Annotated in this window: 39 protein-coding genes, 1 tRNA gene and 1 riboswitch; of the genes, 12 read left to right on the top strand and 28 right to left on the bottom strand. The window is 72.9% G+C overall.

The genetic code is table 11. The features are described from left to right. From E1284_RS11800 to E1284_RS11750, 11 genes are all read right to left on the bottom strand, one after another. Nucleotides 1-514, bottom strand: a 514-nt coding sequence (locus E1284_RS11800) for a PCRF domain-containing protein (RefSeq protein ID WP_131939079.1), incomplete at its 3' end; no start/stop codon positions are given. A gap of 126 nt (nucleotides 515-640) precedes the next feature. Continuing rightward, complete coding sequence (gene rpmE, locus E1284_RS11795) at nucleotides 641-859, bottom strand: 50S ribosomal protein L31 (RefSeq protein WP_131939078.1); 219 nt, start codon at nucleotides 857-859, stop codon at nucleotides 641-643. Nucleotides 860-1,035: 176 nt separating this feature from the next. Continuing rightward, entirely contained in the window at nucleotides 1,036-1,689 is a 654-nt protein-coding gene (locus E1284_RS11790) for a response regulator transcription factor (protein WP_131939077.1), read from the bottom strand. 32 nt (nucleotides 1,690-1,721) lie between these two features. Beyond that, entirely contained in the window at nucleotides 1,722-3,104 is a 1,383-nt protein-coding gene (locus E1284_RS11785) for a sensor histidine kinase (protein WP_243714418.1), read from the bottom strand. Between the two features lie 182 nt (nucleotides 3,105-3,286). After that, the gene (gene rho, locus E1284_RS11780; protein WP_131939076.1) at nucleotides 3,287-5,377 is read right to left on the bottom strand and encodes a transcription termination factor Rho; all 2,091 of its coding nucleotides are present in this window, start codon (nucleotides 5,375-5,377) and stop codon (nucleotides 3,287-3,289) included. A 456-nt stretch (nucleotides 5,378-5,833) separates the two neighbouring features. Further along, nucleotides 5,834-6,775 (bottom strand): homoserine kinase, encoded by a 942-nt coding sequence (thrB, locus tag E1284_RS11775; protein ID WP_131939075.1) that lies wholly within the window; start codon nucleotides 6,773-6,775, stop codon nucleotides 5,834-5,836. Nucleotides 6,776-6,777: 2 nt separating this feature from the next. After that, a complete protein-coding gene (gene thrC, locus E1284_RS11770) occupies nucleotides 6,778-7,845 on the bottom strand; it encodes a threonine synthase (RefSeq protein WP_131939074.1) in 1,068 nt (355 codons plus the stop codon). A gap of 88 nt (nucleotides 7,846-7,933) precedes the next feature. Next, a complete protein-coding gene (locus tag E1284_RS11765) occupies nucleotides 7,934-9,238 on the bottom strand; it encodes a homoserine dehydrogenase (RefSeq protein ID WP_243714417.1) in 1,305 nt (434 codons plus the stop codon). Further along, on the bottom strand, nucleotides 9,235-10,626 hold the full coding sequence (lysA, locus tag E1284_RS11760; RefSeq protein WP_131939073.1) for a diaminopimelate decarboxylase: 1,392 nt from the start codon (nucleotides 10,624-10,626) through the stop codon (nucleotides 9,235-9,237). The genes E1284_RS11765 and lysA overlap by 4 nt, the downstream gene beginning before the upstream one ends. Beyond that, nucleotides 10,623-11,300, bottom strand: a complete 678-nt coding sequence (locus E1284_RS11755; RefSeq protein ID WP_131939072.1) for a DALR anticodon-binding domain-containing protein — start codon at nucleotides 11,298-11,300, stop codon at nucleotides 10,623-10,625. Before E1284_RS11755 ends, lysA begins: the two co-directional genes overlap by 4 nt. A gap of 21 nt (nucleotides 11,301-11,321) precedes the next feature. After that, nucleotides 11,322-11,684, bottom strand: a complete 363-nt coding sequence (locus E1284_RS11750) for a response regulator transcription factor (protein WP_131939080.1) — start codon at nucleotides 11,682-11,684, stop codon at nucleotides 11,322-11,324. A gap of 128 nt (nucleotides 11,685-11,812) precedes the next feature. On the opposite strand from E1284_RS11750, the gene E1284_RS11745 reads away from it, so the two are divergent. Next, a tRNA-Arg gene (locus tag E1284_RS11745) sits at nucleotides 11,813-11,884 on the top strand. A 518-nt stretch (nucleotides 11,885-12,402) separates the two neighbouring features. Here E1284_RS11745 and E1284_RS11740 read toward each other — a convergent pair. From E1284_RS11740 to E1284_RS11730, 4 genes are all read right to left on the bottom strand, one after another. After that, nucleotides 12,403-12,684 (bottom strand): hypothetical protein, encoded by a 282-nt coding sequence (locus E1284_RS11740; protein WP_131939071.1) that lies wholly within the window; start codon nucleotides 12,682-12,684, stop codon nucleotides 12,403-12,405. 264 nt (nucleotides 12,685-12,948) lie between these two features. Beyond that, nucleotides 12,949-13,092 carry a hypothetical protein gene (locus tag E1284_RS41370; RefSeq protein WP_165965219.1) on the bottom strand — a complete coding sequence of 48 codons (144 nt, stop codon included), beginning with the start codon at nucleotides 13,090-13,092 and terminating at the stop codon, nucleotides 12,949-12,951. An 80-nt stretch (nucleotides 13,093-13,172) separates the two neighbouring features. Beyond that, entirely contained in the window at nucleotides 13,173-14,360 is a 1,188-nt protein-coding gene (locus E1284_RS11735; RefSeq protein WP_131939070.1) for an acyl-CoA dehydrogenase family protein, read from the bottom strand. 460 nt (nucleotides 14,361-14,820) lie between these two features. Beyond that, nucleotides 14,821-17,301, bottom strand: a complete 2,481-nt coding sequence (locus E1284_RS11730) for an FtsX-like permease family protein (RefSeq protein ID WP_131939069.1) — start codon at nucleotides 17,299-17,301, stop codon at nucleotides 14,821-14,823. A 210-nt stretch (nucleotides 17,302-17,511) separates the two neighbouring features. Here E1284_RS11730 and E1284_RS11725 point away from each other — a divergent pair, with 210 nt between their 5' ends. Then, nucleotides 17,512-18,789 (top strand): sensor histidine kinase, encoded by a 1,278-nt coding sequence (locus E1284_RS11725; RefSeq protein WP_131939068.1) that lies wholly within the window; start codon nucleotides 17,512-17,514, stop codon nucleotides 18,787-18,789. Further along, nucleotides 18,762-19,421: a LuxR C-terminal-related transcriptional regulator gene (locus E1284_RS11720; RefSeq protein WP_131939067.1), complete on the top strand. Its 660-nt coding sequence runs from the start codon at nucleotides 18,762-18,764 to the stop codon at nucleotides 19,419-19,421. Before E1284_RS11725 ends, E1284_RS11720 begins: the two co-directional genes overlap by 28 nt. 9 nt (nucleotides 19,422-19,430) lie before the next feature. Here E1284_RS11720 and E1284_RS42485 read toward each other — a convergent pair whose 3' ends face one another. Together E1284_RS42485 and E1284_RS11710 are read right to left on the bottom strand one after the other, a co-directional pair. Beyond that, complete coding sequence (locus E1284_RS42485) at nucleotides 19,431-20,078, bottom strand: response regulator transcription factor (RefSeq protein ID WP_131939066.1); 648 nt, start codon at nucleotides 20,076-20,078, stop codon at nucleotides 19,431-19,433. Then, the gene (locus tag E1284_RS11710) at nucleotides 20,075-22,195 is read right to left on the bottom strand and encodes a sensor histidine kinase (protein ID WP_131939065.1); all 2,121 of its coding nucleotides are present in this window, start codon (nucleotides 22,193-22,195) and stop codon (nucleotides 20,075-20,077) included. The genes E1284_RS42485 and E1284_RS11710 overlap by 4 nt, the downstream gene beginning before the upstream one ends. Before the next feature lie 199 nt (nucleotides 22,196-22,394). On the opposite strand from E1284_RS11710, the gene E1284_RS11705 reads away from it, so the two are divergent. Both E1284_RS11705 and E1284_RS11700 read left to right on the top strand, forming a co-directional pair. Then, on the top strand, nucleotides 22,395-23,057 hold the full coding sequence (locus E1284_RS11705) for a hypothetical protein (protein ID WP_131939064.1): 663 nt from the start codon (nucleotides 22,395-22,397) through the stop codon (nucleotides 23,055-23,057). Nucleotides 23,058-23,305: 248 nt separating this feature from the next. Then, a riboswitch (cyclic di-AMP (ydaO/yuaA leader) is annotated at nucleotides 23,306-23,445 on the top strand. A 7-nt stretch (nucleotides 23,446-23,452) separates the two neighbouring features. Continuing rightward, entirely contained in the window at nucleotides 23,453-24,136 is a 684-nt protein-coding gene (locus tag E1284_RS11700; protein WP_131939063.1) for a hypothetical protein, read from the top strand. 121 nt (nucleotides 24,137-24,257) lie between these two features. Here the strand turns inward: E1284_RS11700 and hpnH are convergent, their stop codons facing one another. The 9 genes from hpnH to E1284_RS11655 form a co-directional block, all read right to left on the bottom strand. Further along, complete coding sequence (hpnH, locus tag E1284_RS11695) at nucleotides 24,258-25,262, bottom strand: adenosyl-hopene transferase HpnH (protein WP_131939062.1); 1,005 nt, start codon at nucleotides 25,260-25,262, stop codon at nucleotides 24,258-24,260. After that, a complete protein-coding gene (gene ispH, locus E1284_RS11690; RefSeq protein WP_131939061.1) occupies nucleotides 25,259-26,743 on the bottom strand; it encodes a 4-hydroxy-3-methylbut-2-enyl diphosphate reductase in 1,485 nt (494 codons plus the stop codon). Before ispH ends, hpnH begins: the two co-directional genes overlap by 4 nt. Next, nucleotides 26,740-28,608 (bottom strand): squalene--hopene cyclase, encoded by a 1,869-nt coding sequence (gene shc, locus E1284_RS11685; RefSeq protein WP_131939060.1) that lies wholly within the window; start codon nucleotides 28,606-28,608, stop codon nucleotides 26,740-26,742. Before shc ends, ispH begins: the two co-directional genes overlap by 4 nt. Nucleotides 28,609-28,637: 29 nt before the next feature. Next, nucleotides 28,638-29,648 carry a polyprenyl synthetase family protein gene (locus E1284_RS11680; RefSeq protein ID WP_131939059.1) on the bottom strand — a complete coding sequence of 337 codons (1,011 nt, stop codon included), beginning with the start codon at nucleotides 29,646-29,648 and terminating at the stop codon, nucleotides 28,638-28,640. Next, nucleotides 29,645-31,021 (bottom strand): hydroxysqualene dehydroxylase HpnE, encoded by a 1,377-nt coding sequence (gene hpnE / locus E1284_RS11675; protein ID WP_131939058.1) that lies wholly within the window; start codon nucleotides 31,019-31,021, stop codon nucleotides 29,645-29,647. The genes E1284_RS11680 and hpnE overlap by 4 nt, the downstream gene beginning before the upstream one ends. Next, nucleotides 31,018-31,878 carry a presqualene diphosphate synthase HpnD gene (gene hpnD / locus E1284_RS11670; RefSeq protein ID WP_131939057.1) on the bottom strand — a complete coding sequence of 287 codons (861 nt, stop codon included), beginning with the start codon at nucleotides 31,876-31,878 and terminating at the stop codon, nucleotides 31,018-31,020. Before hpnD ends, hpnE begins: the two co-directional genes overlap by 4 nt. A gap of 4 nt (nucleotides 31,879-31,882) precedes the next feature. Then, nucleotides 31,883-32,740 (bottom strand): squalene synthase HpnC, encoded by an 858-nt coding sequence (hpnC, locus tag E1284_RS11665; RefSeq protein ID WP_131939056.1) that lies wholly within the window; start codon nucleotides 32,738-32,740, stop codon nucleotides 31,883-31,885. Between the two features lie 326 nt (nucleotides 32,741-33,066). Beyond that, on the bottom strand, nucleotides 33,067-33,993 hold the full coding sequence (locus E1284_RS11660) for a helix-turn-helix domain-containing protein (RefSeq protein ID WP_131939055.1): 927 nt from the start codon (nucleotides 33,991-33,993) through the stop codon (nucleotides 33,067-33,069). A gap of 121 nt (nucleotides 33,994-34,114) precedes the next feature. Then, complete coding sequence (locus E1284_RS11655) at nucleotides 34,115-34,927, bottom strand: SAM-dependent methyltransferase (protein WP_131939054.1); 813 nt, start codon at nucleotides 34,925-34,927, stop codon at nucleotides 34,115-34,117. 280 nt (nucleotides 34,928-35,207) lie between these two features. On the opposite strand from E1284_RS11655, the gene E1284_RS11650 reads away from it, so the two are divergent. From E1284_RS11650 to E1284_RS11630, 5 genes are read left to right on the top strand one after another with little or no spacing between them, the layout of a single operon-like run. Then, a complete protein-coding gene (locus E1284_RS11650; protein ID WP_131939053.1) occupies nucleotides 35,208-35,648 on the top strand; it encodes a YbaB/EbfC family nucleoid-associated protein in 441 nt (146 codons plus the stop codon). Continuing rightward, complete coding sequence (locus E1284_RS11645) at nucleotides 35,645-35,968, top strand: hypothetical protein (protein WP_131939052.1); 324 nt, start codon at nucleotides 35,645-35,647, stop codon at nucleotides 35,966-35,968. Before E1284_RS11650 ends, E1284_RS11645 begins: the two co-directional genes overlap by 4 nt. Then, nucleotides 35,968-36,462 carry a WXG100-like domain-containing protein gene (locus tag E1284_RS11640; protein ID WP_131939051.1) on the top strand — a complete coding sequence of 165 codons (495 nt, stop codon included), beginning with the start codon at nucleotides 35,968-35,970 and terminating at the stop codon, nucleotides 36,460-36,462. Before E1284_RS11645 ends, E1284_RS11640 begins: the two co-directional genes overlap by 1 nt. Continuing rightward, nucleotides 36,452-37,126 (top strand): hypothetical protein, encoded by a 675-nt coding sequence (locus E1284_RS11635; RefSeq protein ID WP_131939050.1) that lies wholly within the window; start codon nucleotides 36,452-36,454, stop codon nucleotides 37,124-37,126. The genes E1284_RS11640 and E1284_RS11635 overlap by 11 nt, the downstream gene beginning before the upstream one ends. 25 nt (nucleotides 37,127-37,151) lie before the next feature. Beyond that, nucleotides 37,152-37,502 carry a DUF6572 domain-containing protein gene (locus E1284_RS11630; protein ID WP_131939049.1) on the top strand — a complete coding sequence of 117 codons (351 nt, stop codon included), beginning with the start codon at nucleotides 37,152-37,154 and terminating at the stop codon, nucleotides 37,500-37,502. Between the two features lie 4 nt (nucleotides 37,503-37,506). Here the strand turns inward: E1284_RS11630 and E1284_RS11625 are convergent, their stop codons facing one another. Further along, on the bottom strand, nucleotides 37,507-38,178 hold the full coding sequence (locus E1284_RS11625; protein WP_131939048.1) for a hypothetical protein: 672 nt from the start codon (nucleotides 38,176-38,178) through the stop codon (nucleotides 37,507-37,509). Between the two features lie 44 nt (nucleotides 38,179-38,222). Then, nucleotides 38,223-39,263, bottom strand: a complete 1,041-nt coding sequence (locus E1284_RS11620; protein ID WP_131939047.1) for a PucR family transcriptional regulator — start codon at nucleotides 39,261-39,263, stop codon at nucleotides 38,223-38,225. A 192-nt stretch (nucleotides 39,264-39,455) separates the two neighbouring features. Here E1284_RS11620 and E1284_RS11615 point away from each other — a divergent pair, with 192 nt between their 5' ends. Together E1284_RS11615 and E1284_RS11610 are read left to right on the top strand one after the other, a co-directional pair. Then, complete coding sequence (locus E1284_RS11615; protein ID WP_131939046.1) at nucleotides 39,456-40,151, top strand: SDR family NAD(P)-dependent oxidoreductase; 696 nt, start codon at nucleotides 39,456-39,458, stop codon at nucleotides 40,149-40,151. Further along, nucleotides 40,151-40,381 (top strand): SDR family NAD(P)-dependent oxidoreductase (locus E1284_RS11610; RefSeq protein ID WP_131939045.1); only part of this gene is annotated, 231 nt, incomplete at its 3' end. The genes E1284_RS11615 and E1284_RS11610, both read left to right, overlap by 1 nt.

Genomic DNA, 40,381 nt, shown 5'->3' with positions numbered 1-40,381 from the left:
GGCTACGCCCCGCCACCCCCCGGTCCGCGTTGCCCTTGGCCTTCACCGCGACCGTGACGTCCTTGTACCCGCCGAGGTCGGACGGGTGCGAGTCGATGATCTCGGTCTTCCAGCCGATGCGCTCGGCGTACCGCAGGTACATGCGCAGCAGGTCGCCGGCGAACAGCGCCGACTCCTCGCCGCCCTCGCCGGCCTTCACCTGGAGGATGACGTCCTTGGAGTCGCTCGGGTCGCGCGGGACCAGCAGGCGGCGGAGCCGCTCCTCCAGCTGCTCGCGGCGCCGGTCGAGGTCGTCGGCCTCGGCGGCGAACGCGGCGTCCTCCGCGGCCAGCTCGCGGGCCGCGGCGAGGTCGTCCTGGGTGGACGCCAGCTCGCGCTGCGTCTCGACGATGGGCCGCAGCTCGGCGTAGCGCTTGCCGAGCTTGCGGGCCAGGGCCTGGTCGCCATGGACGGACGGGTCGGCGAGCCGTTCCTCGATGCCCGCGTACTCACTGATCAGTTCGTCGAGATTCACGCTGTGTCCTGACCCGTTCCGGCCGTCCCGGCCCGGAGGCGGCGGCGGTCTCCGGTTTCCGGCTTCGAAAGGCCCGGGGACCTCAGGTGCCCCCGGGCCGTTCCTGGTATGTGTGCGGCGCTCGCCCTACTTGCCGGCCTTCTTCTTGCCGAAGCGCTGCTCGAAGCGCGCCACCCGGCCACCGGTGTCGAGGATCTTCTGCTTGCCCGTGTAGAACGGGTGGCAGTTCGAGCAGACGTCCGCGCGGATCTCGCCGTTCTCGGCGGTGCTGCGGGTCTCGAAGGTGTTGCCGCACGTGCACGTCACGGTCGTGACGACGTAGTTCGGGTGAATGTCGGGCTTCATGGGTTCTCCTCGCCTCAGGCGGTCGCCGGGCGCCTCCGCGCACCCCACGGGAAGGCCCATGGGAGATGTGGGAAGCGTGAACCGGTACCGCAGCGGTTGCACCTCAAGTGTGCCAGATACCTGAACGTGGCGAGGTCACCGGTCATTCCCGATCTTGGACGGCGGCCCGGGCGGGGTCATCCGCCGGTGCGCCCCAGGTAGGCCAGGACCGCCATCACCCTGCGGTGCCCGCCCTGCGCGGGCTGCAGGTCCAGCTTCATGAAGATGTTGGAGATGTGCTTCTCCACGGCGCCCTCGGTGACGACGAGGTCGGCGGCGATCGCGCCGTTGGAGCGCCCCTGCGCCATCAGCCCGAGCACCTCGCGCTCGCGCGGCGTCAGCGACTCCAGCGGGTCGCCGGTGCGGCGGCGGCCGAGCAGCTGGCCGATCACCTCGGGGTCGATGACCGTCCCGCCGGCGGCGATGCGGCGGACCGCGTCGATGAACTCGGCGACGTCGGCCACCCGCTCCTTCAGCAGGTAGCCGACGCCCTCGGCACCGCCGCCGATCAGGTCCGTCGCGTAGCGCTCCTCCACGTACTGCGACAGGACGAGGATCGGCGTGCCCGGCCTGCGCTCGCGGACCGCCAGCGCGGCGCGCAGGCCCTCGTCGGTGAAGGACGGCGGCATCCGGACGTCGACGATCGCGAGGTCGGGGGCGTGCTCCTCGACGATGCCGAGCAGGCCCGGCCCGTCCCCCACGGTCGCCACCGTGTCGATCCCGGCGTCGTCGAGCAGCCGGACGAGCCCTTCCCGGAGCAGCACCGAGTCCTCGGCGATCACAACCCGCATCCACCCATTATGTGGCGGGCGGGGCGCTCGGCTCACCAGGTGCAGGGCAGGTCCGCGCGGATGATGGTGGGGCCGCCGGGCGGGCTGTCCACGATCAGCATCCCGTCGATCGTCGCGGCCCGGTCGGCGAGGCCGGCCAGGCCGCCCCCGGGGCGGGCCACCGCGCCGCCCGCACCGTTGTCGATCACCTCGACGACGACCCAGCGGTCCTCGCGGGCCACCCGGACCGACACCTGGGTCGCGCGGGCGTACTTCGCGACGTTCGCCAGCGACTCGGCCACGATGAAGTAGGCGATGCTCTCCACCGCCGCCGGGGGACGCTCCGGCAGGTCGACGTTCACCTCGACGGGGACCGGGGCCCGTCCGGCGAGGCCCGACAGCGCCGGGTCCAGGCCGCGGTCGGTGAGGATCGCCGGGTAGATCCCGCGGGCCAGGTCGCGCAGCTCGGAGATGGCCTCCTTGGTGCCCGCGTGCGCCTGCTCGATCAGCGCCCGCGCGCCCTCGGGGTCCTCGTCGAGCTTGGCGCGGGCGCGTCCGATGTCCATCGCCACGGCCAGCAGCCGCTGCTGCGCCCCGTCGTGCAGGTCGCGCTCGATGCGGCGCCGCTCGAACTCGGCGGCGTCCACGCCGCGGGCGCGGCTGGCCCGCAGGTGCTCGGTGCGCCGGCGCAGCTCGACGTTCTCGGCCTGCGCGGGGCTCGGGCCGAGCAGCAGCGCCGCGAACACCGTGTGGCCGATCGCCATCGCCCGCGTCACGTACATCGCGAGGGCGAGGAACACCAGCCCGAGCGGCATCGCCACGACGGCCTCCAGCGGGTTGCCGGCCCAGTACGAGACGAACCCGAGGTTGATCTCGGCGCCTCCGCTCGCCGCCACGACGACCGGGAAGAACAGCGTCATGGCGGTCGCGCCCCACACCGCCGCCGAGACGACGAACTCGGCCAGCGTCACCGGGAACAGGACGGCGAGGTAGCCGAGGTCCTTCCAGGTGGCCGGGTCGACCACCATGGCCTTGAGCTTGGTCAGCGGGCTGCGGCCCGCCGGCATCCGCCGGTACGGGTCCGGGACGCGGACGCCGAACCCGGCCCGGACGAGCCGCCGCTCCAGCATCGCCCCGAACCGCCACGCGATCATCAGCAGCGCCAGCAGCGGCACGCCGACCCAGATGATCAGCAGCCCGAGGGACAGCGTCAGGCCCACGGCGAGCACGACGAACCAGCCCAGCCCGAACGCCAGGCTCGCGGTCAGGAAGACCGCGGAACGCCAGGTCACCGACGACCGCGCCATCGCCACCGGGTGCCAGGACCCGTTCAGGACGGACGGGGCGTCCCCGCCGCCGCGCGTCGCCGCGGCCCACCGCGTCGCGGCCCATCCCACGGCGCCGCCGCCGCCGGAATCTCTGGTCAGCTCGCCCACATCGTCCTCCGTGCCCCGTTCCCAACCTACGATCCCCAGACTGCCGGGCAGGGGGTGGGCCGACCATGGCGCGGACCGCCGGATCCGAGGTGGGGCTAACCCCACCATGACCGCGCCCGGACGCGGGAGACCCCCGCCCGGTGGCCCCGGACGGGGGTCTCTCACGTGCGTCGGTGCAGCCCTCAGCGGTCGTCGGAGACCGTGGTCTTCTGCACCTGGAGCAGGAACTCGGCGTTGGACTTGGTCTCCTTCATCTTCTCGATGAGGAGCTCCAGCGCCTGCTGCGTGTCGAGCGCGTGCAGCACCCGGCGCAGCTGCCAGACGACCCGCAGCTCCTCCGGAGCCATGAGGATCTCCTCCTTGCGGGTGGACGACTGGTCGACGTCCACCGCCGGGAAGATCCGCTTGTCGGCGAGGCTCCGGTTGAGCTTCAGCTCCATGTTGCCGGTGCCCTTGAACTCCTCGAAGATGACCTCGTCCATGCGGGACCCGGTCTCCACCAGCGCGGTGGCGAGGATCGTCAGCGAGCCGCCGTTCTCGATGTTGCGCGCCGCGCCGAAGAACCGCTTCGGCGGGTACAGCGCGGTCGAGTCGACACCACCGGACAGGATGCGGCCGGACGCCGGCGCCGCCAGGTTGTAGGCCCGGCCCAGGCGGGTGATCGAGTCGAGCAGCACGACGACGTCGTGGCCCAGCTCGACGAGCCGCTTGGCGCGCTCGATCGCCAGCTCGGCGACCGTGGTGTGGTCCTCGGCGGGACGGTCGAAGGTCGAGTGGATGACCTCGCCCTTCACCGTCCGCTGCATGTCGGTGACCTCTTCCGGACGCTCGTCCACCAGGACGACCATCAGGTGGCACTCCGGGTTGTTCTTGGTGATCGCGTTCGCGATCGCCTGGAGCACCATGGTCTTGCCGGCCTTCGGCGGCGACACGATCAGCCCGCGCTGGCCCTTGCCGATCGGCGACACGAGGTCGATGATCCGCGTGGTCAGGACGCCGGGGTCGGTCTCCAGCCGCAGCCGCTCCTGCGGGTACAGCGGGGTCAGCTTGGTGAAGTCGACGCGGCCCTTGGCCTGCTCCGGCTCCATCCCGTTGACGGTGTCGAGGCGGACCAGCGCGTTGAACTTCTCGCGCCGCTCGCCCTCGCGCGCCTGCCGGACGGCACCGGTGATGACGTCGCCCTTGCGGAGGCCGTTCTTGCGGACCTGCGCCAGCGAGACGTACACATCGTTCGGGCCGGGCAGGTAGCCGGTCGTCCGGACGAAGGCGTAGTTGTCGAGGATGTCGAGGATGCCCGCCACCGGGATGAGGACGTCGTCCTCGGCGATCACCGGCTCCTCGTAGCGCTCGCGGCCGCGGCCCCGGTTGCGCTCGCGGAACCGGCGCCCGCGCCGGCCCCGGCCGCCGCCGTCGTCATCGTCGTGCTGGCCGCCGCCGCCCTGGCTCTGGCCGCGCTGACGGCCGCCGCCCTGGTCGCCGCGGTCGCTCCGGTCGTTCCGGTCGTTCCGGTCACCGCGGTCGCCCCGGTCGCGGCCCTCGCCGCGCTCGCGGCCGCCGCGCTGCCGCTGGCGCCCGCCGCCGTCGCGGCCCTGGCCCTGGTCGCGTCCGCCGTCGCGGCCGCCCTGGGACTCGCCGTCCTCGGCGTTCTGGTGGTCGCGGCCCTGGTCACGGCCCTGCTCACGGCCCTGGTCGCGGCCGTGCCGCTCGCCGCGTCCCTCGCCGGCCCCCCGGTCCTGCCTGTCGCCGCGCTGACGGCCGCCCTGCCGGTCCGTCCGCTCGGCCTTCTCCGGCCTGTCGGTCCGCTCCGCCTTCTCGGCGCCCTTGTCCGCGGTGTCGGCCTGCGCGTCGGCCTTGTCGGCCGGGGCCTCGGCCTGCTTCGGGGCCTGCTTCGGGGCCTGCTCGGCGGCGGGCGCGGCGTCGGCGGTGGCGGCCTGGTCGTCGGCGGCCTCGCGCTTGGCGGCCGCGGTGCGGGTCCGCCGGGGGCGCTCGGTCTTCGCCGGGGCAGCGGCTCCCTGCTCGCCCCCGGCCGAGCCCTGCTCCTGGCCGCCGCCCTGCTTCTCCTGGATGGCGGCGATGAGCTGGCTCTTGCGCATCCCGGTCACGCCGGTGATGCCGAGGCTGGACGCGAGCGCCTTGAGCTCGGGCAGCACCATGGCCGACAGGCCGGTGCCCGACCGGCGGCGCCGGGGGGTGGCGGGCTCCGCGCCGGCCTGGGCGGCGTCGGCGGGTCCCGTGCTGGGTGCGTCCGTAAGGAGTTCGCTGGATTCGCTCACTAAGGGTCCTTCCCAGGGAGCGGGCGTTGGCCGGCGTTCGGCCAGTCGACCCGGTGGTGCGGCCCGGCGGGGGCGCCGGGACGGGCTCCGCTGATCACGATGGAACCGGGATCTGCGTGTTCTGGGCACAGCCAGATGGTGGACGGGACGTTCCGCTCGTGCGTGTCCCCGGTACCGCCACGTCCGAAGTTGTTGCGCTGGTATGCCTGACAACGGGATGTCACGGTGTCGGGGAGCCTAGTACGCGGGACCGACACGACCGGAGGGTCGAACAGGCGACGCGCGGCTGACGAGCACGCTGCCCCGAACGGGGCATCTGGTGCGGCATTCAGCCTAACATCACCAGGGCACACTGCTATTCCCCAGAGGTCGATGTCTTCGCATTTTACCTAGCGGGACCGGGCCGGAACCGGCACCGGTCGATGCACCGCGCGGGCCCCGCCCACGGTGCCGCGATCAAGCCCGGACCTCGGGTTCTCCGGTCATGACGCGTGCGCCGCGGGTCGCGACGTCCAACGGGTGTATGTGCCACCCTTTACCCACTTCGGGGACTACTGAATCAACTCGTGATGCGTTTGTGAAGGCCAGGACGGTCGGTCCGGCCCCGGAAATCACCGCCGGGACGCCCGCGTCCCGCAGCGTCTTGACCAGCGCGGCGGAATCGGGCATGGCGGGCGCGCGGTAGTCCTGGTGGAGGCGGTCCTCGGTCGCGTCAAGCAGGACGTCCTCGGCAAGGCCCCCGGTGAGCGCCGCGATGAGCAGCGCGGCGCGTCCGGCGTTGGCGGCGGCGTCGCCGTGCGGGACGGTCGCGGGCAGCACGCTGCGGGCCCGCTCGGTCGCCAGCCGCTGCTCGGGGACCAGCGCGGTGACCTGCACGACCTGCGACTCCAGCCGGACGAGCCGCGCACCGCCCGGCGCCGTCCAGGCGACGGTCAGGCCGCCGGCCAGGCACGGCGCGACGTTGTCGGGATGCCCCTCGATCCCGGTCGCCAGGCGCAGTGCGGCGTCGTCGTCGAAGAGCTTCCCGGCGGGGTGCAGCGCGCGGGCCGCGACGATCCCGGCGACGATCGCCGCCGACGACGAGCCGAGGCCGCGGCTGTGCGGGATCCGGTTGCGGCAGCGCAGCCGGATCCCCGGCGGCCGCGCGGGGCCGGATCCGGCCAGGCCATCGAGGACGTCGAAGGTGCGGCGCAGCACCTTGACGATCAGGTGCCGCTCGCCCCGGTCGGCGACCTCGGCGCCTTCGCCGTCCACCTCGATGGACACCGCGCCGCCGGTCAGCTCGACCTCGACGTCGTCGTACAGGGACAGCGCGAGGCCGAGCGAGTCGAAGCCAGGGCCCAGGTTGGCGCTGGTCGCGGGCGTCCGCACCAGCACCGGGCCTTCGGTCCAGTCCACGCTCAGGTCAGGCCGAGTTCGGAGGCGGCGGAGTGCGCGTCCACCTTGATGGTGGTCGGCGCCGGCGCGCCGGAGATCGCCCAGTCGGGGTCCTTGAGGCCGTTGCCGGTCACCGTGCACACGACCCGCGAGCCGCGCCGGACGGCGCCCTGCTCGCTCGCCTGCAGCAGGCCGGCGACGCTCGCCGCGGAGGCGGGCTCCACGAAGACGCCCTCCTCGCGGGCGAGGAGGCGGTAGGCCGCGAGGATCTGCCGGTCGGTGACGGAGTCGATCGCGCCGCCGGACTCGTCCCGCGCCGCGACGGCCAGGTCCCAGGAGGCGGGGTTGCCGATCCGGATCGCGGTCGCGATCGTCTGCGGCTTCAGGACGGGCTCGCCCTTCACGAACGGCGCGGCGCCGCTGGCCTGGAAGCCCAGCATGCGCGGGGTCTTCGACGCCTCCTCGTCGGCGGCGTACTCCTTGTAGCCCATCCAGTACGCGGAGATGTTGCCGGCGTTGCCGACGGGCAGGCAGTGGACGTCGGGGGCGTCGCCGAGCGCGTCCACGATCTCGAACGCGGCCGTCTTCTGCCCCTGCAGCCGGTACTTGTTGACGGAGTTGACCAGCGCCACCGGGTAGTCGACCGACAGCTTTCGGGCCAGTTCCAGGCAGTCGTCGAAGTTGCCGTCCACCTGGAGCAGCCGCGCGCCGTGCACGAGCGCCTGCGCCAGCTTGCCCATCGCGATCTTGCCGTTGGGGACGAGCACCGCGCAGGTCATCCCGGCCCGCACCGCGTAGGCGGCGGCGGACGCGGAGGTGTTGCCGGTGGACGCGCAGATCACCGCCTTGGCGCCGTCCTCGGCGGCCTTGCTGATCGCCATCGTCATGCCGCGGTCCTTGAACGAACCGGTCGGGTTGGCGCCCTCGACCTTGAGGAACACCTCGCAGCCGGTCAGCTGGGACACGCGGCGGGCGGGCAGCAGCGGGGTACCGCCCTCGAGCAGCGTGACGACCGGTGTCCTGTCCGTCACCGGAAGCCGGTCGCGGTACTCCTCGATGAGGCCGCGCCACGCGCGGGCGTTCGGGTTCACGTCGGTCTCCTGGAATGACCTGGGATGTTGCCCGGAGTCTACCGGGGCGGCCTGGGCCGTCCCGCTCCTCGGTGGGCCTTGCGTGCGGCTACTCGTCGCCCTCGACGCGCATCACGCTCGTCACCGCCCGGACGATCTCCAGCCCGCGCAGGCCCTCCACGGTCGCCGTGAGGGCCGCGTCGGGCGCCCGGTGCGTGACGACGACGAGTTGCGCCTCCTCGCCCAGCCCGACCTGCCGGACGGCCTGTATGGACACGCCGTGCCTGGCGAACTCCTCCGCGACCGTGGCGAGGACACCGGCCTCGTCCGTCACATCGACCTGGATGTAGTAGCGCGTGACCGTCTCCCCCATGGGCAGGACGGGAAGCTTCGCGTACGTGACCTCGACCGGGCCCGGTGTACCGCCGGCCACGTTCCGCGCCACCGCGACCAGGTCGCCGAGGATCGCGGACGCCGTCGGAGCACCACCGGCACCCGCGCCGTAGAACATGAGCGAGCCGGCGGACTCCGCCTCCACGAACACGGCGTTGTACGCCTCGCGGACGCTCGCCAGTGGGTGCGACCTGGGAATCATCGCCGGATACACGCGAACGGACACGCCGCGGCCGTTCCGTCCGTCCTGCGAGGGAATCCGCTCGCAGATGGCCAGGAGCTTGACGACGCAGTCCATGCCCTTGGCGCCCGCCACGTCGGCGGCGCTCACCTCGGTGATGCCCTCCCGGTGGACGTCCGCGGCCGTGACCGGCGTGTGGAAGGCGAGTTGCGCCAGGATCGCCGCCTTGGCCGCCGCGTCGAAACCCTCCACGTCGGCCGTCGGATCGGCCTCCGCGTAGCCGAGCGCCTGCGCCTCTTCCAGCGCGTCGTTGAAACCGGCGCCGTAGGTGTCCATCTGGTCGAGGATGTAGTTCGTGGTGCCGTTCACGATGCCGAGCACCCGGTGCACGTGGTCGCCGACCAGCGAGTCGCGCAGGGGGCGCAGCAGCGGGATGGCCCCCGCGACGGACGCCTCGTAGTACAGGTCGGCGCCGTACTCCCGGGCGGCCGCGAACAGCGTCGCGCCGTCCTCGGCCAGCAGCGCCTTGTTCGCCGTGATGACCGACTTGCCGGACTTCATCGCCTCCAGCATCAGCGTGCGGGCCGGCTCGATACCGCCGATCACCTCGATGACGATGTCGACGTCGTCCCTGGTCACCAGCGCCTGCGCGTCCGTCGTCAGCAGCTCCGCCGGGACGCCCGCGCGCACCCGGTCCGGCCTGCGGACCGCGATCCCGGCGAGCTCCAGCGGGGCGCCGACGCGCGCGGCCAGGTCGTCCGCCTGCCCGATCAGCAGCCGGACGACCTCCGTGCCGACCACGCCGCATCCGAGCAGCGCCACGCGCAGTCCGGGTTTCACGCTTCGACCTCCGCATCGAGCCGCAGCAGGTCCGCCGCGCTCTCCCGCCGGACGATCACGCGCGACCTGCCGTTCCTCACCGCCACCACGGCCGGCTTCGGGACGAAGTTGTAGTTGCTGGCCATCGACCGACAGTACGCACCGGTCGCCGCCACCGCCACCAGGTCCCCCGCCGCAAGATCTTCGGGGAACCACAGGTCCCGCACCACAATGTCGCCGCTTTCGCAGTGCTTGCCGACAAGCCTACTGAGCATGGGCGGAGCATCGGACGACCTGCTCGCGAGCACGCCGGTGTACTCGGCGCCGTACAGCGCCGTGCGCAGGTTGTCGCTCATGCCGCCGTCCACGGAGACGTAGGTGCGCAGGCCCTCGACGTCCTTGACCGTCCCGACCTCGTACAGCGTGACGCCGCCCGGCCCGATGATCGCCCGTCCGGGCTCCACGGTCAGCCGCGGCATCGCCAGGCCGTAGGCCCTGCACTCGCGGGCCACGATGTCCCTGAGGCCGTCCGCGATGGACTTGGGGTCGTGCGGCTCCTCGCCCGGCACGTAGGCGATCCCGTAGCCGCCGCCCAGGTCGAGCTCGGGAAGCTCGACGCCGTGCTCGTCCCGGATGGCCACCAGCAGCTCGGCCAGCCGGTGCGCGGCGACCTCGAAGCCGTCCACCTCGAAGATCTGCGACCCGATATGGGAGTGCAGCCCCACCAGCTCCAGCTGCTTCAGCTCCAGGACCCTGCGCACCGCCTCCAGCGCGGCCCCGGAACTGCGCGAGAACCCGAACTTCTGGTCATCGTGCGCAGTGGCGATGAACTCGTGGGTGTGCGCCTCCACACCCGTGGTCACGCGCACCATCACCTTGGCCCGGACGCCCATCTCCTGGGCGGTGTAGGCCACCCGCGCGATCTCCTCGAACGAATCGAGGACGATCCGTCCGACCCCGGCCTCAAGGGCCTGCTCGATCTCCCAGGGGGCCTTGTTGCTCCCGTGCAGGGTGATGCGTTCGGTAGGGAAATCCGCCGCCAGGGCAACAGCGAGCTCACCCCCGCTGCACACGTCGAGCCCGAGACCCTCTTCCTTGAGCCACTTGGCGACGGCCGTACACAGGAACGCCTTGCCCGCGTAGTGGACGTCCCCGTCATGGAACGCCGCCGCGTACTCCCTGGCCCGGCTCCGGACGTCCTCCTCGTCGTAGACGTACAGAGGCGTGCCGTACTCCTTGGCCAGATCACGCACATCGACGCCGCCGACGGTCAGGACGCCGTCCTCCCGCCGAGCGCCGCGCGGCCACACGGCGGGCTCCAGGGCGTTCAGATCCTCCGCCGGCCCGGCGGGGTGGTCCTCCGGCAGCACATCGGCATGCCGCGGCCCAGCAGGGTGTACTCGACTCATATCCGCTCTCTAGGGGTTTCACCGATCACGTTCAGCCCGTTGCCGAGGACGACCCGCACCGCCCGCGCCAGCCCGACCCGTCCCGGCACGGGCTCCTCATCGCCCTTCGGGACGGCCGGACAGCGCTCATGGACGTCGTGGTACGCCCCGGCCACCCTCTCCAAACAAAACATCAGCGGCCTTGCATCCCGCTCCCGCTCGGCCTGCTCGGCCCGCCCCGGCACGTCCCCCATGGCCCAGACGAGCTCGGACTCCAGCTCGCCGGCCCCGAGGGGCCCGTCCCCGAGCCCGAGCTCACGCGCCCACCGCCCCACCCAGCAGGCCCGCGCATAGGCGTAACGCACCGAGAACCCGGGGTTGTCGAACGTCCGAGGCCACTCGTCCCACGCCTTCTCCGGCACCCGCGCGACCCCGTAACGGGGATCACGCAGGATCTGCTCGACCAGCTCCCCGGCCCCGAGCACGACCCGGACGAACCCGGCCCCCGCGACGACGCCGCCGACCCGCCGCGCGATCACCGCGGGCTCGACCCCGAGCCGCAGCGCCACCGGACTCTCGAAGACCCCCCGCCCGCGCCCGAAGACGACCACGCTCTCCGGCACCGCGACGTCGATCTCCCCTTCGGCCACGGCATCCCGCACCGCCCGCACGAGGGCATCGCCGACTGGAGTCACCCTGGTGAGACTATCTGACCACTATCTGGACACGGCAGCGAGTTTCCGCACCGTCTGGATCAGCTGGTTCGGGTCGAACGGCTTGGTCACGTAGGCGTCGACCCCGATCTCGTGCCCCCGCCGCACATCGTGCTCCTGCGCCCGCGCGGTGATCATCACGACCCGGATGTGCGCCGTCCCGGGATCCTCCCGCAGCCGCACCGCGGTCACCCACCCGTCCAGCCGGGGCATCATCACGTCCAGCGTGATGACGTCGGGCCGGACCTCGCCCACCTTCTCCAGGCAGTCCTGACCGTCCACCGCGGTCTCCACCTCGAACCCCTCCAGTTGCAGGTTCACGGCGATGAGCTGGCGGATCACCTCGTCATCATCGACGACCAGCACGCGTCCCAGTGGCTCGGTCACGGCTCGAAGTTAGCCCACTCCGCCCCCCGCACGCACGGCGAAAAGCCAGGTGCGCGTCACCCCGCCAACCCTGCTAACCTTCTACCGCGCCCCTCCGAGGGCGCAGGGCCCCCTTAGCTCAGGGGATAGAGCAACGGCCTCCGGAGCCGTGTGCGCAGGTTCGAATCCTGCAGGGGGCACCTCAAATGATCTCGAAAAACCCCGGCTGACCAGGCACGTAGCCAGGCACCGGGGTTTGTTGTGTGTGCAGGCGTGTGCCTCGTCGGACGGCCGGGTCGGGCATCCTGGTTCCGCCTCGGAGGGCGACTGCCGCGGTCATCGGGTCGCGCCGCTGCTCTGGCCGTCGTCGTCAAAGCCACTCATCAGCCTGCTGGCCATACCTCACTTTGTTGCGTTCGGAGCACTACTGCGCACGGCCGAAGCCGGCGCGGGGTCGGGGAGGCTGCCTATGCGGCGCTGTCGTGCGCGGTGCAGATCAGTATGGTTCCGCCGACCATGGCGACCAGGGCGATCACGATCAGGCTGCCTGCTTGGTCGGCGATGGCTGGGGTGAGATTGGACCAGTTGGTATCGGTCTCGTTCTCAGGATGGTTTTGGCGGTTCGGCGGCGTAGACGTTTAAGGGGCACGCCCTCAGGAGGCGATCGCACTGCGGCCCAGCCCCGAGAATTGCGAAGCAGGCGCGGTCTACGGTTCGTTCACGCGGCGGACAGGGTCAGTTCTCCCTCGGTCGGTTCCTCGACTCGCACGTCTATCGATGCGTCCTCGTCATCGTGGAAGCGCAGGGTCCAGTAGGGCGATAGCGCCAGGAGGAACCTCCAGCCTTCCCGCTCTTCGCCGGTCAGCGGAGAGGTGAAGGTCGCGGAGACCCGCCATCCAGAGTCGTCGCTGACAATGGCGACGCGGACGTTGACGGAGCACAGGCAGGTGTCCTCGTTCGCCCACCACTCGAGCCGGGCCGCACCTTCGTACGTGTCCATGGCGCCAGTATGGCGAAGGTGGAGATGCCTCGGCGATTGTTCATCGAGCCGACGGCCCGGTTGTTGTAGGGGACGAGCACGCTTGTGGGCTAGGCGGATGGCTGCGGGCGGTCTCCGCACTGGAGGGTCAGGCACTCGTATGCCCAGGTGTCAGCTGTGCCCTCCCCCAGCCCGAAGAGGCGAACGGACTCACCGTCCGCCCACAGGAGGGCGGTACGGCGTACTCCTCACCGCCGTACTCCGCGCGTCGTCTGAGCGAGGGCTCTACTCGTATTCGTCTTCGAGTTCCTGCTGGAAGAGCCTTCGCCTGTACCAGGCCTCGAAGATCACGCCGTAAAGGGCGGCGAAGGCCGATCCGAAGAGGCCGGCCGTCGTCCATGACGCGTCGGGCGTGAGCAGCGCGCGCATGAGCAGGCACCACAGGACCCCACCTAAGAGGTAGAAGAACAGGCGCACAGGCAGAGGGCGTTCAGGGACTCGTGTTCTGGTCATCGCCTAGGCACATCTCCTTCAGTTTCGAGGCCGCCTCGTTTGATCAGTTGGCTCGCGATGACGTTGCGCTGGATCTCGTTGGTGCCCTCGCCGACGATCATCAGAGGGGCGTCGCGGAAGTAGCGTTCGACGTCGAATTCCGTCGAGTAGCCGTAGCCGCCGTGGATGCGGACGGCGTTGAGCGCGATCTGCATGGCCGTCTCGGAGGCGAAGAGTTTCGCCATTCCCGCCTCCATGTCCACCCGGCGGCCGGCCTCCGCGTTCCGGGCCGCGTAGAGGGTGAGCTGGCGGGCGGCGGTCAGGGACGTCGCCATGTCGGCGAGGTAGTTGCCGATCGACTGGTGCTGCCAGATCGGCTTGCCGAAGGACTCGCGTTCCTGCGCGTAGGCGAGGGCGTCCTCGAACGCGGCCCGGCCGACGCCGAGGGCGCGGGCGGCCACCTGAAGGCGGCCGGTCTCCAGGCCCTTCATCATCTGCGCGAAGCCGCTGCCCTCGGCGCCGCCGAGTACGGCGTCCGGTGGGGCGCGGTGGTCGTCGAAGGACAGTTCGCAGCTCTCCACGCCCTTGTAGCCGAGTTTCGGCAGGTCGCGGGAGACCGTCAGGCCGGGGCCGTGTTCGATCAGGAGGATCGACATTCCCTTGTGGGCGGGGGTCGCGTCGGGGTCTGTTCTGCAGAGCAGGGCGATCAACTTGGAATGGCGCGAATTGGTGATCCAGGTTTTCGCGCCGTTGACCACATAGCCGTCCGCGGTCCTGCGGGCGGTGGTTCGCATGGCCTGGAGATCCGAGCCGCCGCCGGGTTCGGTGAGGGCCATGGTGGCGCGGATCTCGCCCGTCGCCATGCGGGGCAGGTAGCGCTGTTTCTGTTCGTCCGTGCCGAAGTGGAGCAGCAGTTTCGCGACGACCGTGTGGCCGCCCATCGCCCCGGCCAGGCTCATCCAGCCGCGCGCCAATTCCTCGGTGACCAGGACGTAGCAGGGCATGGAGACGGGGTTGCCGCCGTACTCCTCGGGGACGGCGAGGCCGAAGATGCCGAGTTCCTTCATCTTCTCGATCAAAGCCCCGGGGTAGGCGTCGGCGTGCTCGAGGTCTCGGGCCACGGGCTTCACGTCCTTGTCGACGAAGTCGTGGACGGTGCGGACGACGAACTGCTCGTCCTCAGCAAGCATGTCGATGACGCTCATGCTCGGCCCTCCTTCCGAAGTGGCGGCGTCCATGGTCGCGGAGGCCGGTGCAATCCCATCACGGACGACCTCCGATGATGGGAGCGCACAGGACTCCAAGGACAGAACACGGCCTCCTCGCCGCCCCCGCTCCTCGTACGTCAACTCCTGGGCCCCGGGCCCGTCACGATCGCCGGTCCCGTCGCGGCTCTGTCGGCGGTGCTCGACCTGCCGGACGCAGCGCATGTGGGCCGTCGAAGAGCAGGACATCGTCTACCGGTCGGGACGCACCAAGGGCCGGCACCCCACGTCACTTGACCAGACGACCGTTCCTACCGGCTGCGTCGGCCGGTGTTCGCGGGCGAGCACCTGGCGATCCGCGACACCCCCTACGGCCCCGAGGCCGGCCTGCACGTCGCCACCCACCGAGAGGAACGCCACGCCACCGCCCAGGTGACCTTCGCCTGAGCGCACACGGGTCTCATTCGCGGGTGCCGAGTGCCTCGACGGCCGGCACCCGCATGGCCGCCCGTGCCGGCAGCACCGAGGCCAGCAGCGAGATGGCCGCGCATGCGGCGATCACCGCGCCGACCGGCGACCACGGCACGACCACCGTGAGCCGTCCGGACAGGCTCAGAAGCCCGGCCACCACCCCGGCCATGCTCAGCGCGGACACCAGCACGGCGAGCAGTGTCCCGACGGCGACGACCAGCAGTGACTCGGCCGCGACCACGCCGAGCACCTGCCCGCGGGTCGCCCCGGACAGGCGCAGGACGGCGTGGTCGCGGGCCCGGTCGGCGGTCGCCATCAGCAGCGTGTCGGCGATCGCGATGCCGCAGTAGAGCAGCGCGACGCCGAGGACGACGAGCATGCCGAGCCGGCTCTGCCGTCCGCTCTCGGATGAGGCCGCGGCGATCCAGTCGGAGGTCGGGACGGGCCGCGCGCCAAGGTGGTCGGTCGCCCTGTGCAGGGCGGCGAGTGCGGTGGCGCGGGCGGTGCCGGGGCGTAGTTTCACGTCGATCGTCTGCGGCATGCCGGGGCCGGCGTTGCGCGGGGTGACGAACACGCCGTTGTCGCCGGTGCCGGTCTTGAGCACCGCGGCGACCAGCAGGGACGTCCTCGTCCCGTCGGCGAGCCACACGTCGATCCGGTCGCCGGGTCTGCGGTTCCATTCGCGCGAGACGATGATCGAGTCGTCGGCGAGCCGGGCCGGGTCGCCCGCGACGACGGGCAGGTCGGCGACCCGGAGCAGGGCTTGCGGTGTCGCGGCCTGCGCCCGGTATTCCACCAGGGCGTCGCCGTCCTCCAGGGCGTAGAGGGCGGTCGGCGTCCGGACGACGGTGTCCGCACCGGGGATCGCGGCGACCCGGTCGACGACGGCGCGGGTGAGGCCCGGCGTCCCGGCGGGGGCCACGACGAAGTCGGCCCGGTGCTGGTCGCGCAGTTCGGCGCGGCGGGCGCCGTCGACGGTGGCGCCGGCGCCGAGCAGGGAGAGGGCCAGGCCCACGGTGACGAGCACCGGCGCGGCGGTGGCGGCGGTCCGGCGGGCGGCGGTCAGCGCGTTCGCCCGGACGATCATCGCCGCGGCGCCGGGCAGCCGGCCGAGCGGCCAGGCGACCAGCCGGGCCAGCGGCGGGACGACGACCGGGGCGAGCAGCGCGGCACCGGCGATCAGCAGCATCGTGACCGGGATGTACTGCTTGCGGCCGGTCGCGGTGCCGGGGTCGCCGAGGGCCGAGGCCGCCGTCCACAGGCCCGCGACGGTGCAGCCGGCGCCCGCCAGCCAGCGGCCGGTCGTCATGAGGCGGGTCTCCGCGGCCGCGTCCCGCAGCGCCTCGACCGGGCGGATCCGGCCGGCCCGCCGGGACGCCGCCCAGACCCCGAGCAGCGCGACCGCGAGGCCGGACGCGAAGGCCGCGGCCAGCGGCCATACAGCTGTCGGCACGGTGTAGGACGGGGGCGCGAGCCGCTGGTCGACCAGCCAGGCGCCGAGCGCGGGGGCGCAGACCCGCCCGAGGACGCAGCCGAGCGCGGCGGCGATCGTCCCGACCGCGAACGCCTCGGCGAACAGCATCCGCCGGACCTGGCGGGACGTGGCGCCGACCGCGCGCAGCAGCGCCAGTTCCCGGTGCCGCTGGGCGACCGCGAGGGCGAAGGTGGACGCGACGACGAAGACGGCGACGAACCCGCAGATCCCGCCCGCCGTGCCCAGCATGATCTTGGTTCCGGCCATGGTGCCGGTGCCGGTGGTCCCGGCCGTCCGGGCCCGGTCGCCGGTGAGCACCACGGCGCCGTCGCCGGCCGCCGCGCGCAGCTCGGCCACCGGGGCACGGCTGATCACGGCGTCGACGCGCGGGGAGAGCCGGGCGGCCGCGGCGTCGGCGAACAGGACCGCCGGTTCGGCCTCGCCCGGGTCGACCACCCCCACCACCCGGTACGTCGCCGGGCCCCCGGCCGTGCGGACGGTGACCGCCGCGCCCGGACGGGGCCCGCCGCCGGGCAGGGCCACCTCGCCGGGCAGGGCCACTTCGCCGGGCGCGACGGGGGCCCGGCCCGCGACCAGCCGGTACGGCGCGAAAGGCGCCACCGACCACGGCCGGCCGATGGTGACCCGGGGCGCGGCGGCGGTCGTCGGCTGGGCGTAGAAGACGCGGTCCTCGACGGCGCCGCCGAGCGCGGTGATCCTCGCCGCGACCGCCGGATCCAGGCCGCGCGGCGCTCGGAGTTCGCGGCTCTTGGTCCTGTCCCCGACCTGGACGTGCAGGCTGCCGGAAGCCCGGACCACGGCGGGCGCAGCCCCGTACCGGACGGCTCCCCCATCGGCCGCGGGCGTCGTCTGGAACGCCGCCGCCAAGGCCAGCCCCATGGTGGCCATCAGGCCGACGCCCAAGGTGAGGGCGATGAACGTGCCCGCGAACGCGGCCCAGCGGGCGCGGACGGTCAGCAGGGCGAGCCTCAGCACGGCGCCGATTCCGGGTGGGTCATCCGGGCCGCCGCAGTATCAGGCGCCGCCTCGTCGTTCGTCCTCGCACTGTTCATGCCCGCCAGCCAACCCGTCCGGTATCGGTGGGCGCACTGGCACCGGTTCGAGTCTTCGGGGTAGCACTGGCACTACCCCGAAGGTGGTCCTGCCGTCATGGGACGCGGCTGGCCGGACGAGTACGGTCATGCCATGCGATCACGCACCGCCTGGCAGGCGCTGACCGACCGGGGGTTCCTGGTCACCGGCGTGCCGTGGCGGGCGGCGGCGTACCTGATCACCGGAGTACTGGCCGGTGTGCTGGAGCTGATCCTGCTGAGCGTGGCGCTGACCCTGGGGATCGCATCGGCGGTCTTCGTCGTGGGCATCCCGCTGCTGCTGGGCCTGGGGCTCTGCGGGCTGCCGGTCGCGGCGCTGGAGCGGCGGCGGCTGCGGCTGGTCGACCGGGAGCGCGCGGCCGATCCGCACCGGGATCCCGAACGCCCCGGCCTGTGGCCCTGGCTGCGGACCCGCTACCGGGAGCAGGCCACCTGGCGGGACCTGGCGTTCGCGGTGCTGTCGGCGACCGTGCTGTGGCCGCTGGAGCTCGCGGCGCTGGTCGCGGGGCTGGCGATCCCGGCGGCGCTGCTGGCCGCCCCGTTCATGGCCGCCGGCGGCGAGGTGCGGCTGCTCAAGACGTGGACGCTCACCGGCACCTGGCAGACGTGGGCGGTCCTGCCGATCGGGGTCGTCTCCCTGGCGGCCGGCGCGTACCTGGTGGCGGTGGTCGCGGCGGTGCGCGCCGCGCTCACCCGGCTGCTGCTGGCCGCCCCGCGCGAGCCCGAGCTGACCGCGCGGGTGGACGAGCTGACCCGGTCGCGGGCGCGGCTCGTGGACGCCTTCGAGGCGGAGCGCCGCCGGATCGAGCGCGACCTGCACGACGGCGCCCAGCAGCGCCTGGTCGCGCTGACCATGACCCTCGGCCTCGCCCGCACGACCGAGGGGCCGGAGACCGGCGAGCTGGTCGCCAAGGCCCACACCGAGGCGCGGCTCGCCCTGGACGAGCTGCGCGAGCTGATCCGCGGCATCCACCCCAAGCTGCTCACCGACCGGGGGCTGCCCGCCGCCGTCGACGAGCTGGCCGGCCGCTCCCCCGTCCCTGTCAAGGCGGACCTCGATCTGCCCGGACGCCTCCCCGACCCGGTGGAGAGCGCACTGTACTTCGCGGTCAGCGAGGCGCTGGCGAACGTGGCCAAGCACAGCTCCGCGACCGGCGCCTGGGTCACGGCCGAGCGCTCCGGCGACCGGGTGACGGTGGAGGTGGGCGACGACGGGATCGGCGGCGCGGCGGCCGCGCCCGGCAGCGGGCTGGCGGGCCTGGCCGACCGGATCTCCGTCGTCGGCGGCACGCTCGACCTGTCCAGCCCGCCGGGCGGGCCCACCCTCGTCCGGCTGGAGGTGCCGTGCGGCCCGATCGACCGCTCCGCGTAGTCGTCGCCGAGGACGGCGTCCTGCTGCGGGAGGGGCTGGCCGGCCTGCTCGCCAGGTTCGGCCACGAGGTGGCGGCCGCCGTCGGCGACGCGGACGGCCTGGTCGCGGCGGTGACCGAGCACGAGCCCGACCTGGTGCTGACCGACGTCCGGATGCCGCCCGGCTTCTCCGACGAGGGCCTGCGCGCCGCCGTGCGGCTGCGGTCGTCCCGTCCCGGGCTGGCGGTGCTGGTGCTCAGCCAGTACGTCCAGCACACCTACGCGGCCGAGCTGTTCGACTCGGTCGGCGGCCGGGGCGTCGGCTACCTGCTGAAGGACCGGGTCGGCGACATCGAGGAGTTCCGCGGCGCGCTGGAGCAGGTGGCCGCCGGCGGCACGGTCGTCGACCCGGAGGTCGTCTCCACCCTGCTGCGCCGCCGCCGCGACCCGCTGGCCCGGTTGACCGGACGCGAGCGGGAGGTGCTGGCGCTGATGGCGGAGGGACGCGCCAACGCGGGCATCGCGCGGGCGCTGACGGTGAGCGAGGCGGCGGTGGCCAAGCACATCGGGAACATCCTCGCCAAGCTGGACCTCCCCGCCACCGAGGACGGCCACCGCCGGGTGCTGGCGGTGCTCGCCTACCTGCGCCGCTGAACCCGCGGGTCAGGGGCCGAGGCCGGCGTCGCGGGCCTGGGCCATCGCTTCGGCGCGGTCGGCGACCTGGAGTTTGGCGAAGATGTTCGAGACGTTGTTGCGGACGGTCTTCGGGGAGAGGCCGAGGCGTTCGGCGATCGCCGGGTTCGACAGGCCGAGGGCGATCAGCTCAAGGACGTCGCGCTCGCGGGCGGTGAGCTGCGGGAAGGGCGCGTCGGCGGGGCGGGCGACGGCGATCCGCGCGAAGTAGGCGCAGACGCGGCCGGCCAGGGCGGGGCCGAAGATGACCTCGCCGGCGGCGACCGCCGACACCGCGCGCAGGATCTCGTTCTGGTCGGCGCCCTTCAGCAGGTAGCCGCGGGCGCCGGCGAGCATCGCGGCGAAGACGCTCTCGTCGTCCTCGTGCATGGTCAGCACGAGGACGCCGGTCTCGGGGCGGGCCGCGAGGATGCGGCGGGTCGCCTCCACGCCGCCGAGGCGGGGCATCTGCAGGTCCATCACGACGACGTCCGGGCGCAGGCGGGCCGCGGTCTCGACGGCGGCCGCGCCGTCCGGCGCGGTTCCGACGACCTCGACCTCGCCGGTGGAGTCCAGCATCAGGCGCAGCCCGTCCCGGTAGACGGGGTGGTCGTCGGCGAGGAGCACGCGCGGGGTCACGACGCGCTCCCGGTGAGCGACGGCCGGGCCCGCTCGTCCGGGCTCGGCCCGAACGGCAGGACGGCGCGGACGCGGGTGCCGCCGCCCGGACGCGCGGAGACGGTGCAGCGTCCGCCGAGCTCCTCGGCCCGCTCCCGCATGCCGACCAGCCCGACCCCGACGAGGGCGCCCGGCGGCACGCCCCGGCCGTCGTCGGTGACCTCCACCTCCAGCGCGTCCTGCGCGACGTGCAGCCGGACCTCGCAGTGCGCCGCCGCGGCGTGCCGGGACACGTTCGCCAGCGCCTCCGCCACGATCCGGTACGCCGCCTCCTCGGCCGCGGCGGGCAGCGGCGGCAGGTCGCCCGCGCAGCGCAGCCGCACCCGCAGCGTCCGGCCCTGGAACCGCTCGGTGAGCTGCTCCACCGCCCCGACCAGGCCGAACTGGTCCAGCGACGGGGGACGCAGGTCGTGCACGAGGCGGCGGACGTCCGACAGCACGTCCGACAGGTCGCCGCGCACCGAGCGCAGCGTCGCGTCGGCGGCGCCGGCGTCGCGCGGGGCGAGGTTGCGGGCCGCCTCGATCTTCAGCGCGGCCGCCGCGAGCGACGGCCCCAGCCCGTCGTGCAGGTCGCGGCGCAGCCGCCGCCGCTCCTCGGCGATCCCCGTCACGAGCTGCTCCCGGCTGCGCTGCAACTCCTCGGTCAGCGCCGTCGCGCGCGCCGCCGCGGCCGCCTGCCGGACGACGTCGGCGAGGAGCCGCTGGTCGGCGGCCGGCAGCCGCGCCCCGCTGCGCGGGACGAGCGCCAGCCGCCCGATCGCCGCGCCCCGGTACCCGAACGGCAGGACGACGACGTCGTCGCGCGCCGTCCCGTGCTCCACCGTGACCGTCCGGCCGTCGGCGCGGTCCAGCTCCACCCGCACGTACGGGGACCGGAACGACTGCGCCACCACCCGCGCCACCTCCAGCAGCATCTCGTCCGGCCCCATCGAGCGCTCCAGCCGCCGCGCCAGCGCCGACACGACGTCGTAGGGCTCGGGCCGCCCGGTCAGCACCCGGTTCACCCACCGCTGGAGCCGCAGCCGCAGCGGCGCGTACAGGACGGCGACGACGCCCGCGCCGGCCACCGCGGCGAGCGGCTCGTCGATGAACGTCCCGGCGCCGACGAACACCGCCACGTCGATGCCGATCACGGCGGTCGCGAGGGCGGCGTACAGCAGCGTCCAGCCGAGCAGGAGGTCCACGTCGTACAGCCGGTACCGGGCGACCGCGACCAGCACCGCGGCCGCGAGCGCCGCGTGCATGAGGATGAGCGAGATGTCGCCGATCCACCAGTTCACCGACGGCGGCGTCACCGCCGTCAGCAGCGCCCCGGCGGCGATGAGGACGACGTTGGCCGCGAGCGCCAGCAGCATCCACCGCAGCTGCGCCTTGCGCACCGCGTCCGACCGGCGGAAGCGCACGGTGAACGCGGCGATCGACACCCCGAAGGAGGTGAGGAAGCCGATCCAGAACATCAGGCCCGACACCGGCCAGAGCGCGTCGGGCAGCGGCGGCGTCAGCGGGTCCAGCGGGACGTCCCGCAGGGCCGGCGTGAGCGGCTCGCCGTTCGAGAACACCCGCCACGGCACCATCAGCAGCGCCACGACCCCGATCGCCTGCGCGCTGATCGCGACCGCCACGGGCCCGCGCCAGCGCCTCGACGGCAGCCGCCCGTCCGGGAAGAACATCAGCGTCAGCGGCACGATCATGTTGATCATCGGGCCGAACCGGGCGCCCGCGTACACGGTGAACGCCGTCAGCGGCAGCCCGCCGCCGTGCTCCAGCACCGACAGCGACGCGTACGCCGCGGTGATCCCGTCCACGACGGCGATCGACCCGCCCGCCAGCAGCAGCCATGTCAGCGGGTGCCGCGGCAGCCGCGTCGCCAGGACGCCGCCGGCGACCGCCAGCGGCAGCCCGGAGCCCGCCGAGCCCCAGTGCGCCCAGTCGAGCGGATCCGGGGGCCGGTCCCCGCCCGCCAGCAGGACGTCCAGCCAGACCGTCGCGACGGTCGCCGCGACGCACAGCACGGCGATCACGACGGCGGACGCCCTCAGGAGCCGCTCGGCCCGAGGCGCCGGAAGGGCGCTCCTCACCCGGCCAGCATGGTGCGCCTGGCGTCCCGGCCACCCGGGAGCGGCGTCCCTGCCGGCCGGGGACACCGGTCACCGGCGGATGAGGCGCGGTTCGGGGCGCACCCGCCGCCGCCGTCACTGGGCGCCCGGGACATCGGGGACGGAGCGTCGAGGTCATGGCGGCGCGTTCCGGCGCCGCCCAGTCGCAGGGAGAAGACAGATGACCGTACACGTCCGGCCCAGTTCCGTCTATCCGGACGAGCCGTCCGGTGCCGCGCCGGGCGGGCTCCTGCTCCGGACCCGCCTCACCGGCGCCGCCGTCGTCGCCGGCACCGCCGCCTGGATCACCGGCCTGCTCATCGCCGGGAACGAGATCCAGGACGAGATCGTCCCGGTCGAGATCTGGGGCAGCATGGCGTTCCTGCTCGGCGTCCTGTGCCTCGTCGCGCTCGTCCTGTCCACGAACGCCACCGGTGGGGGCAAGGGCCGCTACATCGCGATCGTGGAGATGGTCCTGTTCGGTCCGGCGCTCATCTGGTGCCCGCTGGCGGTCGCCTACGACGGCGACACCCCGGGCTGGGTGATCCCGTTCGACCTGTGCTGGCCGCTGTCGATGCTCGGCATGCTGGTCCTCGGCATCGCCGTCGCCAGGGTCGGCCGCTACCGCGGCCTGCTGCGCCGGCAGTTCCTGCTCTGCGGGCTGTGGCTGCCGGTCGCGGGCATCGGGCAGGCCGTCATCGGCGACGACGGCGGCACCCTCCCGGGCACGGCCTGGCTCGGCCTCTCCTACGGCGTCCTCGGCCTGCGCCTCGCCCTCACCCCCCGCATCGTCCTGCCCTCCCCGGCGCCCGCCGAGCAGGGCTCCGCAGGGCCTTCCCAGTAAGGGCCGACGGGACGGGAGGGGCCGCCGGCAGGGCGTCTGAGCTGGGAGTTTGATTTTACGGGGGTTTGCCTTCTCTTGGTGATGTGAGTAGCTTGGCCCCCGCCAAGGCGCTTCCCAGGCGTTCTTGTTCCACCCGGCTCGGAGCCGGTGGCGGCGGCACGCTCCACGTGCCGTCCGGCGGCGCGCGACGATCGCGTCCGCCCGTGCCCTTCCCCAGGGCCTGACAACAGCAACGCCGCTCTCACTCGCAGCGGCAACCGCCGAGTCCGCCGAAGCGCGGAGCCGGGGACCCACCCTCACTGGGGTGAATCGGCCGATCCCAGGCCGTAGGGCGACTTCCACGTCCGAACCCGTCAGCTAACCCGGTAGGCGGCCAATGGAAGAAGGAGCCCCCCTTGAAAGGCAAGCAAGGCAAGCACGGCAAACGCTCGGGTCCGTTCGGCCTGAGCTCCCGCGCCAACGGCGCACTGATCGGTATCGCCGTGGTCGGCGTGGCCGCCACGACCGTCCAGGCGGCGAAGTCGCCGGAGGAGACCGGAACGTCGGCCGCCGCCGTCCACAGCGTCCCGAAGCCGCGGGCGGCCGACCCCACCGAGTCCACCACGTCCAGCAAGTCCAGCAAGTCCGACAGCTCCGACAAGTCTGGTAAGACGGGCCTGGACGAGCGGTCGCAGGTCATCGCGCGGGCGAAGACCTGGAACCCGCACAGCGACGAGCGGGTGCGCTACAGCCAGTCCGGCTACCACGAGGGCTACCGGACCGACTGCTCCGGCTTCGTCGCCATGACGCTGGGGCTGCCGAAGCCGGGGCCGAACACGGTCGGGCTGACGTCGTCGCGGTTCACCAAGCGGATCAAGATGTCCGAGCTCAAGAAGGGCGACCTCGTCATGGACGCCCAGGGCACCAACACGACGAGGCACGTCGTCATCTTCGAGAAGTGGGCCAACAGCCGGCACACGTCGTACTGGGCCTACGAGCAGCGCGGCCGCTACGGCACCGACTACCGGACGCGGGACTACGGCCTGTCGTCCGGCAGCGAGTACAAGGCGTACCGGCCCGTGAAGCTCAGCGACGCCTGAGGGCGATCCCGGCCGTCCCCGGCTGCTCGGGGTGCGCGCCCGCCCCTCGTCGGCGTTCTCCCGGCGGCGACGACGCTGCGCCCGGAGAGTGGGGTGAACCCCGACTCTCCGGGCGTTCCGGTCAGGTGTCGCGCATGGCCCGCAGCGACTCCTTCAGCGAGCCGACGGTGGCCATGACCGCCGTGGGCTCGTAGCCGCAGTGCGCCATGCAGTTCGCGCAGCGCGGGTCGCGGCCCCGCCCGTAGGACTCCCAGTCGGTCTCGTCCAAGAGCTCCTGGTAGGTCTGGGTGTAGCCGTCCGACATCAGGTAGCAGGGACGCTGCCACCCGAAGAGCGAGTAGGACGGGATCGCCCACGCCGTGCAGGGGAAGTCGACCTTCCCCTCCAGGAAGTCCAGGAACAGCGGCGAGTGGTTGAGCCGCCAGCGCTTGCGGTTCCCGTCCGCGAACGCCTTGCTGAACAGTTCGCGGGTCTCCTGGACGCCGAGGAAGTGCTCCTGGTCGGGCGCCTTGTCGTAGGCGTAGCCGGGCGAGATCATCATCTCGTCCACCTGCAGGTCGTCATTGAGGTAGTTCATGACGTCGATGACGGTCTGCGGCGTGTCGGTGTTGAAGATCGTCGTGTTGGTCGTGACCCGGAAGCCGCGCCGCTTGCACTCCTTGATGGCGGCGACCGCGTCGTCGAAGACGCCCTCCTTGCAGACCGACTCGTCGTGCCGTTCCCGGAGGCCGTCGATGTGCACGGCCCAGGCGAAGTACGGCGACGGCTCGAACTTGTCGATATGGCGGGGAATGAGCACCGCGTTCGTGCACAGGAAGACGAACTTCTTGCGCTTCACGAGCTCGTTCACGATCTCGTGGATCTTCGGATGCATGAGCGGCTCGCCGCCGGCGATGGAGACCATCGGCGCGCCGCATTCCTCGATGGCGGCGACGGCCTGCTCGACGGGCATGCGCCTTTTCAGCGTGTCGGCGGGGTGCTGGATCTTCCCGCATCCCGCGCAGGACAGATTGCACGCGAATAGCGGTTCCAGCTCCACGATCAGCGGGAACTTCTCCCTGCCGCGCAGTTTGTTGCGGAGGATATAGCTTCCGATGCGTAGGCTCTGGCGAAGCGGCATGCTCATTGTGTTCGGACCTCCTTTGGCAGGGTGAATTCGGTCGTCTCCACCGTGACCGCGTGCTCCTCGATCTCGACCGGCCCGAGCCCGCGCAGGACGTCGACGACCGCGTCCAGCACGGACGGCGGCGCGGACGCCCCGGCGGTGAGCCCGACGACGCGGGCGCCCCGGAGCCGCCCGAGCGGGACGTCCGCGGGCTCGTCGATCAGCACCGCCGGCGCGCCGTGGCCCTCGGCCACCTCGACCAGGCGGCGGGAGTTGGACGAGTTGGCCGAGCCGACGACGAGCACGAGGTCGCTGTCGCGGGCGACCCCCGCGACGGCCCGCTGCCGGTTGGTGGTGGCGTAGCAGATGTCGTCGGTGTGCGGGCCGACCGCGTCCGGGAACCGGCCGGTGATGGCGGCCGCCACCTCGCCCGCCTCGTCGGCGGCGAGGGTGGTCTGGGTGAGGTAGGCGACGCGCCGGCCGGCGGGCAGCGCCGCGACGTCGTCCGGCGACTCGACCAGCACCGTCGCGGACGGCACCTCGCCGAGGGTGCCCTCGACCTCCTCGTGCCCGGCGTGCCCGATCAGCGCCACGAGGTGGCCGGACGCGGCGAACCGCCGCGCCTCCGCGTGCACCTTGGACACCAGCGGGCAGGTCGCGTCGATGACGCGCAGCCCGAGCCGGCCGGCCTCGTCCCGGACGGCGGGCGCGACGCCGTGCGCGGAGAACACCGTCACCGCGCCGGGCGGGACCTCGTCCAGCTCGTCCACGAACACGGCGCCGCGGCGGCTGAGGTCGTCCACGACGTGGGTGTTGTGGACGATCTGCTTCCGCACGTAGACGGGCGGGCCGTGCAGGTCGAGCGCGCGCTCCACGATCTCGACGGCCCGTTCCACGCCGGCGCAGAACGAGCGCGGGCCGGCGAGCAGGAGGCGGCGCGGGCCGGCCGCGTCCGCCCACGCGCGCAGCGCCGGGCCGACGGTTCGGAGCCGGCGCAGCGCGGCCGTCCCGCCGGTGAGCGTGGCGGGGCCGGCCAGCGGCCGGTCGGGCGTGTCGACGATGGCGCGGACCACCGCGAACGGCCGGTCCCCCGCCGCGGCGGCCAGGGCCGCGGACTCCATGTCGGCGACGAGCGCGCCGCCGGCCGCGAGTGCGGCGCGTTCCGCGCCGGACACGATGTGGTCGACGGTGACGAGCGGGCCCCGGTGGACGGTCGCGCCGGTCGTCCGCTCCAGCAGGCCGGCGAGCGGCTCCGCCGAACGGCACGGCACGGTCCCGGACGGGCCCCGGACCTCGGTGGCGACGAACAGGTCGCCGGGCCGGAGCCGCTCGTCCAGTGCCCCGCCGCAGCCGGCGACGGCGAGTGCATCGTGCTCCGGCAGCTTCTCGGCGGCGGCGCGCGCCTTGGCCTGGCCCATCCCCGTCCGGACGACGCGCAGGCCCCCGCGGGCGAGGGCCCTGGCCTCGACGCCGAGCGCCGCGCACACGGTGAGCCGCGTCATGTGGCACCTTCCAGGTACCGGCCCAGGGCGCTGATCGGGAACACCAGCCGGTACAGGTGGTAGTTGATGTAGAAGTCGCCGGGGAACCCGGTGCCGGTGAACTGGTCCTCGTCCCAGTTCCCGTCCGGGCGCTGGTTGTCCACCAGCCACCGGACGCCGGCGTCCACGGCGGCGGAGCGCTCCCCGGCGGCGAGCAGCGCCAGCAGCGCCCACGCCGTCTGCGACGGTGTCGACTCGCCCCGCCCGATCCAGGCCGGGTCGTCGTAGGAGCGCAGGTCCTCGCCCCAGCCGCCGTCGGGGTTCTGGTGCTCCTCCAGCCACGCCACGGCGCGCCGGATCGCGGGCTTGCCCGGGCGGACCCCGGCCGCGATCAGCGCGGGCACCACGCCGCCCGTCCCGTACACGTGGTTGGCGCCCCAGCGGCCGAACCAGGAGCCATCGGCCTCCTGCGCCTTCAGCAGCCACACGACGGCCCGCTTCACCACGGCCGACTCGGCGAGGCCCTCCTTGGAGAGCGCCTCGACGACGTGCGCGGTGACGTCCGCGGACGGCGGGTCGATGACGGCGCCGAAATCGCAGAACGGCAGCTTGGTGCACAGCTCGCGGGTGTTGTCGGCGTCGAACGCGCCGAAGCCGCCGTCCCGCGACGCCATGCCGTTCAGCCACCGGATCGCCCGCTCGATCGGCGCCTCCGCCTCCGGCAGCGCCACCTTGCGCAGCGCCAGGATCGCCTCGGCGGTGTCGTCGGTGTCCGGGTAGACGTCGTTGTCGAACTCGAACGCCCACCCGCCCGGCGGGAGGTCCGGCCGGCGCACCGCCCAGTCGCCGAGGCCCTTGACCTCCTCGCCGACGACCCAGTGCGCGGCGCGCAGCAGCGCGGGGTCGTCGGGGGCGGCGCCGGCGTCGCCGAGGGCGTTCATGGCGAGGACGGTGTCCCAGACCGGCGACTGGCACGCCTCCAGCCGGCGGCCCTTCTCGTCCCGGATCGTGAACCGCTCCAGACCGTCCAGCCCGCGCTTGACGACGGGATGGTCGAGGCCGTAGCCGAGGACGTTCAGCGCCATCAGCGAGTACACCCACGGCGGCTGGATCCCGCCCCAGCAGCCGTCGGCCTCCTGCCGCGCGATGATCCAGTCGGCGGCGCGGCGCATCGCGGCCCGGCGCAGCGGCCGCACCGGCGCCTTCTCGTACACGTGCAGGACGCGGTCGAGCGCGTTGAAGGCCCGCCCCCAGCCCTTCGCGCCGTCCGGCGGCACGGCGCCGCCGCGCAGTTCGGCCAGGTCGACCGGCAGCGACCGGACGGGGCGCAGCGACCCGAGGATCGTCAGCGGGACGATCGTCTGCCGCGCCCAGCACGCCCAGTCGTACACGTTCAGCGGCACCCGGCTCGGCAGGAACATCAGCTCCGGCGGCATGACCGGCAGGTCGTCCCACGACCACTGCCCGAACAGCGCCAGCCAGATCCGGGTGAACACCCGGCTGCCCTCGATGCCGCCCGCGTCCCGCGCGTACTTGGCGGCGGCGAGCATGTGGCCGGCGTCCGGCGGGTCGCCGGCGAGCCGCAGCGCGACGTACGCCTCGATCGTGGTGGACAGGTCGGCGGGGCCGCCGTGGAAGTTCGCCCACGTGCCGTCGGCGCGCTGCTGCGAGCGGATCCAGCGCGCCGCCTCCGCCGTCTCGGCCTCGGTGCGGATGCCGAGGAACTGGCGGAGCAGCAGGTCCTCGGCGTCCATCGTGACGTTCGTCTCAAGTTCGGCCTTCCACCAGCCCTCCGGCGACTGCAGGCCGAGCAGGTGGGCACGGGCCGCGTCGAGCGCGCCGGCCGCCGCGCCGGTGAGCCCCGGCGCCTCTTCCGTCGTGGTCATTCGGCGGTCTCCTTCTCGCACGTGCCGGGTCAGTGGTCCCGGGAGGTGACGAACAGGGCGATGTCCCGGAACTCGGCGGCCACGAGGTCGTCCATCCCGGACTGGTCGAGGTGCCGCTCGGCGGAGGCGATGCGGCGGTCGGCCTCGGCGGCGGCCCACTCGCGGCCGCCGGCCGCCTCGACCAGCCGCGCCATTGCGCGCAGGGCGTCCTCGGACGGCGGGTCCGGTTCGCGGTACAGCTCGGCGAGGCGCGCGGAGTCCGGGGTGCCGGCGTTCAGCGCGTACACCACGGGCAGCGACTTCTTCCGGGCCCGCAGGTCGGACAGGACGGGCTTGCCGGTGACGTCCGGGCTGCCCCAGATGCCGAGCAGGTCGTCCACGAGCTGGAACGCCAGGCCCATCTCGGCGCCGAAGCCGGTCAGCCCGGTGACGAGCCGCGTCGGCCCCTCGCCCAGCATCGCGCCGATCGAGCAGGCGCAGGCCAGCAGCGCGCCGGTCTTGTCGGCGGCCATCGCCACGCACTCGTCGAGCGACACGTCGTCGCGCTGCTCGAACCCGATGTCGGACGCCTGCCCGGAGATGAGCCGCTGCGTGGCGGCGGCCAGGGCCCGCGCCGCCCAGTGCGCGCCCCGCGTGTGCTGGTCGAGCAGCAGCTCCTCCGACAGCGCGAGCAGCGCGTCGCCGCCGAGGATCGCGGCGGACGGGCCGAACACCGTCCACGCGGCGGGCCGGTGCCGGCGGGTGCGGTCGCCGTCCATGATGTCGTCGTGCAGCAGCGAGAACGCGTGCACGAACTCGACGGCGACCGCGCCGGGCAGCGCCGTCTCGTAGGACGCGCCGGCGGCGCGGGCCGACAGCAGCGCCAGCGCGGGGCGCAGCGCCTTCCCGCCCGCCGTCGCCGGCAGGCCGTTCTCGTCGGTCCAGCCGAGGTGGTAGGCGACGACGCGGCGGGTCCACGGGTCGAGCCGGTCGGCGAAGGTGCGCATCGCCTCGTCGACGAGGGCGCGCCCATCGGTGATCGAGTGGGGAATGGTGGTCATCGGCCGCTCACCCCGTCGGTCCGCACCTGCTGCAGGTGCCGCCGGACGAGGCGGGCGGCGGTGAGGCCGCTTCGCACGGCTCCCTCCATCGTGTCGGGCCAGCCCGTGTCCGTCCACGCGCCGGCGAGGAACAGGCCCGGCAGCCGGGTCGCGGACGCGGGACGCAGCGCGCCGCTGCCGGGGCTCTGGCGGAATGTGGCGTGCCGTTCCCGCGTCACGAAGAAGTCGGCGACGCGGGCGCGGCGGGCGGCCGGCAGGAGCCGCTCCAGTTCGGCGAGGTACACCTCGCGCACCTCGGCGGTCGGCGTGTCGATCCAGCGGTCGGCCGCCGACACCGAGACCGCGAGGTACTGGCCGCCGCCGGTCAGGCCGCTCACCGCCGTGCGGTCGAACACCCACTGCACGGGCGAGCCGACCGCCGCGACGAACGGCTCGTCCCTGCCGTCCACCCGCAGGACGGGCCGGTCGTAGACGACATGGACGTTGACGATGGGGCTGGAGCCGAGGCCGCCCCATTCCTCCCGATCGGGGGACGCCTCCCCGGGGACGAGCGCCGACGCCTGCCGGTGCGGCACCGCGACGACGACGGCGTCCGCGCTCACCGGGGAGCCGTTGACGACGAGCTTCGGCCCGGCGTCGATCGCCGACACCTTCGCGCCCAGCTCGATCCGGCCGCCGCCCCGCTCGATCTCCGCGGCGGCGAGCGTGCCGTGCAGGTCGCCGAGCGGGATCGCGGGGACGCCGATGTCGGCGGCGTCCGGACGGCCGAGGAGCGCGGTCTGGCACACCATCGCGGCCGGGCCGAGCGCCGCGTCGTCCAGCCGGATGTTGAGCGCGGCGGTGACGAACAGGTCCCACAGGGCGTCGCGGGCCTGCCGCCGCTGGCCCCGGTCGGCGAGCCAGCCGCCCATGCTGAGCCGGTCCAGCGCCGGGTCGTCCGGGTCGAGCCGGTCGAGCGCGAGCGACGCGCGCACGGCCCGCAGCCGGTCGGCGGGCGACAGCAGCCGGTAGCCGGCGAGCGCGGGCAGCAGGTGCAGCGGTCCGGGGGCCTTGGCGCGGCGCAGCCGCCCGCCCGGGCCGCCCGGGGTGAGGACGCGGACGTCGAAGCGGTCCTGGACGCGGACCCGGTCCGCCGCGCCGAGCCTGGCGAGCAGCCCCTGGTACGCCGAGCAGCACTTCAGGAAGATGTGCTGCCCGTTGTCGACGGTCAGCCCGTCGCGGGTGAAGGAGTGCGTGGCGCCGCCGAGCCGCGGGCGCGCCTCGTAGACCGTCGCCCTGATCCCGGTCTCCTGGAGCGCCAGCGCCGCCGTGATCCCGGCGAGGCCGCCGCCGACGACGGCGACCTCCCCCGAAGGGCGGGCCGCGCTCGTCATCGGCGGACTCCCGACATCGCCATCGCCGACACGGCCGCCTTCTCCCAGGCCGGGAGGGACGTGCGGGTGTCGAGCGCGGTGAGCGGGTCGGCCTTGATGCGCTTCAGCAGCTGGCGGTAGATGCCCGCCATCGCCCCGGCGCACGCGGCGCTGCGCCGGTCCAGCATGGGCAGCAGCTTCAGGCCCGTCCCGTACCACTCCTCGGCCCGGTCCGCCTCGAACCGGATCAGGCTCGCCAGCCGCTCCGGGTCGTCGAGCAGCCGGCCGTCGCCGTCGCGCTTCAGCGTGACGCCGAACTTCACGAGGTCCTTGGCGGGCAGGTACGCGCGGCCGCTCAGCCCGTCCTCGCGGACGTCCCGCAGGATGTTCGTCAGCTGCAGCGCCACGCCGAGCGCGTCCGCGCGGGGCACCGCCGTGTCCGGGTCGGACGTGCCGAACACCCCGAGCGACAGCCGGCCGATGGCGCCGGCGACGCACCGGCAGTACCAGAGGAGGTCCTCGAAGGTATCGTAGGTCTCGCCGCGGACGTCGGCCTCGCAGCCGTCGATGAGCTCGCCGAACGCCTCCAGCGGGATCGGGTAGCGGTGCGCGGCGTCGGCCAGGGCGACGAGCACCGGGTCGGACGGGTGCGCGGCGGCGTCGGCGAGGCGCTCGCGCTCGTCGCCGAGCCTGGACAGCCGGGTCGCGGGCGGCGCGCCGTGGTCGTCCCCGATGTCGTCGATGCGGCGGGCGAATGCGTAGACGGCGCTCAGCGCGCGGCGCTTCGGCGCGGGCAGCAGCCTGATCCCGTACGAGAAGTTGCGCGCCTGCGAGCGCACGATGTCCTCGCAGTGGCGGTAGGCGCTGGGAGCGTCCATCCCCTCATCTCCTTCCCAATGTCCGCGACCACTCGGCGAGCAGCCGCGCCTTCCTCGGCCGTGGCGGGGTTCGGAGGACGTCGTAGGCGCCGCGGTCCAGCGCGGCGAGGGCGGCGAGGCCGCCCGCGACGTACCCGGCGACGGCGACGCGGGCGAATCCGCGGAGCCGGCCGGTGAGGGCGGCGCCCTCCTCCAGCAGTGCGCCCGCCCGCCCGGCCTGGAGGGCGACGACGCCGCGCAGCCGGGTGGGCGTGATCGTCGCGGCCAGGTCGTCCTCGGTGCAGCCGAACCGCCGGAGGTCGTCCCCCGGCAGGTAGATCCGTCCGTTGCGGTGGTCCTCGCCGACGTCCTGGCAGTGCTCGATGATCTGCAGCGCGGTGCACACCTTGTCCGACAGCGCGAGCCGGTCGGGCGTGGCGGCGCCGAACACGTGCAGGACGATGTGCCCGACCGGGTCGGCGGAGTAGGCGCAGTAGCCGAGCAGGTCGTCGAACGTCGCGTACCGGGTGACCTCCTGGTCGCGGCGGTTGGCCTCCAGGAGGCGGCGGAACGGCTCCGCCGGGATCCGGCACGCGGTGATGGTGCGGGACAGGTCGCGCAGGACGGGCAGCTCCGGCCGGGCCCCGGCGTAGACGCGGTCGAGGTCGTCCTCCACCAGGTCGAGCAGGCCGGCGCGCTCGTCCGGCGGGGCCTCGTCGCCGATGTCGTCCACGAGCCGGGCGTAGCCGTAGACGTTCAGCAAATGCTCGCGGTGGCGCGCGGGGAGAAGGCGGGTCGCGACCGGGAAGTTCTCCCTGGACTGGAGTTCGATCCGGGTGCGGCGTTCCTCGGCCTCGTTCCACAATCGCTCGCTGACGGACATGGCATTCCTTCGGGGCGGCGGCGGCGCGGGGTGTCATCGATGCCCGATATCCGGGCGAAGGCCCGGTAAACATGGCCCATCGTGAGGCCCCTGGGACCTACCTCCCCGAAACCGCGCGGACGACCCTCCCGGATAACCGGCATTTGCGATGACAGGCCGGAAGTGGTCAGCCGGGAATATGTGATCGTCCCGCCCGCGGATGACCGCCGGTCAGGAGATTTTCCCATTCCGTTATATTGGACTCGTGTTGAGTCTTGCGTCTAACCCGGAGGCTCATTAGTGCGAGACCGGTGTCTCATCCGGGTGGGCGCAGGCGGGAAATCGGGTCAGAACGTCGCGAGCATCCCGGCGAGGAGCCGCGGGGTCCGCTCGGGCGGCGCGGCCTCGGTCACCAGCGTGTTGAAGACGTGCCAGTGCCGCTCGATCTCGGCGCGCCGGACCGGGTAGTCGGCGCGGTCGGCGCGCTCGAGGTACACCATGTCGGGCAGCCCCTGCTGCGGGAACCGGACGAGGGTGAGCGGGGCGTCGCCCGCGACGCGGCCGCAGATGCCGAACGGGGCGATCTGCACGGTGACGTTCGGCCGCCGGCACATCTCGATGATGTGCCGGAGCTGGCCGCGCATCGTCGCGGCGTCGCCGATCGGGCGCCACAGCGCCTGCTCGTCGAGCACGGCCCACAGGTTGACCGGGCGCGGCCGGCGGCGCAGCACGCGCTGGCGCCGCATCCGGAACTCGACCCGCCGCTCGACCTCCTCCTCGGCGCTGACCCGCCGGATCAGCGCGCGGGCGTAGTCCTCGGTCTGGAGCAGGCCGGGCACGAACTGGGCCTCGAACGTGCGGACCAGCTTCGCGGCCTGCTCCGCGCTGAGGTACGGGCGCACCCAGGACGCGACGATGTCGCCGTCCTCGTGCCACCAGGCGCGCGCGGTCGTCTGCTCGGCGAGGGCGAGCAGGGTGGTGCGCTCGTCGCCGTCCGCGCCGTAGCGGGCCAGCAGCCGGGCGACCTCGCGCGGCCGGCTGCCCACCCGGCCCTGCTCCAGCCGCGCGATCTTGGACTCGGACCCGTGCACGGTCTGCCCGGCGTCCCGCCGGGACAGCCCGGCCCGCTCCCGCAGCTCGCGCAGCCGCCGGCCCAGCAGCATGCGGGGGACGAGCGGGTCTCCGTGCGGGCGCGCGTCGCCGCCGCGCCCGGTTCCGGCCGGCCCGCGCCGGCCGGTCCTCGTGCTACCGCTGCTCGTGCTGCCGCTGCTCATGACGCCGCTGCTCATGCCGGAGGCCAACGGGACTCCTCGGGGGGATCGGCTTGACGACCGCCCTCACTATAGCTTCACGCATCGCGGCGGGAAGAAGACGCTGCGCGACCTGCCCTCCGCGTCAGGGTTTCCGCGCCACCGCGCACAGGGTCGGAAGATCTTCGGCGTCCATCCCCTCGACCTCGGGCCGCCACGCGCCGCTGGTGACGAGGCCGGGCTCCTCCATCTCCAGCCCGTCGAAGTACTCGCGGATGAACGCGGGACTCCGCAGCCGGAACGGGATGGCGCCGGTCTCGTCGTAGGCGCGCTGCGCCGCGTTGAACGCCTCGTTCTGATCGGTGGAGTCGTGCAGGATCAGGTAGCTCCCGGACGCCAGCGGCTCCAGCAGCCCGCGCACGACGCCGAACGCCTCGTCGGGGTCGACGATGTGCCCCATGACCCCGATCAGCATCAGCCCGACGGGCTGCGACAGGTCGAGGATCTCCGACGCCCGCGCCATGATCGTCTTCGGGTCGTGCAGGTCGCAGTCGATGTAGGACGTCCGCCCCTCGGCGGTGCCCGTCAGCAGGGCGCGCGCGTGCGCGAGCACGAGCGGGTCGTTGTCGACGTAGACGACCCGCGCCTCGGGCGCGGCCCGCTGGGCCATCTCGTGGGTGTTGTCGACGGTGGGGAGCCCGGTGCCGCAGTCCATGAACTGGCGGATCCCCCGTTCGAGGACGAGGAACCTGATCGCGCGGTCCATGAAGTAGCGTCCCGCGCGCGCGATCGGCACGATTCCGGGATAGAGCGAAACGTACTGGTCGCCGGCGATCCGGTCGATCTCGTAGTTGTCGGTGCCGCCGAGCCAGTAGTTCCAGATCCGGGCGGACTGCGGAACGTCGGTATTGATCTTCGCTTCCGGCCCACGGTCCTGGCCGCCGCTGGTATCCGTCATCGGTCGGGCGCTCCTTCCGGGATACGGCTCCGGCATGTCACCCGCAAACCTAGACCCGCCGCCCGCAGGACGCCTAGAAACGCGAAATTCGGCCCCGAGCCCCCGACATTCCGGACATTAACGAATGCCCAGAATCCCCGTACTCAAGAGACTCCCGTGCCGGCAGTGGCCAGTGGCACCTCTGCGCACCACCCATCACACGGGCACCATGCCCGCCATAATGAGTCAATTGTCCTGTTATGCTGCGGATCGCCGACGACATGATCTTGAAGGGGGCATCATGGCGGACCTGTCCGGCACCGACCTGGACCAGCTGCTGGGTGAGGCGCGCAAGACGCTGGAGTCGATGCGGCAGGGCGGCGGCGCGGCTCCCGACCGGCCCGCCGCGTCCCGTTCCGAGCAGCTCCAGGGCATCGGGGAGGCGGCCGGCGGACGTATCACGGTGACGGCCGTCCCGGGCGGCCGCATCGACGCCGTCCGGCTCGACCCCCGCGCGATGCGGATGGCGTCCGAGGAGCTCGGTGAGCAGCTCGCGCTCGCCGTGAACGCCGCTCTCGACGACCTCCGCGCCAAGAGCGCCGCGGCGGGCGCCGACCAGGCGGTGGACACCGCCGCGCTGAGCAGGCAGGTCGAGCGGCTGCAGAACGACGGGCTGCGCCAGATGGCGCTCATCGGCCAGGCCATCACCGAGAGCCTGTCCCGGATCGGCGGCGCGCGGTGACCACGGGGTTCGAGGTCTCCCCCGACCGCATCAAAGCGGCGGCGTCGCAGCTGCGGGCGGCGGCCGACGATCTGGCGGACGCCGCGAAGAGCTTCCAGGCGGAGGTCTCGGGGTTCGGAGAGCCGTGGGGCGGCGACGACATCGGGATGGTCATCGGCCTGGCGCACGGCGCGATCTTCCAGGCCGCGGTGGAGTGCTTCACCGACAACGCCAAAGAGCTGAGCGGGCATGCGGAGGGCCTCACCCGCGTGGCGGACAACCACGTGCGGACCGAGGAGGCCAATGTGCTCTACGTCAACCGGGTCCGGGAGTTCCTTTAATGGGAATGCAGCTTCCCGGTGAACTCATCGGCCTTCTCGGAATGCTCGGCTACACGTGGCCCGAGGCCGACGAGGCCAAGCTGTTCGAACTTGGGAACACCTGGACGGAGTTCGCCGGCCGGCTGAACGGGTTCACCGAAACGGCAGACGCCGCCGCACAGCGGGTGTGGACGGAGAACAAGGGCGAGGAGTTTGAGGCGTTCCAGGCCGCGTGGACCGGCGAGGACTCGGCCGCCGAGAACCTCAGAACCGCCGCGAACAGCTGCCTGGCGACGGGAATCGGGCTCTTCATCGCCGCCGCCGTCGTGCTGGCCCTGAAAATCAACGTCATCGTCCAGCTGATCCTGCTGGCGATACAGATAGCGCAGGCGATAGCGACGGCCCCGGTCACTTTCGGCGCCTCGCTCGCCGAAATCCCGATCTTCAAGGAGATCGCCGGGTTCATCATCGACATGCTGATCGACCAGGCGATCGGAGCACTCCTTGGGTCCTAAACCGGGTCGCGGGCACCACGGCGGCCGAGAAGGCGGTGAAAAGGGCGGCAAGTCCGGCCACGAGATCCCCGGAAAAGGCGTCATCGTCGAGGCCGTCAACCGGGCGGGCGCCTTTCCCAAGCGGTACAAGGGGCTGAACTGGAAGGACGGCGAGGACCCCTGGCCGAACATGATGCGCGGGAAGATCGGCGAGGATCTGGCCGAGCAGTCCGCGAAACTGAACGGCGAGCGAGTCGTCGCCTCGCAAGTGAAGGTGCACAATGCCGACGCCACGTCGGTCAAGGGCAGCAGCAATATCGACCATGTGGTGAAGACGCCGGACGGGAGATACGAGGGCGTCGAGGTCAAAACCGGCGATGCGAGCTTGAGCGAGGGTCAGGAGAAGCATTACCCGAACGTTCCCAAGGGCGGCCTGAAAGTCATGACCGACAAACTCCAGGGCGAGGGCGTCAACAGCGGCGACATCCTCCGCCCGGGGCAGATCTCCGGCGTACGCCTAGAACGATGGGATATTGATAGCATGCCCGCGCAGAGCAAGGAGTTGCTCGACCGGTACACGGTCGGCGACATTTTGGACGGCAAGGCCGGCACGGACCGCGCCGACGAGCTCCGTAACTGGATCGAAGGCGACGATGCCTTCAAGGTGGAACGACGATGGACATAGCCGAACGACGGCCGGGAGGTCATCCATGACGGTCCGCGACGCGGGGAGCGTCGACCAGATCACGGTGAGCCAGGACGAATCGACCTGCACGCTGCTGATGGTCGAGGACCGGCCGTTCACCGGTGCGTCCGCGCAGCACGACCAGATCATGGACAAGGTCAACACGTATCTGGCGTTTCTGCAGGGCGGGCAGTTCGCCGAGCAGTTCCCGGAACTCGCGGACAAGCGCAAGGCGGTCCGCCTGGTATGCGTGGACGAGCCGAGCGACCCGTCGTTGATGGAGCTGCTGCAGGTGGCGAACGGGCTGTTCGCGCGGAACGGCATCGATTTCTCGGTCGAGGTGATTCCGCCCGGAATGACGCGGGGCGGCTCCTAGGCCGTCACATCCCCCTGAGGCGCTCCTCGATCGCGCGGCAGTACTTCTCCTGGGGTTCGTCGATGCTGGGGATCCCCGTCGGCATGTGCTCCTCGCGGAGCGTGTTCAGGGCCGCGCGGGCGGCCTCCCCATCGCCCTTCACCAGGTTCACCGCCGCCAGCGTCTCCAGCCTCTTGGCCTCCGAGCCGGGAGAGGACTGCGGGACGCCGAGCGTCGCGACCAGCGTGTCGAGGCCGGCCTGCGACGTCATCCACGGGACCACCTCATCCGTCAGAATGCGCACGGACAGGCCGACCGCTTCGTCGACCTCGTCCAGGTTCGACGGCCGCAGCGCGGAGACCGCGTCGAGGGAGGCGTTCGACGGGACGCCGTACCAGCCTCCCGGCAGGATGATGGCGTCGGCGTCCTTCGCCCCGAGCCCGTACAACTCGCGCATCAGCCGCTGCGTCGGAAGGTGGTCGAGGAGCGCGGACGGCGGGTCGAAGTAGACCATGAGCGCCGGGCCGGTCGCCGCCCGCTTCGGGAGCCCGACCCGGCCGGCCCACTCCTCGCCCAGCGGGAGCCGGTAGAGGTCGCGCCGCAGGTGCTCGAAGCCGAGCGGGGCCAGCGCCTCCGTCTCGCGGCGGAGCCATTCCTTGCGGAGTTCCGCGCTGGTGGCGGGGTCGGCCTGGCTCAACGCGGCTCCCTCTGGTCGGCGTCCATGTCGCCGACCGTACCGGGTCAGCGGGCGGTCCAGACGGCTATGGCCAGGGCCACGCGGTCCTCGAAGCGGTGGGGGTCGCGGCCGGTGAGGGCCTCGATGCGGGAGAGGCGGTGGCGGAGCGTGTTCGGGTGCAGGTACAGGGCGCGGGACGTGGCGCCGACCGCGCCGCCCATGTCGAGGAAGGTGCGGAGCGTCTCGGACAGCCGGGTGCCGTGCGCCTTGTCGTACTCCCTCAGCGGGCGGGCGATCTGGTCGGCGAACGGGGCCAGCTGCTCCTGGTCGAGCCGGCCGAGCAGGGCCTGGAAGGTGGCGAGGTCGGAGGCGTGCACGACGCCGCCGCTGCGGCGGGCGGACTTCAGCGCGGTGAGGCTCTCGGTGAGCGACACCGGCAGATGGTCGAGCGGGCCGGGGCTGCCGACGCCGGCGGGCTCGCTCCAGGCGTGCGCGTCGTTGGTGATGAGCAGCGCGAGGTCGCCGTCCAGGCCGAGGACGCCCGGCAGATCCTCCTCCACGCCGTCCATCGCGATCACGAGCAGGGCCGCCGGGTCCAGCCCGGCGTCGTCGACGCGGGCGCGGACCGCCTCGGGGGACGCGAGACCCTGCTGCACCATGCGCAGCAGCCGCCCGGTCTCCTCCCGCTCGTGCCGCTCGTCGGCGGTGGAGGCGAGCCGCTCGGCGAACCACTCGGTGAAGCCGAGGAACGGCACCTCGGCCGGCACCTCCAGCAGCGGCAGGCCGAGGCGCTCGCAGGTCTCCCGCAGCTCCACCGGGACCTCGGCGGTCACGTCGCCGACGCCGTAGCCGATGGCGCTCGCCCGGCCGGCCTTCACCGCCTCGGCGAACGCGGCGCAGGAGCCCGGCTCGCGCAGGGACGCGCCGACCGTCAGGACGATCTCGTGGCCGCGCAGGTGGGGCGAGGGGTCGGGCAGCTCGGTGGAGTGCGCCCAGCGGAGCGGCCGATCGAGACCGGATTCGCCCGCGACCAGGCGCAACCGGAAGCGCGCCACCTCCAGGAGCTGGCGGACGGTGTGCTGCGGCACCGCGGGATCGCTGCTCACAGCCTCACCCTCTCACCCCGGCGCGGCGGCGCCGGTGCCCGTGACCGTGATTTGGGAGAACCATGCTTTGGAGAAGGGCACGACGGTCCGGGCGTGGCGCGGTGCGTTCGGACAATAAGGCGCCGAGCCCCTTGCCACCTGCGATTATGTCGGGTTTGTCTGGAACTTCGGAGCTAGTCTCGAGGTGATCGGATGCGCGAGCGAGTCGCACTCGTCACCGGCGCGGCCGGCGGGATCGGCGGCGCGACGGTGCGCGAGCTGGCCGGGCGCGGCTGGACGACGGCCGCCCTGGACCTCGCCCCGGCACCGGACGCCGACCACACGGTGGGCGTGGACGTGGCCGCCCCCGAGCAGGTGGACGCGGCCGTCCGGCGGATCGAGCGGGAGATGGGCCCGATCGAGGCGGCGCTGTGCGCGGCCGGGCACTACACGATCGTCCCCGTGTCCGACATCGCCTGGCCGGACTGGGTGCGGATGCTGCGGGTGCACCTCGGCGGCGTGCTGAACGTGTGCCGGGCCGTGGCGCCGGGCATGGCGGAGCGGGGCGGCGGCACCGTGGTCGCGGTCTCGTCCGACCTGGCCATCGGCGGCGGGGACGGGGAGGCGCACTACGTGGCGGCCAAGGGCGCGGTGCTCGGGCTCGTCCGGTCGCTGGCGGCCGAGCTGGCGCCGTCGGGGGTGCGGGTGAACGCGGTGGCGCCCGGCCCGACCGACACGCCGATGCTCCCGCCTGACTCGCCCTGGCGCCGGCACGCCTTCCTGCAGTCGCTGCCCACCGGGCGGCTCACCTCCGCGGAGGAGGTGGCGTTCGCCGTCGCCTACCTGGTGGAGGAGGCGACGTTCTGCGCCGGCGAGGTCCTCTCGCCCAACTCGGGGATGGTGATCTGATGGCGGTCGCGCTGGTCACCGGGGCGGGCGGCGGTCTCGGCTCCGCGGTCGCGCGGCGGCTGGCCGCCGACGGGCACCGGGTCGCCCTGAACGACCGCCCCGGCCGGGACCTCACCGATCTCGCCCGCGAGCTGGACGGAGTCACCGCGCCCGCGGACGTCGCCGACCCGGAGGCCGTGGCGGCGATGGTGGCGGAGGTCGAGCAGCGGGCGGGCGGGCATGTCGGGATC

The sequence above is a fragment of the Actinomadura bangladeshensis genome, from assembly GCF_004348335.1.
GTDB classification, from domain to species: domain Bacteria; phylum Actinomycetota; class Actinomycetes; order Streptosporangiales; family Streptosporangiaceae; genus Spirillospora; species Spirillospora bangladeshensis.
This window is presented reverse-complemented; position numbering and strand designations above follow the sequence as displayed.

Coding starts and splice junctions, on each gene's coding strand:
- rpmE (WP_131939078.1), bottom strand. CDS start 859: ATGAAGCCCGACATTCACCCGAACTACGTCGTCACGACCGTGACGTGC.
- E1284_RS11790 (WP_131939077.1), bottom strand. CDS start 1,689: ATGCGGGTTGTGATCGCCGAGGACTCGGTGCTGCTCCGGGAAGGGCTC.
- lysA (WP_131939073.1), bottom strand. CDS start 10,626: ATGAGTCGAGTACACCCTGCTGGGCCGCGGCATGCCGATGTGCTGCCG.
- E1284_RS11740 (WP_131939071.1), bottom strand. CDS start 12,684: ATGGACACGTACGAAGGTGCGGCCCGGCTCGAGTGGTGGGCGAACGAG.
- E1284_RS41370 (WP_165965219.1), bottom strand. CDS start 13,092: ATGCGCGCGCTGCTCACGCCCGACGCGTCATGGACGACGGCCGGCCTC.
- E1284_RS11735 (WP_131939070.1), bottom strand. CDS start 14,360: ATGAGCGTCATCGACATGCTTGCTGAGGACGAGCAGTTCGTCGTCCGC.
- E1284_RS11725 (WP_131939068.1), top strand. CDS start 17,512: ATGCGATCACGCACCGCCTGGCAGGCGCTGACCGACCGGGGGTTCCTG.
- E1284_RS11705 (WP_131939064.1), top strand. CDS start 22,395: ATGACCGTACACGTCCGGCCCAGTTCCGTCTATCCGGACGAGCCGTCC.
- hpnH (WP_131939062.1), bottom strand. CDS start 25,262: ATGAGCATGCCGCTTCGCCAGAGCCTACGCATCGGAAGCTATATCCTC.
- ispH (WP_131939061.1), bottom strand. CDS start 26,743: ATGACGCGGCTCACCGTGTGCGCGGCGCTCGGCGTCGAGGCCAGGGCC.
- shc (WP_131939060.1), bottom strand. CDS start 28,608: ATGACCACGACGGAAGAGGCGCCGGGGCTCACCGGCGCGGCGGCCGGC.
- E1284_RS11680 (WP_131939059.1), bottom strand. CDS start 29,648: ATGACCACCATTCCCCACTCGATCACCGATGGGCGCGCCCTCGTCGAC.
- hpnE (WP_131939058.1), bottom strand. CDS start 31,021: ATGACGAGCGCGGCCCGCCCTTCGGGGGAGGTCGCCGTCGTCGGCGGC.
- hpnD (WP_131939057.1), bottom strand. CDS start 31,878: ATGGACGCTCCCAGCGCCTACCGCCACTGCGAGGACATCGTGCGCTCG.
- hpnC (WP_131939056.1), bottom strand. CDS start 32,740: ATGTCCGTCAGCGAGCGATTGTGGAACGAGGCCGAGGAACGCCGCACC.
- E1284_RS11660 (WP_131939055.1), bottom strand. CDS start 33,993: ATGAGCAGCGGCAGCACGAGCAGCGGTAGCACGAGGACCGGCCGGCGC.
- E1284_RS11655 (WP_131939054.1), bottom strand. CDS start 34,927: ATGACGGATACCAGCGGCGGCCAGGACCGTGGGCCGGAAGCGAAGATC.
- E1284_RS11650 (WP_131939053.1), top strand. CDS start 35,208: ATGGCGGACCTGTCCGGCACCGACCTGGACCAGCTGCTGGGTGAGGCG.
- E1284_RS11640 (WP_131939051.1), top strand. CDS start 35,968: ATGGGAATGCAGCTTCCCGGTGAACTCATCGGCCTTCTCGGAATGCTC.
- E1284_RS11630 (WP_131939049.1), top strand. CDS start 37,152: ATGACGGTCCGCGACGCGGGGAGCGTCGACCAGATCACGGTGAGCCAG.
- E1284_RS11615 (WP_131939046.1), top strand. CDS start 39,456: ATGCGCGAGCGAGTCGCACTCGTCACCGGCGCGGCCGGCGGGATCGGC.